Below are 55,436 nucleotides of genomic sequence, written 5' to 3' on the forward strand. Positions count from 1 at the left end.
CAGCCCGATCGCTCTGGTTCGAGTTCGGTATCGCCGCCGATCTGTCCGGTGCGGCCGCCGTGGCGGCCCTTCAGGCGAAGCGCTTCGTGCCGGCGCCGGGCAGCAAGGTCTGCGCGCTGGTCTGCGGCGCCGGGACCGACGGGACCTGACCCTCGCCGTCATGCTCGGGCTTGACCCGAGCATCTCGTGATGGGGAGGTTCCGGTCCGCGCCTTCTGGTCCTGAGATTCTCGGGTCTGCGCTTTGCTTCGCCAGAGAGTGACGCCTCGGGATTACCGCGCGACGCTCAGCCCCTGCACGCCGTGCTTTGCGATCAGCGCCGCGACGAAGCCGGACTCCTTCGCCGCAGTGACGAATTTGGCGAGATAATCCGCTGCCTCGGTCTTCGCCTTGGGCACGCCGATAGCCTGCTGCACGGTCATGAAGTGACCGTCGAGGATGCGCGTGCCCGGAATGGCGGCGACATCCTTCAAAAGGCGCGGACGCAGGCCTGCGAGCGCATCCAGCTTCTTGGCGACGAAATCATCAGCGGAATCGTCGAGCGTGCCGGAGCGGACGAGCTCGGCCTTGCGGATGTTGCGGTCGAGCCAGAGGCCATAGGCGGCGCGGCCGCTGACGGCGATGCGGACGCCCTCAGTATCGACATCGGCGATCTCACGTAGCGGCGAGCCTTCGCGAACCAGATAGGTCGCCTCGATCTCGGCGTAAGCGGGCGTGAAGCTGATCGCTTCGGCCCGCTGCGGCTCGGCGCCGATCAGCCCGACATCCCATTCGTCGCAGGGCGCAGCATCGGCGAGCAGGCCGGGATTTTCATAGGGCACATAGCGCAGGCCGGTGCCGAGATGGTCGGCGAGGGCGCGGGCCATGTCGGGCGAGACGCCTTGCGGCTCGCCCTGCGGGCCACGGCTGGAAACCAGCAGGAAGTTCGAGAGGTTGATGCCGGCGCGCAGCAGATTGCCGGGGGCGAGATGCTCGCGCACGGTCGGCGAGAGCTGGCCGATATCGGGGCGCAATTCCATGATGTTTCCCTGCCGTTCGAGCTGCGTCCTTATGCGCCGCGTGGCCGCAAGGAGACAAGCTGCTGGCGGTTTCCGGGCGAAGTCGCGGCATCGTCGTGACGATGCATTTTCTGGGGAACTATGCGGGACAAGAGGGGTTTGCCGGGGAGTTCTTTCATCGGAAGGAGAACTCAGATGATGAAGAAACTGGCTCTCGCGACGGCCATCGTCGCGTTTTCGACCGCTGCCATGGCGCAGCAGAATCCCTCCGGCGCCCAGGGTGGCGCGGCTGGCGGCGCCGCAGCGGGCGCGGTTGGTGGTGCGGTTGTCGGTGGCCCCGCGGGTGCGGTGGTCGGCGGTGTCGGCGGCGCAGTCGCTGGTGCGATCATCGGCGACAACACCCCGCGCTTTCGCCAGTATGTCGTCGAGCAGCGGGTGCCGTCCTATACCTATCAGGAGCCTGTCGCCGTTGGCACGGTCCTGCCCGAACGCGGCGTAACCTATCGCGAGGTTCCGCGTGAATACGGCGCGGCGGGGTATCGCTATACGGTGGTGAACGACCGCACCGTCGTCGTCGAGCCACGGACTCGCAAGATCATCCAGATCATCGAGTGAGCTGAATAGCGGGTGAGGTTTCACCCCTGGATGCATGATCGGCAAGCGCGGCCTTCGGGCCGCGCTTTCGTTTGCCCGGTTACAGATCGAGCCAGCGCGCGCCCTTTGCGGAAGAGCGGACCGCCGCCTCGATGAAGCGGACGCCGCGCACACCATCGGCAACGGTCGGAACCAATGTCGAGAAGGGAGCGGGCTCGCGTCCCTCGATCCGGGCGGTGATCTGCTCGGCGATATCGACGTAGAGCTGGGCGAAGCCTTCGAGATAGCCTTCGGGGTGCCCGGCCGGCACGCGCGAGGCGGCGTTGGCGACCGGATAGGCGCCGGCGCCATTGCGCCGGATCAGCCGCGGCGGCTCGCCCAGCGGCGAGTGGATCAGCAGGTTCGGATTCTCCTGCTGCCATTCGAGCCCGCCCCTCTCGCCGTAGAGGCGGATGCGCAAACCGTTCTCCTGGCCGGCGGCGACCTGGCTGCACCAGAGCATACCGCGCCCGCCGCCTTTGAAGCGCAGCAGCATATGGGCGTTGTCGTCGAGCCGGCGGCCTTCGACGAAGACATGCGCCTCGGCCGCGAGCGCTTCGACCTCGTCGTCGGCGATGAACTCGGCGAGGTTGAAAGCATGGCTACCGATATCGCCGATCGAGCCCGCCGGGCCGGATTTGGCCGGATCGGTCCGCCACTCCGCCTGCTTCTGGCCGCTGTCCTCGAGCCTGGTGGCGAGCCAGTCCTGCGCGTACTCGACCTGGACGACGCGGAGCTTGCCGATCACCCCTTCGGCGACCATGGCGCGGGCCTGCCGGACCAGCGGATAGCCGGTATAGTTGTGGGTGACGGCGAAGATCAGGCCGCTATCCTGCGCCAGCTTGGCGAGTGCTTCCGCTTCGCGCAGGCTGGTGGTCAGCGGCTTGTCGCAGATCACATGGATGCCGGCCTTGAGGAAGGCCTTGGCTGCTGCCGCATGGGCGTGGTTCGGCGTGACGATTGCGACCGCGTCGATGCCGTCCTTGCGGCGCTTCTCGCGCTTGGCCATCTCGTTGGCATCGGCATAGAGGCGGGCGGGGTCGAGCAGCAGGTCCTCGCCCGAGAGCCGCCCACGTTCGGGATCGGACGACAGCGCCCCGGCGGTAAGCTGCCAGCGGTCGTCGAGCCGGGCGGCGATGCGATGGACCGCGCCGATGAAGGCGCCGCGCCCCCCGCCGACCATGCCGAGGCGCAGCCGGCGGTTGAGCTTCGGCGTCGGGGTGCTCTCGATCGGCATGGCCGTCTCCCTCAGCCGTCAAGACCGAGCATGCGCCGGTTGGCCGCTTCGTCGGTGCCCCCGGCGGCGAAGTCGTCGAAGGCTTTCTCGGTGACGCGGATGATGTGGGCGGCGATGAACTCCGCGCCTTCGCGTGCGCCGTCCTCGGGATGCTTCAGCGCGCATTCCCATTCGAGCACGGCCCAGGAATCGTAGTCGTATTGCGCCAGCTTCGAGAAGATGCCGCCGAAATCGACCTGGCCGTCGCCGAGCGAGCGGAAGCGGCCGGCCCGGTCGATCCAGGGCTCGTAGCCGCCATAGACGCCGATGCGGCCGTTCGGATTGAACTCGGCATCCTTCACATGGAAGGCCTTGATGCGCTCATGGTAGAGGTCGATGAAGGCGAGATAATCGAGCTGCTGCAGCAGGAAATGGCTCGGGTCGTAGTTGATGCAGGCGCGGGCATGGCCGCCGACCGCATCGACGAAGCGCTCGAAGGTCGCCCCGTCATGGACGTCCTCGCCCGGATGGATCTCGTAGCAGAGATCGACGCCGGCCTCGTCGAAGGCGTCGAGAATCGGGCGCCAGCGCTTGCCGAGTTCGGCGAAAGCGGTCTCGACCAGCCCCGCCGGGCGTTGCGGCCAAGGGTAGACGAAGGGCCAGGCGAGTGCGCCGGTGAAGCTGACATTGGCCGACAGCCCGAGCCGGCGCGAGGCTTTCGCTCCGAGCTTCATCTGCTCGACCGCCCATTCCTGCCGGGCCTTCGGATTGCCCCGCACGGCGGGCACCGCGAAACCGTCGAAGGCCTCGTCGAAGGCGGGGTGGACGGCGACGAGCTGGCCCTGGAGATGAGTGGAGAGTTCGGTGATCGACAGGCCGTATTGGGCGAGCGTGCCCTTGACCTCGTCGCAATAGGTGTCGGATTCGGCCGCCCTGGCGAGGTCGAACAGCCGGGCATCCCAGCTCGGGATCTGCACGCCCTTGTAGCCGAGGGAGGCGGCCCAGCGGCCGATCGCGTCGAGCGTGTTGAACGGCGCGGTGTCGCCGGCGAACTGGGCGAGGAAAAGGCCAGGGCCCTTCATGGTTTTCATCGCGACCCTCCCGACAACAAGGCTCCTTGCCGGAGCTCGCAATCTACCGCCGATCCGGCGATGTAATCGATTGCAGGAATGTAACGGGGCAGCGCTTCCTGTCAAACCGGGGCGTCGGATCGCGCCACGCCGTCATTCCGGGCTCAGGCCTGCGGCCTGCCCCGGAATGACGATGCGGTTCGATTGGAAGGCCGCCGCGGTTGCGAAGCGGCGCCGAGTTCGATCGACGTTCAGCGCTCGATCATCTTGTTCCAGCGGCTGTTCCACTCCGGCCGCTTGGCGTTGATCGCATCCCAGTCGAGCGTCACGGCGGTTTTCATATTGGCGTGGAAGGCCTCGAGCTTCTTCTCGGCCTCGGGCGTCGCGGCCTTGGCCTTGGTGTTCGAGGGCACGATGTTGCCCGCGGTGAGCGCCTTGGACTGCGCCTCAGCCGAGAGCAGATAGGCGGCGAGCTTCTGGGCCAGTTCCGGTTCTGAATTGTTGGCGATGACGCATTGCGCCACCATCAGCACGACCGAGCCTTCCTTCGGCTGGGCGTATTCGACGCCGATGCCTTTTTCCTTCAGCGTCGAGATGCCGGTCGGGGTCAGCGGGAAGATCGCGGCCTCGCCGGTCTGCGCCATCTCGGCGATCTTGGCCGAGCTCGGGATGAATTCGAGCACGTTCTTGCCGATGGTGTCGCGGAACTTGGTGAAGCCCGGCTCGACATTGGCCTCGGTGCCGCCCTGGATGCGGTTGAACATCAGGAAAGCGTGCAGGCCGAAGGACGAGGCCGAGGCCGACTGGAACACGACCTTGCCCTTGTATTTGGGATCGGCGAGATCCATCCACGAGGTCGGTGCCGGCCAGCCTTTCTCGTCGAACAGCTTCTTGTTGTAGCCGAGCCCGGTCATGCCGAGGTCGATGCCGACAGCCATGTCGTCCTTCATCCGGGTGCCGGGCGCGAGCTCTGCCATCTCCGGGCCGCTCTTCAGCTTTGCGCAGAGACCGGCGCCGATGGCACGGACCATGACGCCGTCATCAAGGAACATGACGTGCATCTGCGGCTTGTCCTTGGCCGCTGTCGCCTTGGCGAGGATGTCGGAGGAGGTGCCGGGGACGACCACGACCTTGACGTCGTTGGCCTTCTCGAACTCGGGGAAGACGCCTTGCGTGAAGGTCTTCTCGAAATTGCCGCCGTTCATGCCGACATAGAGTGTCTTCGACTGGGCGAAGGCGTGGCCGGCAGCGGCCAGCGTCATAGTGGCGACGCCGGCGGCCAGGATGCTGCGATAGCTGGTCATGGTCTCAACTCCCCTGAGTGTTGTGGCTCTTGGTTTTGCCCCGCACCCGAGCCAGCGTCGGTGCGGGCGGAAATTCCTGCGAAGCGGCCGATCGAGAAGGCCGCAATCGGGGTCTGCGTCTGCCCATCGCGGACGAGCTCGGCGAGGACTTCGCCGACGCCGGGCGCGATCTGGAAGCCGGCGCCGGTGAAGCCGAAGGCGTGGATCAGTCCCGGTGTTGTCCCGCTCGGGCCGATCACAGGATTCTTGTCCGGCATGGCCCCTTCCGTGCCGCTCCAGAAGCGGATCGCCTGGGCATGGCGCAAGGCCGGGAACAGTGCGGCGGCGTTGTTCATGATCGCGAGCGCGCCATCGCCGCGTGGCCGCGAGAAATCCGGGTCAGCCAGCGGCAGGGCGCGCTCGCCGCCGACAACGATATTGCCGCGCTCGACCTGGCGGGCATAGATGCCGCCGCCCTCCATGCCGATATTGACGGACATCATCTGCTCTATCGGCTCGGTGACGACCATGGATGGGTAGATGCGCGAGAGCGGCACCGGCTCGCCGAAGCTCTCGGCGAAGGGACCGGCCCAGGCGCCGGCGCTGTTGATGACGAAGCGGGCGCGCAGCGTGAGGTTGCCGGCCGCCTCCAGCGCGAAGCCCTCGCCATCGCGGGTCACGCCTTCGACGGGCGTGTTCTCCAGCACTTCGACGCCGGCCCGGCGCGCCGCGGCGGCAAAGCCGGTCGAGACCAGGCGCGGATTGGCGTGGCCATCGCCGGCGCAGAAGGAGGCGCCGACAACGCCGTCGCCGATCCAGCCGAAGCGCTCGCGCAGGCCGTTATGGCCGATCAGTTCGAGGTCCAGCCCCTGCTCGGCAACTTCCGCCGCATAGACTTCGAGCGACGCCATGTCCGCCTCATTGCGGGCGAGCTTGAGATGGCCGGAGCGCAGGAACTCGCCATCGATGCCGATCAAGGCCTTGAGCCGCGGCCAGACGGCATGCGCCCGCTGCGACAAAGGCAACTGCTCGACCGGACGGCCCTGACGGCGCACGCCGCCATAGTTCACGCCCGAAGCCTGCGCGCCGCAAAAGCCCTTGTCGAGCAAGGCGACGGAAAAGCCCAGTCCGCGCAGCGCCAGCGCGGCCGAGGAGCCGACGAGGCCGCCGCCGATGATCGCAACGTCGACGTCGAGCCGCCGGCTCATTCCGCGGCCTCCTGCTGAGCCGTGAGCGCGAGTGTCAGCGGCACCGGCTTGAGCGGCGCCTGGCTCCGCAGGCGGCCGACGGCCTCGATGCCGCGGTTCGTCTCATGCGCCAGCAATTCAGCTGCGGCGGCACCGCAGACGCGGCCCTGGCAGCGGCCCATGCCGACGCGGCTCACGGCCTTCAGCCGGTTGAGCTCGTGCACGCCGAAATTGGCGATGGCGGCGCGGACCTCGCCGGCATTGACCTCCTCGCAGCGGCAGAGCGTCGTGGTGTCGGCGATGTCCTTCATCCAATGCGCCGGGAAGGGGAAGGCGGCTTCGAGCACAGCGCGGAAGCGGCCGATGCGGGCGAGCTCCGCTTCCAGCGTGGCGGCGCGGGCAGCGTCATGCGGCAAGCCGCGATCCTGCAGCAAAGCGAGCGCAGCGCGCTCGCCGGCGCGTTCGGCCGCATCCGCTCCGGCGATGCCGGCGCCGTCGCCGGTGATGTAGACGCCGGGCACGCTGGTACGGCCCGCCGCGTCGCGCTCGGGCAGGGCGGCGCGATCGCGGGTATTGAAGGCGAAGCGGCAGCCGGCGAGATCGGCGGCTTGCGTCTCGGAGCGCAGGGCAAGACCGTAGCCGATGCCGTCGCAGGCGAGGCGGTGCTCCAGCCCGTCCTGGCGCCAGGCGATGGCCGCGACCGTGCTTGCGCCCTCGATGCGGACATCCCCGACGCCGTAATGCAGAGCGACGCCGCCAAGCTTCAATTCGGCGGTCATCCGCATACCGCGCAGTACGATTCCCGGGAAGAGCGGCAGGCCTCGCAATAGGTTGAACTTGGCGGAGAAGGGCGCGGTGTCGAGCACGGCCGCAACCTTGGCGCCGGCCTTCATGTACTGCCAGGCAACGAGATAGAGCAGAGGGCCGGAGCCGAGGAAGACGATCCTGCTGCCGATGGCGCAGCCTTGGCTCTTCAGCGCGATCTGGGCGCCGCCCAAGGTGAAGACGCCGGGCAAGGTCCAGCCCGGGACGGGCAAGGTGCGATCGGTCGCGCCGGTCGCGAGCACGAGTCCGTCATAAGCGACCTGGCGGCTCGTGCCCTCGACCATGATGTCGGCCCGGCCGTCGCGCAGATTCCAGAGCAGCGCCTGCGGCCAATAGTCGAGCCTGCCGTCGAGCGCGGCGAAGTCGCGATGCAGTGCTTCGGCCTTGCTCGCTTCCGAGCCGTAGAGGTCGCGGCTGGAGCGTCCGTCCGGGATGAGGCGCTGGCGATAGATCTGGCCGCCGCAGGCGGGCGCCTCGTCGACGACGAGCGGGCGCAGGCCGGCCGCAACCAGCGCCTGCGCGGCGCGGATGCCGGCCGGGCCGGCGCCGACGATCAGCGGCTGCCCCTTCATACTGCCCTCGCGCGGCGGGTGACGATGTGCATGCCGACGGTCAAGGCGGTCGAGCAGGCGCGCAGGCGCTCGCCGCTCTCGAGCACGACCCAGCAATCCTGGCAGGCGCCCATCTGGCAGAAGCCGGCGCGCGGCGAGGCCGAGAATTCTGAGAGGCGCAGGCGTTCCGAATGCGTGAGGATTGCGGTCAGCACGGTGTCGCCTGCGCGACCTTCGCAAGGAGCGCCGTCCAGCGTGAACGGGATGGCCGGATGATCGGCGCGAACGAGGCGATGCAGCAGCGGCATGTCACTTCTGCCCGACCAGGATCTTGTCGAGGCCGAAGGCGCGGTCGAGCACCAGCATGGCGCCGGCGGTGAGCGCGATCATCAGCGCCGACACGGCGGCCATCATCGGGTCGATGGATTCGGTCGCGTACATGTACATCCGCACCGGCAGCGTCACGGTCTGCGGCGACGTCACGAAGATCGACATGGTCAGCTCGTCGAAGCTGTTGATGAAGGCGAGCAGCCAGCCGCCGGTGATGCCGGGCAGGATCATCGGCGCGGTGACGCGGCGGAACACCGTCCAGTGCGAGGCGCCCAGCGTCATCGCCGCCTGCTCGGCCGAGCGATCGAGCCCGGTGAAGGCCGCCATCACCAGCCGCAGCACATAGGGCGTGATCACCACGACATGGCACACCACCAGCCAGGCGAAGCTGCCGGTCGCGCCGATCAGCGCGAACAGGCGCAGGAAGGCGACGCCGAGCACGAGGTGCGGGATGATCAGCGGCGAGAGAAAGAGCGCGTTGAGCGCATTGCGACCGGGGAAATCATAGCGGTCGATGGCGAGCGCCGCCGGCACCGAGATCGCGACCGCGAGCGTCGCCGCGAGTGTCGCCAGCCAGAGGCTGTTGACGAAAGAGGCAACGAAGTCGGGATGCTCGAAAATCGCCCGGAACCAGCGCAGCGAGAAGCTGGTGGTCGGGATCGAGAGGGTGTTCTCCGGCGTGAAGGCGACGAGGCAGATCACCACCAGCGGCGCCAGTACGAAGGCGACGACGAGCGTGTGGAAGAGAAGCGCGATGGGGCCATTCTTCTGCATCGGACTCACCCCAGGGCCTTGCGGGCGCGCGTCTCGACCATGCGGTTATAGGCCAGCATGATTGCGAGGTTTGCGGCGAGGACGATGATTGCGATGGTCGCGCCGAGCGGCCAGTTCAGCTCGTGCATGTACTCGTCGTAGACCAGCGTCGCCGCCATCTTGAGCCGGCGCCCGCCGAGCAGGCCTGGAATGGCGAAGGCCGAGGCCGAGAGGCCGAAGACGATCAGGCTGCCCGAGAGCATGCCGAGCGAGACTTGCGGCAGCACGACCCGGCGCAAGGCGGTGGCATGTGAGGCGCCGAGGCTCCAGGCGGCGGCCTCGACCATCGGATCGAGCTTCTGCAGCGCGGTCCAGACCGGGATCACCATGAAGGGCAGCATGACGTGGACGAGGGCGATGACGATCGCGGTCTCGGTGTAGAGCAGGCGCACGCTCTCGAAGCCGAGGCCCTGAAGCGCCTGGTTCACGAGGCCGGTCGAGCCGAGCAGCATGCTCCAGCCGAAGGCGCGAACGACGACCGAGACGAGCAGCGGCCCGATGATCACCAGGAGGAAGACCGAGCGCCAGGGATCGCGCATCCGCGACAGGATATAGGCCTCGGGCGCACCGATGACGGCGCAGATCAGCGTGGTCAGCGCGGCGAGCCGGAGCGTGCGCCAGAAGATGCCGAGATAGTACTCGTCCGAGAACACGGCCGCGTAATGGGCGAGGGTGAACTCGTTCTTGATGCCGGTGGCGTGGTCGTAGACGTGGAAGGAGAGGATCAGCGTCAGCCCGAGCGGCAGGATGATCAGCCCGAGGAAGAGCAGTGCGCCTGGCCCGGCGAGCCAGAACGGTGTCGCCGCGGAGCGCCCGACGCTCATGCCGCCGCTCCCTGCGAAATCTGTTCGATGCGCTGGCTGGTGGGAGCCCAGTCGAGCGCGACCTTCGCTCCCTCGCGGGCCGGCTCATCGCCATCGTTCGGGGCCGAGACCAGGATCGCGCCGGCCGGCGTCTCGACCGTGAACAGCCAGGCGCTGCCGAGGAAGAAGCGGTTGGCGATAGTGCCGTCGAGCCGGCCCTGGCCAGGCGCCTTCAGCTCGATCTTCTCCGGTCGGACGGAGAGCGCGATCGCCTGTCCTTCGACGAAGCCGCTCGCTTCGGAGGGGAAGGCGATGCCGGCAATCTCTGCCGCGCCCTTGCGCCAGGTGCCTTCCAGCCGGTTCATCTTGCCGACGAAGGTGGAGATGAACGGCGTCGCCGGGTTCTCGTAGAGCTTGTAGGGCGCGTCGACCTGCGTCATCCGGCCCTGCTCCATCACGACGACGCGGTCGCTGATCGAGAGCGCCTCGGCCTGGTCGTGCGTCACCATGATCGTGGTTGTGCCGACGCGCTGCTGGATGCGGCGGAGTTCGAACTGCATCTCCTCGCGCAGCTTGGCATCGAGATTGGAGAGCGGCTCGTCGAGCAGCAGCACCGGCGGCTGGATCACGAGGGCGCGGGCGATGGCGACGCGCTGGCGCTGGCCGCCGGAAAGCTGGCGCGGATAGCGCTCAGCGAATGAGGCGAGATGGACGAGGCCGAGCATCGTCGCAACGCGCTCGTCGCGCTCCGCCTTGGCGATCTTGCGCATCTCCAGGCCGAAGGCGACGTTCTCTGCGACGGTCATGTGGGGAAAGAGCGCGTAGCTCTGGAAGACGATGCCGAGGCCGCGCTTGTTCGGCTTCTCGCGGGTGATGTCGCGGCCATCGAGCGTGATCGTGCCGGTGGTCGGCTCGATCAGACCGGCGATCATCTGCAGCGTCGTGGTCTTGCCGCAGCCCGAGGGGCCGAGCAGCGAGACGAACTCGCCCTTGGCGACGCTGAGGTCGATGTCGCGCGCGGCGGCAAAGTCGCCATAGACCTTGCTCAGCTTCTCCAGCGTCAGAAAGCCCATGACCTCTCCCGCCTGACCTGCCCCGCCCGCTCATCGGGGTCTCTTGCCTTATGCGGGGGAGGAAGCGGCAGGAGTGGAACTTCGTCAACGAAGAATTCCGTATGAGAGAATTTTAATCCATATAATTCCGTTATATGAAATTTATTGCGACTACTTGCCTAAGTGATTAACGTAGATGGATGTCTGATTCTGCCGAGCCTCTCTCCAGCCTGCGCCGTGCTCTCGGCCTGCTGCGCCGTGTCGGAGCGGCCGACGCCGGGGGTATCCGCCTCAAGGACCTCGCCGAGCAGGCTGGCTGCAGCCAGCCGACGGCGCATCGCGCGCTGCAGGACTTTGCCGCCGAGGGCTTCGTCGAGCAGACCGGCAAGCGCTACCGGCTGGCGCTCGACTTCTTCGTGCTGGCGGCGCGCGCCGGCCATGCCGACGGCCTGCGCGACCTCGCCAAGCCGGTGCTGCTGCGCCTCTCGGCGACGCTGACCGACACGATCTTCCTGCTCGTCCGCAACGGCTACGACGCTGTCTGCCTCGACCGGATCGAGGGGCCGTTCCCGATCCGCTCTTTCACCGGCGATATCGGCGGCAAGGTGCCGCTCGGACTGGGGCAGGGGAGTCTCGCCATCCTCGCCCATCTGCCCGAGGCTGAGCGCGAGGCGGTGATCCGCTTCAACGTGCCGCGCCTGCTCGATCGCGGCTTCCTCGACGAGGCGGCGCTGCGGGTCGCGCTGCAAGCTGCGCGGGCACAAGGCTGGGTCAATCTCAATACCGGGCTGATCCCGGGCATGGCGGGCCTCGGCGTGCCGGTTTTCGATGCGCAGGGGCGCGCCGTTGCGGCGCTCAGCGTCGGCACCCTGGCGGATCGGCTGCGTCCCGAGCGCCTGCCCGGCGTCGTCGCAATCCTCAGAGCGGAGGCTGCGACGCTGGGCGCCATGCTCAACCCGTTCGACACGGCCCTGCGTCATCCCTCGCGCAGCCTGAGCTCGCTGTCATGATCCTGGTCTGTGGCGAGGCGCTGGTCGATCTCTTCCTCGATCCGCCCGACGACACCGAGACGGCCGGGCGCGCCGATGCGGGACCAATGCCAAAAGCGGTAGAGGTCGAGAGGGAACTCGCCCGTTCGGGCTGACGATCCCCCTTTTGCATGGCAGCTCCGTCCGCTCGCCGCCGTGACCTTGCCGCTATCGATATGCTACCTCGGCTTGCCGCTGCGGCGGCCGATCGCAATCGCCATGGAGAATGATCGTGCTGGAGAAGGCCTGGGCGGATCTTGCCGCGCATCGCACCCGAACCGTCTCGCAGCATCTGCGCGAGCTCTTCGCGGCCGACAACAAGCGCTTTGCCAGCTTCTCGGCCCGGCTCGACGACCTCTTGCTCGATTATTCCAAGACGGCGGTGACGCCTGAGACGGTGGCGCTGCTGCTGGCGCTTGCCGAGGCGGCAGATGTCGGAGCCAAGCGCGACGCGATGTTCGCGGGCGAGCCGATCAACACGACGGAAGGCCGCGCCGTGCTGCACACGGCGCTGCGCAACCAGTCCGGCCGACCGGTCAAGGTCGATGGCGTCGACGTCATGCCTGAGGTGAACGCGGTCCTGGAGCGGATGTCCGCTTTCGCCGATGGCATTCGCAGCGGAACGATCGCGGCGGCCGATGGCGGGCGCTTCAGCGATGTCGTCAATATCGGCATCGGCGGTTCCGATCTCGGCCCGGTGATGGCGACGCTGGCGCTGGCGCCCTATCATGACGGGCCGCGTCTGCATTACGTCTCCAATGTCGACGGCGCCCATATCGCCGACACCCTGGCGAAGCTCGACCCGGCCCGGACGCTGGTGATCGTGGCCTCGAAGACCTTCACCACGATCGAGACCATGACCAATGCCGCGACGGCGCGGCGCTGGATCGCGGGGGCGTGTGGCGAGGCGGCGGTGGCCAAGCACTTCGCCGCGGTCTCGACCGCGCTCGACAAGGTCGCCGCCTTCGGCATCCAGCCCGACCGGATTTTCGGCTTCTGGGACTGGGTCGGCGGCCGCTATTCGGTCTGGTCGGCGATCGGCCTGCCGGTGATGATCGCGATCGGACCCGAGGACTTCCGTGCCTTCCTCGCCGGTGGCCATGCGATGGACGAGCATTTCCGAAACGCGCCGCTGGCTAAGAACCTGCCAGTGCTGTTTGCCCTGATCGGACTCTGGCATCGCGAGAGCTGCGGCTATCCGGCCCGTGCCGTCCTGCCTTATGACCAGCGCCTGGCGCGACTGCCGGCCTATCTGCAGCAGCTCGACATGGAGTCGAACGGCAAGCGCGTGCACAAGGCGGGCGGGGCGGTGACGCGGCCGACCGGCCCGCTGGTCTGGGGCGAGCCCGGCACCAATGGCCAGCACGCTTTCTTCCAGTTGCTGCACCAGGGCACCGACATCATCCCTTGCGAGTTCCTGGTCGCTGCCGAAGGGCACGAGCCGGAGCTCGCCCATCAGCATCGCCTGCTGCTCGCCAATTGCCTTGCCCAGAGCGAGGCGATGATGAAGGGCCGCACGCTGGAGGAGGCGAAGGCGCAGCTCGCCGAGCAGGGCCTGTCATCTGAGTCGGTCGAGCAGCTCGCGCCGCACAAGGTCTTCCCCGGCAACCGGCCGAGCGTGACCATCGCCTATCGCAAGCTCGATCCCTTCACGCTCGGGCGGCTCATCGCGCTCTACGAGCACCGCGTCTTCGTCGAGGCTGCCGTGTTCGACATCAACGCCTTCGACCAATGGGGCGTCGAGCTCGGCAAGGAGCTGGCAACGGCGCTGCTGCCGGTGATCGAGGGCAAGGCGCCGGCGGATGCGCACGACGCCTCGACGGCGGGGCTGGCGCGCTATCTGACCGGACGGTAGGCCAGGCCGTCATTCTCGGGCGGAGCGCAGCGCAGACCCGAGAATCTCAGGACGCGATGGTGCCGACCGGAGCCTCCTCGAGCCTGAGATGCTCGGGTCAAGCCCCAGCATGACGCGCGTTAGGAACCGCCGCCCGGCTGCTTCACGTCACGCTGGGTGATCAGCCGGGCGCTGCGCTGGTCCCTGGCATGGATCCAGAGCCAGCTCAGCGCCACGCTGACGCGGTTGCGCACGCCGATCAGGAAGTAGATGTGGGCCAGGCCCCAAAGCCACCAGGCGAGCCAGCCCTTCAGCTTCACCCGGCCGAAATCGATGATGGCGACGCGCTTGCCGACGGTCGCGAGGCTGCCGGCATGGCTGTAGGCGAAGGGGCGCGGCGCCTTGTCGCCGGCGAGCCGCCGCTTGATCGTCGCCGCGACATGGCGCCCCTGCTGCTTGGCGGCGGGCGCGATGCCGGGAACCGGCTTGCCGTCCTGGTCCATCACGCTCGCCGTGTCGCCGACCACGAAGATCTCCGGATGGCCGGGCGCTGTCAGATCGGTTTCGACCTCAACGCGGCCGGCGCGGTCGACCGGCGCACCGAGCCAGGCGCCTGCCGGCGAGGCGCGCACGCCGGCCGCCCAGATCACTGTCGCGGCCGGCAACTCCTCCGGCCCGATCGAGACGCCCTTGCTGCTGCAAGCGGTGACCGGCGCGCCTGTGCGGATATCGACGCCGATGCGCTGCAAGGCGTCATGAGCATAGCGTGAGAGCTCTTCGGCAAAGCCGGGCAGGATGCGCGGACCGGCTTCGACCAGCACGACCCTCGTCTCGCGCGTGTCGATCCGGCGGAAATCCTCGGGCAGGGTGGCGTGCGCCAGTTCTGCGATCGTGCCGGCGAGCTCGACGCCGGTCGGGCCGGCGCCGATGACGACGAAGGTCAGGAGCGCGGCCCGTCGCTCGGCGTCGCTTTCCGCTTCGGCCTGCTCGAAGGCGAGCAGGATGCGGCGACGGACCGTGGTCGCGTCTTCGAGGGTCTTCAGGCCCGGCGCATAGGGCTCCCAGTCGTCATGGCCGAAATAGGCGTGGGTCGCGCCGGTGGCGACGACGAGCGTGTCGTAGCGCAGCGTCTCGCCGGTCGAGAGCGTCACTTCACGCAGGGCCGTGTCGATACCGGTGACCTCGGCCAGCAACGTGGTGACATCGCTGCGGCGCCGGAACAGATGGCGGATCGGCCAGGCGATCTCGGAGGTCGCGAGCGAGGCGGTGGCGACCTGATAAAGCAGCGGCTGGAAGAGGTGGTGGTTGCGGCGATCGACGATGGTAATGCGCACATCCCCACCCGCCAGGCGGTGCACAGTCTCGAGGCCGGCGAAGCCACCACCGATCACAACGACATGATGCGGTTCGCTCATTGATCATCCCTCGCCTCGGCAGAACGAGAGCCTGTGTAGCATGGCCGCAGGACCGGGGCTGTAGCCGGTCCTTCAGCACCTACCTGCTTCAGGGCACCCAACGCCGCGACTGCTCGGCGCGGTCGTCATAGCTTGCCTCGAAGATCGGCGCGGCGAGGGTGGCGCGGACCTTGAGGATGCCGCTCCCGATATTGCGGAAGCCGTGCCGGGCGCCGGCCGGGATGAGCACCGACTGGTTGGCGCGCAGGATCAGGCTCTCGCCGCGCAAGGTGATCTCGGCCTCGCCCGCCATCACCTCCAGCACTTCTTCAACTGCGTGGAGATGGATAGGGGCGCCGAGGCCGGGATCGCAGAACTGCTCGAAGATGCAGAGCTGGGCGGAGCGCACCAGCGCCGAGACCCGCATCAGCGTCATCACGCCTTCCCGCCATTGCTCGAGCGGCTGCGTCTCGTGGTCGAGCAGGTTCATGCGCTCACCTTCTGCGCGAGCCCGGTCATCGGCGGCTCGTGTGGGATCCGGACTTCCGATGTCGGCGCGCCGCTCCAGAGCGACTGCAACTGACTGACGACATGCCCGCCGAAGCTCTCGTAGGGAATGCGGATCGAGGTCAGCCAGGGCGCGATCCAGTGGTTGATGGCGTTGCCGTCGACCCCGACCAGCGTGCAGCGCTGCGGGATCGGCACATCGTTCTCGACTGCGAGCCGGTAAGCGCCATAGGCGATCAGGTCACTGACGCAGAGGGCGCCTTCCGGCCAGCCGCCGTCCTGCATGAGCGCGCGGGCAGCGGCGTAGCCGATCTCGATATGCGAGAGACCGGGTCCGCTGGCGCGCCGGATGGCATCGGCCGGCACGCCGCGCGCGACGAGACGGTCGACGAAGCCATCGGCCCGCTCCGATGTGCTCGAAATGTTCTGCGCCGCCATCAGCACGGCTGGGCGCTCGATTCCCCGCGCCAGCATGAAATCGGCGGCGTCGGCCCCGGCGGCGCGGTTGTCGATGCCGACATAGGCGCCGCCGCCGAGCGGATTGTGGCGCGCGACGAAGACCATGGGATCGCCGCGCAGCAACGTCTCCTCGAGGCCGCGGCTGCGCACCGCGCTGACCATGACATAGCCGGCTACGAACTGCTCGCGCATCGCCTGGAGGTAGTCGTCCTGCAATTCGGCGCGGTCATGCGTGTCGCAGAGGATCATGACGTAGCCGGCAGCGCGCAGCGCCGCTTCGGTCGAGACCGCGATCGCCGCCATGGCCGGATTGTCGAGATTGGGCGAGAGCATCGCCACGACCCGGCTGGCGCGCTGGCGCAACGCCCGTCCGACTGGGTTCGGCCGATAGCCCAGCCGCGCGATCGCCTCCTCGACGCGCGCCACCGTCTCGGGCGAGGCCCGTCCGCTCGCGCCGTTGACGATGCGTGACACCGTCGAGATCGAGACGCCGGTGTCGTGCGCGACAGTGGTGAGCGAGACCGAACCCTGCTGTGCCGTTGCGGCCCTGGCCTTCATCGCGCTCCATCCCCGATTCTGCGCCCGGAGCACGCGCCATTCAGATCGCTCGGCGATCTGAATGGACTACGCGTTCTCCCTCCAAAGTGGGAGACGGATTCACCGATCAGGTTGGGACAACCTGATCGGATCCGGCTCCTGCGAACCGGCTCCAAAGAGATGCCGGCTCATCTCGGGATTGACAAGCTAGGCAAACGTTTGCCTAAATGAAAGTCAAGGCGCCCCGGGAGGCGTCGGTTCAAGCGGGATGGAACGCTCATGCACAGCAAGCATTGGATTTCGGCGCTCGCCTTGACGGCCGGCCTCGTCATGGGCGGGATCGCGCAAGCCCAGACCACGGTTCGCATCGCCTGGTATTCCGACGGCAATGAGGGCGAGGTCATCACCGACCTGCTCAAGCGCTTCGAGGCCCAGAACAAGGACATCAAGGTCGTGCTCGACCAGGTGCCCTACAAGGCCATCACCGAGAACCTGCCCGTCCAGCTCGCCTCCGGCCAGGGCCCGGACATCGCCCGCGTCGTCGATCTCGGCGGCATCGCCCGCTATGCGCTCGACCTGCGCCCGCATCTCAAGGACGCCGCCTATTGGGAGAAGAATTTCGGGCCGTTCCTGCCCTGGATGAGGCCCGAAGGCGACACCAAGGCGATCACCGGCTTCATGACGCAGCTCACCGTCACCGGCCCCTTCGTCAACAAGACGCTGTTCGAGCAGGCCGGCATCGCCATGCCCGGCGCCAAGGCGACCTGGGAGGATTGGGGCAAGGCGGTCAAGGACGTCGCGGCCAAGGTCCAGGCGCCGTTCCCGCTGGCGATGGATCGCTCGGGCCACCGCTTCTTCTCGGTCGCCGTCTCGGAAGGCGCCAAGGTGTTCGACGCCAAGGGCGAGCCGGCGGTGATCGACGACGGCTTCAAGCGCGGCGCCAAGCTGGTCTATGACTGGCACAATGCCGGCGTGATGAAGAAGGAACTCTGGGGCTCAGTCTCCGGCACGGCCTATCGCGGCGCCAATGACGAGTTCAAGAACGCCCAGGTCGTGATGTACCATTCCGGCTCCTGGCAGATCGCCCAGTTCGACAAGACCGTCGGCGACGCCTTCGACTGGATCGCGGTTCCCTCGCCCTGCGGCGTGGGCAATTGCTCGGGCATGCCGGGCGGGGCCGGTCTCGTCGCGATCAAGACGACCAAGAGCCCGGAAGCCGTCGCCAAGGTGATGGACTATCTTGCCAGCGAGCCGGTGCTGAGCGAGTTCTACGCCCGCTCGCTGTTCGTGCCCGGCCATCTCGGCATCGCCGCCAAGGGCCTCGACTATCAGGGCGCCAGCGCCCCGGCCAAGGCCGCGCTCAAGGTCTTCTCCGACCAGGTCGCGCAGCTCTCGCCGGTCGCCTATCAATTGCAGGGCTATACGAGCAACCGTGTCATCTTCAACGCGGTGATCAGCCGGCTCGGCCAGGCGATCTCGGGCGAGGGCAGCCTCGACGAGGCCTATAAGCGGATCGAATCCGACATCGCCCAGCAGATCGCCGAGCGCAAGAAGTAAGGCTTATGGCCTCCGACGCTCCGATCCCGGCGGCGCAGCTGGAACGCGCCGGCGCAGCGAGCCTCTTCGCTGCGCCGCTCGCGGCCCTGATGCGGCTGATCGACTGGCCGATGCAGGTTCTGCAGCGGCTGATCGGCGAGCGGCGGATGGCCTATGTCTTCCTGCTGCCCAATCTCGTTTTCTTCTCGCTCTTCGTCTTCCTGCCGCTCATCATCAACTTCGTCTTCTCGGTGACGGGCGGGGCGGGGCTGTTCCCATCCGAGCGGCCCTATGTCGGGGCGCAGCAATACGCCTATCTCTTCGATTGCGGCTCCTTCCTCGATCCGTCCTCCTGTCGCGAGGACCATTTCTGGCGCGGCGTTTCCAACACCGTTCGCTTCACCGTCTTCCAGGTCACCGCGATGGTGCTGTTCTCGCTGCTGACGGCGGTGGTGCTGAACATGAAGATCAGGGCGCGCGGCTTCTTCCGCGCCGTCTATTTCTTCCCGGTGCTGCTCTCGCCGGTGGTGGTGGCGCTGACCTGGAAGTGGATCCTGCAGCGCGACGGCCTGCTCAATGCCGCGATCACCTCGCTCGGCGGCGAGCGCATCCTGTTCCTGGTCGACCCGAGCTGGGCGATGTTCTGGATCGTCTTCGTCTCGATCTGGGCCCATATGGGCTTCTACACGCTGATCCTGCTCGCCGGCCTGCAGGCGATTCCCGCCGATCTCTATGAAGCTGCCGAGATGGACGCGACGCCGCGCTGGCGCGTGTTCTGGCGCATCACCCTGCCGCTGCTCTGGCCCAACATGATCGTCGTGATCGTGCTGGCGCTGATCCGCGGCGTGCAGACCTTCGACGAGGTCTTCGTCCTGACCGGCGGCGGCCCGGGCACCGCGACGCTGATGGTCGTGCACTACATCTATGAGACCGCCTTCGCCAACCAGGTCCAGAATTTCGGCCTGGCCGCGGCTGCCTCGGTCGTGCTCGGCGTCGTGCTGTTTGCGCTGACATTGGCCCAGCTCGCGGCGAGCCGCCGCAAGGGGGCAGCATGAACAGGCTCGCCCGCATGGCGGTGGCCCGCCGCAATCCCGGCCGCTGGCACTGGACGGATATCGCCGCCTACGCCTATCTCGCGCTCGGCGTTGTCCTGATGTTCGGGCCGGTGCTCTGGCTAGGCCTCTCCTCGTTCAAGACGCAGGCCGGCCTGCTCGAATTTCCGCCCTCGCTGCTGCCGATGTCGCAGAAGGAGGTCCGGATCGAGGGCCAGGCCCAGCCGCTGCCGCTCTTCGAGGTCACGATGGAGGACGGCTCGAAGCGCGTGCTGGCGCAGGTCCGCCGCGTCGGCATCCAGGCGCAGATGGTCGACCCGGCCAATCCCGGCCAGATCATCCGGGTGCCGATCGACAAGCGCACGCCGGTGCGCGAATTCAAGCTGGCGACCGAGAACTATACCGAGCCGCTGGAGCGCTTCGCCTTCATGCGCTTCTTGTGGAACTCGGTCTTCGTCACCGTGGTCGCGACGCTGATCACGTTGGTGATCAACTCGATGGCCGCCTATGCGCTCTCGATCTACGAGTTCCGCGGCAAGACGGCGGTGATGTTGATGGTGATCGGCACGCTGATGATCCCGATCACCATCATCCTGGTGCCGGTCTATCTCGTCATCACCGAACTCGGCCTGGTCAACTCGCTCTGGGCGGTGATCCTGCCGGGTGCGGCGACACCGACCGGCGTCTTCCTGCTGCGCCAATACATGCTCACCTTGCCGCGCGACCTGATCGAGGCGGCGCGCATGGACAAGGCCTCGGAGTGGCAGATCTACTGGCGGATCGTCATGCCGCTCGCCATGCCGGCGCTCGCAGTGCTCGCGATCTTCTCGATCATGTGGCGCTGGAACGAGTTCCTCTGGCCACTCGCCGTGCTGACCAAGACGGAGGCCTACACGCTGCAGATCGGCCTCAACGCCTTCCAGGGCGAATTGCAGACGCAGTGGCACTATCTGCTCGCGATGACGGTGGTCACGCTGCTCCCGGTCGCGCTCGTCTTCGTTTTCCTGCAGCGCTTCATCACCACCGGCATTGCCAATACGGGAATGAAATAATGGCGGGACTGAGCCTCTCCGGCGTCCGCAAGGCCTATGGCGCGACGACGGTGCTGCATGGCATCGACCTCGACGTCGCCGACGGCGAATTCGTCGTCTTCGTCGGCCCCTCCGGCTGCGGGAAGTCGACGCTGCTGCGCTCGATCGCCGGGCTGGAGACGATCACCGACGGATCGATCGCGATCGACGGCGCCGATGTCACCGGGCTGCCGGCCTCCGAGCGCGGGCTCGCCATGGTGTTCCAGTCCTATGCGCTCTACCCGCATATGAGCGTCTACGCGAACATGGCCTTCGCGCTGGAAAACATGGGCTTCAAGCGCGACGAGATCGACAAGCGGGTGAAGCGCGCCGCCACGATGCTGCGCCTGACCGACTATCTCGAGCGCAAGCCCAAGGCGCTCTCCGGCGGCCAGCGCCAGCGCGTCGCCATCGGCCGCGCCATCGTGCGCGATCCAAAAATCTTCCTGTTCGACGAGCCGCTTTCCAATCTCGACGCGGAACTGCGTGTCGCCACCCGCAAGGAGCTCGCCGCGCTGCATGCCGAGATCGGCGGCACGATGATCTACGTCACCCACGACCAGGTCGAGGCGATGACGCTGGCGCACCGCATCGTCGTGCTCCATGGCGGGCGGATCGAGCAGGTCGGTACGCCGCTGGAACTCTATAACCGGCCCGACAACCTGTTCGTCGCCGGCTTCATCGGCTCGCCGCGCATGAACCTGCTGCCGGGCAAGGTGATCAGGCCGGGTGCCGTGGCGATCGGCGAGGCCGGTCACGAGGTCGCCTGCCAGACCGGGAGCCTCGCCACTGGCGCTGCCGTTACGCTCGGCATCAGGCCCGAACATCTCTCGCTCGCGGCGCCGGGCGCCGGCGTGCCGCTCGCCATCGAGCTGGTCGAACGCCTCGGTGGCGAGAGCTATCTCTATGGCGCCTCGCCGGGGTTGCCGCAGATCACGCTCCGGCTCGACGGCCAGAGCGAGCACCAGCGCGGCGCCGCCGTCGCGCTCGCCTTCCCGCAGCAGCATCTGCACCTGTTCGACGAGAACGGCCGGGCCGTCCGGTCCTGACGACTAGAGAGATCCCATGAAAGCCCTGACGCAAGGCCGCTATCTCGGCCGCGACGGCGAAGCCGCCTTGTTCGATGTCGGCCTCGGCGCGACGATCACCGTCCGCATCCTCGAAGGCGATATCGGCCGGGTGACGCTGAAGCCGCAGGACGGCTACCGGCTCGACCGCGGCTGGTCGATCGCGCCCGGCGGGCTCGAGCCCGCCTATGAGGGCCGCCCGCGCGACGAGCTCTCCGGCTTCGCCTGCCCGCAGGCGAGCGTCAGCGAAGGCGACGGCAAGGTCACATTGTCGGCCAACGGCCTCAGTGCCGAGATCACGCTCTCGCCCTTCGGCATCGCCTGGCGGCGCGAGGGTGAGGCCGTGCCCTTCCTGCAGGATCGCACGACCCAGGCCTATCTGATCTCGCCGCGCACCGGCGCGCTCGCTCATTTCATGGCGCGCCACTATGCCGAGCGGCATTACGGGCTGGGCGACAAGGCCGGCCCGCTCGACCGAACCGGGCGGCGCTTCGCCATCGACGCGGTCGACCCCTGTGGCTTCGACGCCGAACTGTCGGACCCGCTCTACAAGATGCTGCCCTTCTTCATCGTCGACGGGAAGGCGGGCGCCCATGGCATCTTCTACGACAACCTCTCGACCGGCAGCGTCGATCTCGGCTGCACGCTCGACAACTATCACGGCCTGTTCCGCTCCTGGAAAGGCGATGACGGCGATCTCGACTACTATGTCATGGCCGGCCCGACCGTGCCGGATGTGGTCAAACGCTTCTCCTGGCTGACCGGCGGGCAGGCCTTTGCGCCGCGCTGGTCCTTCGGCTTCGGCGTCACCTCGATGGCGATCGCCGACGCGCCCGATGCCGATGCAAGGATCAGCGACTTCGTCGCCAAGTGCCGCAAGCACGCCATCCCCTGCGACAGCTTCCATTTCGGCTCGGGCTATACCCAGATCGGCCAGCGCCGCTACGCCTTCAACTGGAATCGCGAGAAGTTCCCGGAGCCGCTCGTGACGATGAAGCGGCTGAACAAGGCCGGCATGCACACGGTCGCGAACCTGAAGCCCTGCCTGCTCGACGACCATCCGCGCCTCAAGGAAGCGCTGGACCAGGGCTTCCTGGTCAAGGATTCCAAGACCGGCGAGCCGGCCGTGGCGCAGTTCTGGGATGGACTCGGCTTCCATATCGACTTCACCAACCCGAAGGGCCGGGCCTGGTGGCGCGCCGGCATCGAGACGGCCTTGCTCGACCATGGCTTCACCACGGTCTGGAACGACAACAACGAATACGAAATCTGGGACGAGGATGCCGTCTGCGACGGCGACGGGCGGCCGTTCCGGCAGGCGCTGGCCCGCCCGGCGCAGCCCTTGCTGATGACCAAGCTGTCCTACGAGGCGCAAGCCGAACGGACGCCGGGCAAGCGGCAATATGCGATCACGCGCGGCGGCTGTGCCGGCATCTCGCGCTACGCCCAGACCTGGTCGGGCGACAACGAAACCGCCTGGAAGACGCTGCGCTACAACCTGACCCAGGGGCTCAACATGAGCCTGTCGGGGATGTTCAGCATCGGCCACGACGTCGGCGGCTTCCACGGCCCGACGCCGGACCCTGAGCTCTTCGTCCGTTTCAACGAGTTCTGCGCGCTCTGGCCGCGCATGGTGATGAACTCCTGGAACGATGACGGCGTCGTCAACCTGCCCTGGATGCACCCCGAGGTGATCCCGCAGGTGCGTGAGGCGATCCAGCTGCGCTACCGGCTGATGCCCTATCTCTATACGCAGATGTGGCGGGCGAGCCGCGACGGCATCCCGGCGGTGCGCCCGCTGCTCTACGACTTCCCGCAGGACGCGGCTGCCGTGGCGATCGACGATGTCTTCATGCTCGGCCCGGATGTGCTCGTCGCGCCGGTGCTGGAGGAGGGCGCGCGCGAGCGCAGCGTCTATCTGCCCGCGCATGCCGGCGGCTGGTACGACTGGCATGACGGCAAGCATTATCCCGGCGGCGTCACCGTGACGGTTCCGGCGCCGCTCGGCCGGCTGCCGCTGTTCGTGCGGGCCGGGGCGCTGATCCCGCTCGGCAATCCCGCCGGGATCAGCGATGAGCGCGAGGTCCTGGTCTGCGGCGTGGTTGAGGGCGCCTCCAGCGAACTCTACGAGGACGATGGCGAGACCGCCGATTGGCAAGGTGCCGGCGCGACGCTGATCCGCTTCCACGTCCACAATGGCGAAGTCGCGATCGAGCAGCAGGGCGAAGCCAAGCCGCGCTTCAATAAGATCGCGATCAGGCAGATCGGCGGCTGAGCCCGGTCGACGGCGTCGGCCGTTGTCGGCCGGCGTTGTTGCTGCGGTTAGGTGCAATCTGTATTCGTCATGTCGACAAGAGGCTTCGACATGACAGACAGGACCATGGCCGCTCCGGCGGAGCGCAAACGCGGCGAGGGCGTCAAGCTCGTCTACGACATCCTGCGCGACGACATTATCGACCTCGTGCTGCCGCCCGGCAGCCCGATCGACGAGATCCAGCTCGCCGAGCGGCTGTCGATGTCGCGAACGCCGATCCGCGAGGCGCTGGTGCGCCTGGCGAGCGAAGGGTTGGTCACGACGCTGCCCAACCGCTCGACGGTGGTGTCGAACATCGACTTCCTCAACCTGCACACCTTCTTCGACGCGATCACGCTGATGTATCGCGTCACGACGCGGCTGGCGGCCGAGTTCCATGTCGCGGCGGATCTCGACATCATCCGCGCCCGGCAGGCCGCCTTCGCGGGTGCCGTCGAAGCGCAGGATGCGCTCGCGATGATCGCTACCAACCGCGATTTCCATGCGGCGATCGCGGAAGCCGGGCGCAATCCCTATTACACCGGACTGTTCTGCCGCCTGCTCGACGAAGGCCGGCGCATCCTGCGGCTCTACTACTACTCCTTCGACGACCGCCTGCCGCAGCGCTACGTGGCGGAGCATGAGGAGATGATCGCCGTGATCGCGGCGCGGGATGTCGAGGGCGCCGACCGGCTGGCCAAGGCCCATGCCGACCAGATCGTCCAGCAGATCCAGCAATTGATCGCCCGCGACCGCCGCCAGACGCTGGCGCTTTAAGCAGGCGGTTCTGAGATCGAAGTAGCCGTCATTCCGGGACTTCGCGAAGCGAAGGGCCAGGAATCCAGAGCCGATGCCGTCTCCAAAGGAGGCGGCCGATGTCGCGCCTTACAATCGCACGCGTTGGTTCTGGGTTGCGGGCTCAGGCCTTCGGCCTGCCCCGGAATGACGGGCTTTCGCGCGTTAAAATTTCTTGTGGACAAATAAAATACAAAGAGTATTATGCCTGTCGATCGAGGCAGCGAGACACGCCGCCCGTGAAATCGCCAGCCCGAGGAGCGCGTGATGAAGGCCCAGATTTTTTCCGGCTGCATGCCGGCGCTGATGACCCCCTGCAAGGCCGACCGCAGCCCCGATTTCGAGGCGCTGGTGCGCAAGGGCAAGGAGCTGATCGCCACCGGCATGGCGGCCGTGGTCTATTGCGGCTCGATGGGTGACTGGCCGCTGCTGACCGACGCGCAGCGAATGGCGGGCGTCGAGGCTCTGGTGAAGGCCGGCGTACCGGTGATCGTTGGGACCGGTGCGGTCAACACCGCTTCCGCCGTTGCCCATGCCGCCCACGCCCAGGAGGTTGGTGCGAAGGGCTTGATGGTGATCCCGCGCGTGCTCTCGCGCGGCTCGGTGGTCGAGGCGCAGCGCCACCATTTCAAGGCGATCCTCGCTGCGGCGCCGGGTCTGCCGGCGGTAATCTACAACAGCCCCTATTACGGCTTCGCCACGCGCGCAGACCTGTTCTTCGCGCTGCGGGCCGAGCATCCGAACCTGATCGGCTTCAAGGAGTTCGGTGGGGCCGCGGACATGCGCTACGCCGCCGAGACCATCACCAGCCGCGACGATGACGTCTCGCTGATGATCGGCGTCGATACCTGCGTCTTCCACGGCTTCGTCAACTGCGGCGCGACCGGCGCGATCACCGGCATCGGCTGCGTGCTGCCGAAGGAAGTGCTGCACCTCGTCAGCCTGAGCCAGGCCGCGGCGAAGGGTGATGTCGAGGCCCGCCGGCTGGCGCTCGAGCTGGAGGCGGCGCTCGCCGTGCTCTCCTCCTTCGACGAAGGGCCGGACCTCGTCCTCTACTTCAAGCACATGATGGTGCTGAAGGGCGACGCCGAATATCGCCTGCACTTCAACCCGACCGACGCGCTCGGCGAGAGCCAGCGCGGCTATGTCGAGGCGCAGCTCAAGCTGTTCGACGCCTGGTATGCGCAGTGGTCGAAGCAGGCCGGCGCGAGCAGGAAGCACGCCGCCTAAGGGACTATCCGGAACAGGCCCTCCCGGTGACGGGAGGGTCTTTTTTCCTGTTCACGCGACCGCGTCGAGGCCGAGCGCTTCCAGTCGGTCGAGCTGCTCGATCTCGGCGGCGGTCAGGGCGATCCCGTCCGCCAGCGAGCCCTCGCGGGCCTTGAAGCGGCGCTGCGATGGCAGGCGCGCGCCCTGTCCGGCAATCGCCTCGAACAATGTCTCGGCGCGCGCGAACGGATCGCCGGGACGTCCGGCGGCGAAGCGCTCCGGCGAGAACGCCAGGATCAGCTCGCCATGCTGCGGCGCCAGCGTCGTGGTTCCCAGGAAATCGAGCGCGCCCTGGCTGGTCAGGTCGCCGATCATCACGCCGGCGAGCAATTCGATCATGGTCGAGATCGCCGAGCCCTTGTGCCCGCCGAAGGGCAGCATCGCCCCGGCGAGCGCCGCGGTCGGATCGGTGGTCGGCTCGCCCTGGGAGTCGAGCGCCCAGCCCTCGGGCAGGGGCTTCCCGGCGCGGCGATGCAATTCGATCTCGCCGCGGGCGGCGACGCTGGTGGCGAAGTCGAAGACGTAGGGATGGCCGTCCTTGCGCGGCCAGCCGAAGGCGAGCGGATTGGTGCCGAGCAGGGCGGCCGTTCCGCCTGAAGGCGCGACGGTTGCATAGCTCGGACACATCGCCAGTGCGGCGACGCCCATGTCCGCGAGTGCCTCGACCTCCGGCCAGAGCGCAGAGAAATGGGTGCAGTCGTTGATGACCAGAGCAGCGAGGCCAAGCTGCCTGGCACGCTCGGCGAGGGTGGGTGCGCCGAGCTCGAAGCCCGCGCAGGAGAAGGCGCCGCCCGCCGCCACACGCAGCACGGCCGAGCCGTCGTCATGCAAGACGGGCTCGGCATCGGGCGAGACCTTGCCGGCCTTGATCGTGCGCAGGCAGCCCTCGACCCGGAAGACACCATGCGACTTGCAGCCGTCGCGCTCGCCGGCCGCGATCACGCGGGCAAGCGCCGCGGCATGAAGCGGCGACAATCCACCCTTGCGGAAGACCGCCTCGATCCGGCGCGTCAGCGCCTCCATGCTGAGGATCGTCATGTCGCTCATGGCGCGCTTCCCGCTCGTTGCAAATCTGCATACTTGCTGTATTCAAAAAGCCGACACGACTTCAAGCAGGCTTTGCGCATCTCAGGAAAGTTTTGAACCATGGCCAGCCATACCTTCTCCTGCATCGACGGTCATACTTGCGGCAATCCGGTCCGGCTGGTCTCGGGCGGCGGCCCGCGCCTCGAGGGCGCGACCATGCTGGAGAAGCGCGCCCATTTCCTGCGCGAGTTCGACTGGATCCGTACCGGCCTGATGTTCGAGCCGCGCGGACACGACATGATGTCGGGCTCGATCCTCTACCCGCCGACACGGCCCGATTGCGACGTCGGCGTGCTGTTCATCGAGACCTCGGGCTGCCTGCCGATGTGCGGCCATGGCACGATCGGCACGATCACCATGGGCATCGAGAACGGGCTGATCACGCCGCGCGAGCCGGGCAAGCTCTCGATCGACGCGCCGGCCGGCAAGGTCGACATCAGCTATCGCCAGGAGGGCCGCTTCGTCGAGGAGGTCCGCCTCACCAATGTGCCGGGCTTCCTTTATGCGGAAGGGCTGAGCGCCGAGGTCGAGGGCCTCGGCGAGATCGTGGTCGACGTCGCCTATGGTGGCAATTTCTATGCGATCGTCGAGCCGCAGAAGAACTTCCTGGATATGGCCGATCATACGGCCGGCGAGCTCGTCGGCTGGTCGCCGAAGCTGCGGGCGGCGCTGAACGCAAAGTACGAGTTCGTCCATCCGGAGCATCCGGAGATCCAGGGGCTGTCGCATATCCAGTGGACCGGCAAGGCGACGCAAGATGGCGCCCATGCCCGCAACGCCGTGTTCTATGGCGAGAAGGCGATCGACCGCTCGCCCTGCGGCACCGGCACCTCGGCGCGGATGGCGCAGCTCGCCGCCAAGGGCAAACTCGCGGTCGGCGACGAGTTCGTCCACGAGTCGATCATCGGCTCGCTGTTCAAGGGACGGGTCGAGGCGGCGACGACGGTGGCGAACCGCCAGGCGATCATCCCCTCGATCGCCGGCTGGGCCCGGATGACCGGCTACAACACCATCTTCATCGACGACCGCGACCCGTTCGCGCACGGCTTCGTGGTGAAGTAAGGCGAAGGCGCGCCGGCCGTATCGCTGGCCGGCCTGAGCGTTCGCTCGTGGACGCTCATGCGCCCCGCCGCAGCGAAGCGCCCTTGGCCACCGCCGCATCGCGGGCGGCCAGGGTGGTTCGCGCCGCCACTAGCGCCTGGCGGGCCCATTCGCGGATGCCCAGCTGCGCGGACCGTTCGCGGTGCGGAACCTCGACGCTGACCGGCAGCTCGGCCGGAAGCTGGCTGAAGATGCCGACGAGGTCGATGCCGCCTTCGCCCGGAAGCAGGCGGGCCTGCCGAGCGGTGTGGATCAGGCCTTCGGTGGTGCCCGGAATCTCGGCCGGTGCGTCGCAGAGCTGGGCATAGCTCAGGCGCGCGGCCGGGATCGCGGCGATGTCCGCAAGGCTCGTGCGCGAGCGGCCGGCATGCAGCGCATCGACGAGGACACGGCCATTGGCCTGGCCGGCGGCCGTGACGATGCGCAGCGCCGTGCTGGCGTCCGGCACCTGCGTCCATGGCATGAATTCGAGATCGCCGGTGAGGCCATAGGGCGCCGCTGCCTCGCAGAAGGCGGCGAAGGAGGCGGTGAGCCGGGCCTCGTCGGGATCGTCGCCGGCGACCAGCACGGCGCGAGCTCCGAGCGCGCCGCAGACCTCGAGGAAGGGCTTGACGGTCTCGACGTCGAAATCGGCGCCGAGCCTGACGATCTCGACGTCGAAGACCGGCACGCCGTCGGCGATGGCGCGTCGGGTTTGCGCCAGCAGCGTGGCATCCTCGATCAGCGGGCTGGTGTCGCCGCCGGGCGCGGCCGGGAGCGCGCGCAGTCCGACGGCATCGTAGCCGAGTTCGGTGGCGAGCCGGACCGCGTCAGGTGGGTTCAGCGGCACGGTCGTGAGATAGGCGAGCGACATCAGCGGCATGGTGGGCGTCCTCTCAGGCGAGCGGCGAGATCGCGGTTGGCAGCGCGATCGTCGAATACATCTCGCCGGTCAGCCATTCCGGCCCGCCCTTGGGCGGCCAGATGCCCTTGGCGACGGAGTCGGCCCGGACGGCGGCGCGCTGGTCGAGGCTGGCGAAGGGCCAGATATGGGTGAAGCGCGGCGGGCCGTCGAGCGCGTACATGGCAATGACGAGCGGGGAGAGCTCGACGCGCGCCGGCACGGCCGCCTGCCAGGCCGCGATCGTCGCCGGGACGCCGCCATGCTTCAGCATATAGCTGCGGATCTCGTAGACGGCGCCGAACTTGCCGGGCTGGACCGGCGGCAGGAAGGGGAAGGGCGCATAGCTGTCGAAGGCGAGCCTGGCGATGTCCTCGCCGGCGCCGAACGGGTTGCCGCTGGCGAGCAGGCGCTGGCGCTCGGCCAGGAGTTCGGCCTCGTCGCCGAAGCCGCGCAGCAGGATGATCTGGTTGAGCGTGCCGATCTCGCTGGTCCAGCAGCCGAGCAGGCGGTCCTTCGCCTCGGGCGCTTTCAACGCGGCATTGATTGCGGCGACGACCGCCCCGGCCTTGCCGAGGCGGACGGTGAGGGTGGCGATTTCATAGCGCATGGCGGTCTCCGGGCGCAGGGATTAGGAACGGTTGTTGGCGAGCGGGATGCCGCCGGCATGGTGGGCGGCGACGTAGCCGAAGGTCATGGCCGGGCCGAGCGTGATGCCGCCGGCGGGATAGCGGCCGGCCATCATGCTCGACATGTCGTTGCCGACTGCATAGAGGCCGGGAATCGGCGCATCGCGCGCATCGAGCACGCGTGCCTGCGCATCCGTCTTCAGCCCGGCGAAGGTGCCGAGGCTGCCGGGCACGATCCTGACCGCATAGAACGGCCCCGGCCCGAGCGGCGCGACGCAAGGGTTGGGCTTTTGCTCCGGCGCGCCCTGGATGCGGTTATAGGGGGTGTCGCCGCGGCCGAATTCCGGATCACGCCCATCCGCCGCGGCGGCGTTGTAGGTTTCGAACGTCCGGGTCAGCCTGGCGGCATCGATGCCGCAGGCCGCAGCAAGTTCCGCGATCGTCGCGCCGCGCTTGAGATAGCCGTTGCCCAGCCAGTGCCGGATCGGGAAGGGGCGCGGCCGGACGCGGCCGAGCCCGTAGCGGCGCAGGAAGCGGTGGTCGCAGATCAGCCAGGCTTCGGCCGGCTCGCCTGCCGGCGTCGCGGCGAAGAGGGCCTGCATCACGTCGTGATAGGAATCGGCCTCGTTGCAGAAGCGCCTGCCGTCGCCGCGCACCATGAGTGCGCCCGGCTTGGCACGCTCGACCAGATGCGGAAAGCGACCGGGTTCCAGGCCCGGCTTCGGCACCAGCGAGACCGGCGCCCAGGCTCCCGCATGCGGCAGGTCCGTCTCGACATGCCCGCCCGCCGCCTCGCCGAGCCTGAGGCCGTCGCCGGTATTGGCGCGGGGCGCTGCCGACCAATGCTCCCGGCCGCTCGGCGCATGCGGGAAAAGCGCGGCCTTGCGGGCGAGATCATGCGGGAAGCCGCCGGTGGCGAGCACGACGCCGCGCGTCGCCTGGATCGTTCGGCGCTGGCCTGCGCTCTCGACGGTGGCGCCGACGATGCGCTCGCCGTCGCGCAGCAGCTCGATCGCCGCGGTCTCGTTCAGCAGGGTGATGCCGAGATCGTCGGCAGATTTGAGCAAGCGCGCGACCAGGGCATTGCCGTTGACCAGATGCAGGCCGCGGCCATGGCTGGCGCGGTCGACGACATGGCGCGCCAGCCGGCGCAGCACATGCAGGAAGGAGGGGAGCCGGCGCGTCGCATGCAGGAAATGCTGGAGGTCGGCGCCCGAGCCGATGTTCATGCCGAAGGGCGCGATTTCCGCCAGCGGCGGGCGCAGATCATGCAGCCGCGCCCCGAGCTCGCGCCCGTCGAAGGGCTTGGCGCAGAGCGAGCGGCCGCCGGTGCCGGCGCCGGGGGAGTTGCCGTGGAAATCCGGGATCGGGTTGCCGTCGATGAAGTCGACCACACTCTCGCGCCGGAAGAAATCGACCATGCGCGGCCCCTGCTCCAGCAGCATGGTGACGAAGGGCTCGTCATAGCCCTCGCCGAGCTCGTGGCGCAGATAGGTGCGGATCGTCTCCTCGCCCTCGTCGATCCCGGCGGCGCGGGCGAGCGGATTGCGCGGCAGCCACATCCAGCCGCCGGACCAGGCGGTGGTGCCGCCGAAATGGCGCTCCTTCTCGATCACGACGACGTCGAGGCCGAGCACGGCGGCGGTGACGGCGCTTGCCAGCCCGCCGGCCCCCGAGCCGATCACCAGCAGATCACAGGAGCTGGGCAGGGCGCTGCTCATCCCACAGCGCGCTCTGCAACTGGCGCGCGCTGGCCGAGCGCATGGCGGATCGCGCACCAGGCGAAGGTGATGGCCGGGCCGATGGTGATGCCGGGCCCCGGATAGGTTCCGCCCATGATCGACTGCGCCTCGTTCCCGCAGGCGTAGAGCCCGCCGATCGGCCGATCGCCATCGCCGAGCACCTGCGCGTTCTCGTCGATGACGAGGCCGGTTGCGGCGCCGATATCGCCCGGCGTCAGCTTGACCGCGTAGAAGGGCGCGCTCGCGATCGGACCGAGCGTCGGATTGGGCAAGCCGCGCGAGGCGTCGCCGTTGACGCGGTGATAATCGGTGGTGCCGCGCCCGAACTCCGGATCGATCCCGGTGCGGGCATGGTCGTTCATGCGGGCGATGGTGTCGGCGAGCGTCGCAGGATCGATCGAGAGCTTGCCGGCGAGTTCGGCGATGGTCGCCCCTTCGAGGAGATAGTCGTCGGCGAGGAAGGGCTTCAGGTCGCGCGTGCCCATCCTGACCATGCCGAGCCCGTAGCGGCGCAGGCCCTCGGCATCGGTGACGATCCAGCAGGGAATCGTCGGGCGCGTCCGGTTCGCCTCGAACATGGCGCGGCTGAACAGGTGGTAGGAGGTGGATTCGTTGACGAAGCGCCGGCCGGTCTGGTCGACGCAGACGGTCCCCGGCTTGCTGCGGTCGAGCACGAAATGTGGAAAGACGGCGATGCTGCCGTCCGGTCGTTTCCGTGTCGAGACCGGCGCCCAATAGGCATTGTCGAGGCTGCCCTCACTGAGACGCGCGCCGAGCTTGAGGGCGAGGTCCTGCATCGCGCCGGTATGGCCGGGAGCGGCGGGGCTGAGCGCAGGCATCGGCGCGTTGAGCAGTTCGCCGCGCCGCTGCGGATGGCGGTTGAAGCCGCCGGCGGCGAGCACGACGCCGAGTTGGGCCGCGATCGCGTGCTTTGTTCCGCCCTGCTCGACCACGACGCCGGTGACGCCGTCCGGCCCGGTCTGCAGCTGCGTGATCGAAGCGTTCAGCAGGACCGTGCCGCCATGCTTCTTCAGCGTCAGCAGGAGGCCGCCGATCAGCGCATTGCCCATGACGAGGCGCGTGCCACGCTTGCCGCTGAGACGGTCGAGCCCGTAGCGGCCGAGGATGGCGGCCGCGTGCCGGAAGGAAGCCCAGGATGTCTTCAGCTTGAGCAGATGGCCGATATCGGTGCGGTCGATCATCATGCCGCCGAACAGGGTGAATTCCGGGATCGGCGGGCGTATGCGGTGGAGGTCCTCGCCGAGCTGGCGCCCGTCGAACGGGATGGGTTCGAGCGCGCGTCCGCGCAGGGTCGAGCCCTCGACATCCGATTCATAGTCGGGATGGGTGGCATAGGGGCGGAAATGCACCGCGCTGCGCTGCTCCAGCGTGGCGATCGCTTCCGGCCCAGCGCGCAAGAAGGCTTCGCGCTGCCGCGCCGAGGAATGGTTGCCGACGACGCCGTCGAGGAAGCGGGCGGCCCTCTCGACGGAATCGCCGGTCGCGACCTTTTCGGCATGCAGCGAGTTCGGCACCCAGGTCGTGGCGGCGGAGAGGGCGCTGGTGCCGCCGACATGGTCGGTGCGTTCGACCACCAGCACCGAGCGGCCCTCGATCGCGGCGAAGACGGCCGCAGCGAGGCCGGCGGCGCCGGAGCCGGCGACGATGACGTCGTAGGATGTCTGTTCCGGCAATGCCGCCAGTGTCGTGAACATCATGGACCTCAGCCGATACGCTCGCCGGCGAGCAGGAAGTCGACCATGGCGCTCTGCAGCGCCTGGTACATGTCTGTGCCGGTCGAGGTCGCGCAGCCGTGCTTGCGGGCGGCCTCGATCAGCGGCGACACCGCCGGAACCGTGATGACGCAGCCGACGAAAGTCTCGGGCGCGAGCTTGTCGGCCTCGACCGGCAGCGGATCGCCCGGCTTCATGCCGGCGGGCGAGGCGTTGGCGACGAGGTCGAAGCCGCTCGGGTCGGCCGAGCCGGCCCGGACCTTCGTCCCGTTGCGGCCGTCGAGGCGGGCGATGAGCCGGTCCCGGCGCTCGGCGTCGGCATCGTGGATGGCGAGCTCGCGGACACCGGCATCGACGAGGGCGAGCGCGATGGCCGAGCCGGCGCCGCCTGCGCCGACCAGCAGGGCGCGCTTGCCGGCGGGCTCGCCGCCATTGGCCTTGACCGCGCCCACGAAGCCGAGCCCGTCGACGATGTCGCCATGCCAGGCGCCGTCCTGGCGCCGGCGCATGATGTTGACCGTGCCGAGGAAGTCGCCGCGCTCGGTGGCGCTGGCGCAATGGCGATGGCAGGCGAATTTGTGGGGTACGGTGACGATGATGCCGTCGCAGTTCGGGACATGGTCGAGCGCGCTCAGGAACGTGTCGAGATGCTCGGGCGCGACGCGCACCGGCGCGACGATGCCGTCATGGCCGCGCGCGGCGAAGGCGGCCGTCATGCCGGCCGGCGATTTCACCTGGGCGATCGGCTCGCCGACGATGACGTTGAGGCGCGTCGCGCCGGTGATGGTGATGCTCACTTGTCAAATCCTCCGGCAGCGGCCGATTTTGTTTGGCGCATTTTCTTCACGCGAACCGGTGTCCACTTCGCTCGAAAATGCTTTAAGCCGCACGATAGTCCTGGGTTTCGACGACGCCGAGAAGGCGCGCCTGCAGGGCGTCGTCATGCTCCAGCTGGGCGGCCTCGCCGGCGAAGGCGACCTGGCCGTTGACCAGCACATAGGCGCGGTCGACGATCGGCAGCACGAGCTCGGCATGGTGCTCGACGATGATCATGGCGACGCGCCCGCGCAGTTCCACCAGCGCTTCCATGACTTCGTTGACCACGGCCGGAGCCAGGCCCTCGAAGGGCTCGTCGAGCAGCACGAGCTTGCTCGGCACCATCAGGGCGCGGGCGATCGCGACCATCTGGCGTTCGCCGCCGGAGAGGTTCTCCGCCTTGGCCGCCTGGCGTGTCTTGAGGCGCGGGAACAGAGCGAAGGCTTCTTCGAGCGTGATGCCGCCTGGTCTCTGGGCCAGCAGCAGGTTCTCGGTGACGGTGAGATTGGGGAAGAGCCGGCGTCCTTCGGGCACCAGCGAGATGCCGAGCCGGTTGATCTCGAAAGGCTTGAGCTTGCCAAGGTCGGTTCCGGCAAAGCTGATCGAGCCCTGGTCGAGCGGCAGGCTGCCGGTCAGCGCGCGCAGCGTCGTGGTCTTGCCGACGCCGTTGCGGCCGAGCAGCGCCACCGCCTCGCCCTCGCGAATGGTGAGGTCGACCCCGGAGAGCACGGTGCTGCCGCCATAGCCGACGGCGATGCCCTTGGCGTCGAGCAGGACCGGGCTTGTCGCCCCGGTGCGGCGCATCACCGCCGGAGTGGAGGCCCGCTCGCCATCCTTGGCGGCGCCGAGATAGGCGGCGATCACCTCGGGATTGCGGGCGACCTCGGCCGGCTTGCCGTCGGCGATCACCTTGCCCTGGTGCAGCACGGAGATGCGGTTCGAGATCGCCAGCACCCGGTCGATGTCGTGCTCGATCAGCAGCACGGCGTGGCGCTGGGCGAGCTTGCGGATGAGGTCGGCGACGACGATGCGGTCGGCTTCCGCGAGGCCCGCCAGCGGCTCGTCGAGCAGCAGCAGCTTGGCCTCGATCGCCAGCGTCACGCCGATCTCGAGCAGTCGCTTGGCGCCGTGCGGCAGATCCTGGGCGAGCTCGCCGGCCTGGTCGGCGAGGCCGACCGCGTCGAGGATCGACCAGCAGCGGGCATTGATCGCCTCGTCGGCATGGGCGTCGCGCAGCAGGCCGCGCGCCCCGATCCGCTGCGCCTGCACGGCGATGCGGACATTCTCGAACACGCTGAGGTTCGGGAAGATCGAGAGGATCTGGAAGGAACGGCCCATGCCGAGCCGGGCGCGGGCATGCATCGGCAGGCGGGTGACCTCGCGCCCCTCGAAGAAGACCTGGCCGCTTGTGGGCGGCAGCACGCCGGTCAGCATGTTGTAGAAGGTGGTCTTGCCGGCGCCGTTCGGGCCGATGATCGAGTGCAGCACGAAGGGCTTGACCTGAAGGTCGATCTCCCTGGCGGTGACGAGGCTGCCGAACTGCTTGGAGAGCTTGCGCGTCTCGAGGATCGGCTTGTCCGGGTCCATCGCCTGGGCGGCGCTGACATAGGGCTCGATCACCGCCGGCCGCGGCGGAATGCTGCCCCGGGTCAGCGTCCAGCGCTGCTTGCCGATGAGGCGCTGGGCCAGGCCCTGGATGCCCTCCGGCGAGAGCAGGGCGAACAGGATCAGGACCGGGGCAAAGATCAGCCACCAGTTCTCGGTGATCGCCGAGAGCCGGTTCTCCATGATGATGAAGGTGATCGCGCCCCAGAGCGGGCCGAGGAAATGGTGGACGCCGCCGAGCACGGTCATCAGCAGTGCGTCGCCGGCATGCTGCCAGCTCAGATTATTGGCGTAGACGCCCTGCAGCAGGAAGGTCAGCAGCGCGCCCGAAAAGCCGACGAAGCCGGCCATGACGACGAAGGAGCCGAGTCTCAGCAGATAGACGTTGAAGCCGAGGCTGCGGGCGCGCTGCTCATTGTCGCGCACCGCCTGGAGCGCCCGGCCGAAAGGCGAATGCACCAGGCGCCAGAGCAGGCAGATGCCGGCGACGACCGCGGCCAGCACGAAGAGATGGAAGGAGAGGTCGCTGGAAAAGCTGGCGCGGGCGACGCCCTGCAACCCGTTCTCACCGCCGGTGACGGCCGTCCATTTGAAGGCGACCTCGAAGGCGATCTGCGAGCAGGCCAGGGTCAGCAGCGAGAAATAGAGGCCCTTGCGGCGCAGGATCAGCGCCCCGAGCCCGAAGGCGAGTGCCAGCGAGAACAGCACGGCGAGCACGAGGCCGAAGATATCGTTGCTGATCTTACCGAGCACGAAGAAGGCGGCGGCGTAACTGGCGCAGCCGAAGAACACGGAGGCGCCGAAGGGAACGAGCCCGGTATAGCCGACGAGCAGGTTCACGCCCATGCCGTAGAGCGTGTAGATCGCGATCTGGGTGATCAGCCCGATCGGCGCGCCGAGGCCGAGCCAGAGCAGGGTCAGGCCGGAGAGGACGAGACCGGCCCAGAGGGCGGGATGCGCAAGGAAGCCGCGGGCGTTCATTCGAAGCGCTCCCATTTTTCACCGAAGAGGCCACGGGGACGCACGAGCAGGATCGCCGCCATCAGCACGTACATCGCCGCCCCCGCCCATTCCGGCTGGAACTGGATGGTCATGGCGATGGTGATGCCGACGAGCAGGCCGGCGATGATTGCGCCGACATAGGAGCCGAGCCCGCCGATGGTGACGATGACGAAGGCCGGCATGATCGCGCTCGCTGCCATCGAGGGCGTCACGGTCCAGAGCGGCGCGGCGAGCAGCCCGGCGAGGCCGGCGAGCAGGCAGCCGATGCCGAAGACGAAGCTGAACACCACCGGCAGGTTGATGCCGAGCAGGCCGACCATCTCGGCGTCACGCGAGCCGGCGCGGATGATCCGGCCGAACGGGGTGTAGGTCAGGAAGGCCCAGAAGGCGACGAGGGCCGCGACCGTCACCACCAGCACGAACATCCGGTACTTGGTCAGAAGGATCGGCCCGTATTCGACGAAGCCGGACAGGAAGCGTGGCGCGCTGAACGGCAGCGGCGCGCCGCCGAAGATCATGCGCAGCACCGCCTCGAACAGCAGCGCCAGCGCGAAGGTCAGGATCAGGCCGAGCAGCGGCTCCTTGCCGTAGAGATGGCGGATCAGCACGATCTCGACCAGCATGCCGAGCGCGCCGGTGACGAACGGTGCGAGCAGGGCCGCCCACCAGCCGAATTCGCGCGCCAGCACCAGGGCGACATAGGCGCCGACCGCGAAGAAGGCGCCATGGGCGAAGTTCACGATGCCGAGCAGCCCGAAGATGATCGAGAGACCGACGGCGATCAGGACATAAAGGAAGCCCAACACCAGACCGTTCACGGCCTGGGACAGGATCATATCGAGCATGGGGCGCTCCTCGAGCGGGCGCGACGAGGTGAGAGGAGGAGGCTGGCCGGCATGTGACCCGGCCGCCCCGTCATCCGGTTGAGTGGAGCGTCAGAGCGCGTCCATCTTGCAGGCGCTCTCGGCTTGCGAGCCGAAGGCCTTGTCGATGTCGCCCTGCGTCTTCGGCAGCTCGGCCTTGATGTCGAAATAGTCCCATTTGTCGGTGATCTTCGGCTTGATGCTGGCGATCAGCAGGCGGTTGACCATCTGGTGGTCGAAGTCGCGGTAGTGGACGTCGAGGTCGCCGCGCTTCACCTGCCATTTCTCCAGCGCGGCGACGATCGCCCCCGGTTCGGTCGATTTGGCGGCCTCGATCGCGTCGAGCAGGCTCTTCATGCCGAACCAGCCCATCCAGGCCTTGTCGGCGGCGGGGCGGTTGTATTTTTTCTCATAGGCCGCCGCCATCGCCTGTTCTTCCGGCGGATTGTTCGGGTTCTTGTAGTACCAGGTCAGGGTGTAGAGCCCGTCCGCAGCCTCCGGCCCGACGCCCCAGAGATCGGTGTTGCCGACCGAGATCTCGGCGAAGGGGATGCGCCCGCGCATGCCGAGCTCGTTCCACTGCTTCAGGAAGGTGGTGAGGTCGCTCGCTGCGACGCCGCCGATGACCACGTCGGGCTTGGCGGCGCGGATCTTCAGGATGAAGGAGCTGTAGTCCGGCGTGCCGACCGGCACCTCGTCGGCGCCGACGATGGTGATGCCGTTCGCCTTGGCATAGGCCTCGAAGGCTTTCTTGATGTCCTGGCCGAAGGCATAGGCGGCCGTCAGCAGATACCACTTCTTGCCGATCTCGCCGCAATAGGGCGCCAGCGCGCGGACATGCACCTCGACCGGCGGCTGCAGGCGGAAGGTGTACTTGTTGCAGGACTTGCCGGTGAGATCGCCGGTGGCGGCGTTGGCGGCGACATAGGGGATCTTGGCCTTCTTCGCGACGGCCGAGATGCCGAGCGCGAAGGAGCTCAGCGCGCCGCCGACCATGCCGACGACCTTGTGCTCGCCGACGAGGCGCTCGGCGTTCTGCTGGGCGCCTTGCGGGTTCGGCTCGTCGAGCCAGACGATCTCGGCGGGGCGGCCGAGCAGCGTGTTGTTGCGCTGCTCCAGCGCCAGCATGCCACCCTGGGCGAGATATTCCGACTGGTCGACGATGCTGCCGGTCTTGGCCCAGATCATGCCGATCTTGATCGGCTCGGCCGCAGCGGCATTGCCGATATAGGGCATGCCGAGCCTGGCCGAGACGAGGCCGCTCGCGCCGAGCGAGCCGGCGCCGAGCAGAAGGCTCCGGCGCCTGATGGTGGAAATCCGCTGCGGCTTGTTTGCGTCGGTCACGACGTCCTCCCTGCGTTGGCGTTCCCTGAAGCCTTGCGCGGCTTCGATTGGCGGGCTCCGCGATGCGTGCCGGCGCCGACCATCTAACACGACTGGAATGAAATTCCAGTCATATTTTCAAAACTGGAATTTTATTCCAGTAGACTTGACCGCATGGCGACCCGGCGGGATAAGGGGAGGCAACGCGAGAGGCTGGATCATGTCGTCATTTTCGGTAGGGATCGTCGGGGCCGGAGCGATCGGCCGCTTGCATGCGGACGTGATCGCGGGGACGGATTTCGCCGCGGTGGCCGGCGTCGCCGATCCGACCGAAGCGGGCCGGGCCTTTTGCAGGGAGCGCGGCCTGCGCTGGTTTGCGGACCATCACGCCCTGATCGCGGCCGGTGGCGTCGAGGCGCTGATCGTCGCGACGCCGAACCAGAGCCATCTGCCGATCGGGCTCGATGCGATCGCGCACGGGATTCCCGTGCTGATCGAGAAGCCGGTCGCGGTGACGGTAGCGGAGGGGGAGGAGCTGGCGGCGGCTTCGGCCCGGGCCGGAGTGCCGGTCCTCGTCGGTCATCACCGCCGCTACAATCCGATCATCGCCACGGCGCGCGAGACGGTGCAGGGCGGCGGCCTCGGGCGGCTGACCACCGCCACCGTGCTCTACACCTTCTACAAGCACGACGCCTATTTCGACCTGGCCTGGCGGCGCGAACCGGGCGGCGGGCCGGTGCTGATCAACCTGATCCACGAGATCGACCTGATCCGCTTCATCTGCGGCGAGATCGCCGCGGTGCAGGCCGTCACCTCCGACCGCGTCCGTGGCCTGCCGGTCGAGGATACCGCGGCGGTGCTGCTCGAACTGGAAAACGGCGCGCTGGTGACGGTCAGCCTGTCCGACACCGCCGTCTCGCCCTGGAGCTGGGACCTGTCCTCGGGCGAATTGCCGAACTATCCGGCGCAGCCCGCGCCGGTGACCTCGCATTTCCTCTCGGGCACGGAAGGCTCGCTGACGCTGCCCGGGCTCGATCTCTGGCGCTATGACGGCGAGAAGAGCTGGTTCGCGCCGATCTCACGGCAGGCGCTGCCGGTGACGCGCGAAAGCCCTTATCTACGCCAGCTGCGTCACCTGCGCGATGTCGTGCGCGAGGGCGCCACGCCGCTGATCGACGCCGCCGATGCGACCCGCACCTTGCGGGCCACACTTGCCGTCCTTGAGGCGGCGCGCCAGAGACAACGCCAGGAACTCAACTACGGGTAGGGCCATGGCGAAGAAGCTCGTCGCTGACACGGATGAGACCGAGGCCGAGCAGGCCCCGAGCGGACTGCTCGAGCGGACGCTGGGCGTGATCGAGCTCCTGGCCGCCCATGCGCACGGGCTGCCGCTCTACGAAATCGCCGAGCGGCTCAGCATTCCCCGCAGCGCGACGCATCGCGTGCTGACCAGCCTGGTCGAGCGCGGTTATGTCCGGCAGGAGCGCCATCACGGCATGTACCAGCTCACGGCCAAGATCGCCTCGCTCGCCTTCAGCTTCCTGGCCGGCAGCGGCATCACCGATCTCGCCCAGCCGGTGCTCGACCAGCTGGCACGCGAGACCGCCGAACTGGTTCGCCTCGCTTTGATCGACGGGCGCGAGCTGATCTGGGTGGCGAAATCGCAGGGTTCGCCCTTCGGGCTGCGCTACGACCCCGACATGGGCCAGTCCGGCCGGCTCTCCTGCTCGGCAAGCGGCCATGCCTGGCTCTCCTGCCTGCCGGAGGAGGAGGCGCTCGCGCTGGTCGAGCGCCAGGGCTATGGCACGCGCGAGGCGTTCGGCCCGAAGGCGCCGCAGACGCCGGCCGCCCTGCTCAAATATCTGCGCCAGGCGCGCAAGCGCGGTTTCAGCATGGTGAGCCAGACCTATTCGCCCTGGATGAGCGCGACGGCCGCCCCGATCCGCAGCGCCCAGACCAATGAGGTCATCGGCGCGCTGGTGATCGCCGGGCCGCATATCCGCCTGACCGAGGAGAAGATGCTGTCGTTCTCGCCGATGCTGCTCAGTGCCGCCAGGGAGTTGTCGCTGGCGCTGGGAGCGAGCCCGACGCTGGTCTCGCATCAGCCGCGCGGCCCCTTCTTCGGCTGAGCCCGGCATCGTCATCAAGGAGCCTGAGAGGATGCAGCTGGCGGCCCACACTTTCGGCTTCGTCTGGCAGGAGGAGGCGGAGGCAGCGGTCGCGGCTCTCGCCCGCGCCGGCTTCCGCCGGATCCAGCTCATGGCGACGCCGCCGCATTTCGACCCCTGGCGCGAGGACGAGGCCCGGGCCGCGCGATTGCGCCGGCTCATCTCCGATCATGGCCTCGCATTGCTGGCCGCCGATCTCGCCAGCAGCGACATCAACCTCGCCAGCGCCGCTCCCGAGGTCGTCGCCTTCTCGGTCCAGGCTTATCGCCGACTGGCGCTGCGCTGCGCCGAACTGGGTGCGCGGCATGTTTGCGTCGGCTCCGGGCGGCGGCATGCGCTGCTCGCCAAGGCCAATGACCGGCTGATGCAGAGCTTCCGGCCGGCCTTCCGCCAGGTGGTGGAGGAGGCGCGCCATGCCGGGGTCGGCGTGATCCTGGAGAACCATCCACAGGGGTTGCTCGACAGCGCCGCGACGATCATGCGCTTCCTTGACGAGGAGGGCTATGACGACGTTCCGGTGATCTACGACGTCGCGAACGGCTTCGCGATCGGCGAGGATCCGGCCGAGGGCCTGCGCCTGCTTGCCGGGCGCATCGGCATCGTCCATCTCTCCGACAGCCCGACCGGCCAATGGCGACACGATCCGATCGGCAGCGGCGCCATCGATTTCACCGCGATCAGGCAGGAGCTGGAGCGGCAGGGCTATGCCGGGCCGGTCGCGCTGGAGATTCTGTCGGAAGAGCCGCTGGCCGGATTGCTCGACGGCGTGGCGCGGCTGGCTGCGCAGGGCTGGCGCTTCGACGGGCCGTTGCCGCAAGGCTGAACGACAAGGACGGAAAGCGATGCTCAAGGGCAGCGGCCTGCTCTCGCTCTGGAACGGCGTCGATGCCAACAGGCGCGGCGAGTACGATCTCTGGCATACGCGCGAGCATGTTCCGGAGCGGCTCGCCATCCCCGGCATGCTGCGGGCCCGCCGCTATCATCGCGGCGAGGGGCCGCTGCCGGAATTCCTGACGCTCTACGAACTCGACGACAACGGCGTGCTCGACAGCGCGGCTTACCGGGCGCTGCTGCAGAACCCGACGCCGTGGTCGCGCAGCATGCGCCCGTCCTTCCGCGGCTTCTTCCGCGTCGGTCATCTCATTGAGCTGAGCCGCGGCGGCGGGGTCGGCGGCGCGCTGATGGCGACGGTCTTCGACGATGCCACGGCGCCGGAAGGTGGCTGGGAGGCGATAGCGGAGCTCGCGCTGCGCAAGACCGCCGCGACGGCGGTCCATGTCCTGGCAAAGGATCCCGCGGTCGCGCCGGTGCCGTTCACGGTTCCGTCCGGGTCAGGGGCGGCCTATGCCGATGGCGCGGCGCTGATGGTCGAATGCCATGACCGCGAGCGCCTCGCCGACATCGCCGCCATGCTGGATGCTGCGCTCGACGCGCATGGCCTCGCGCAAGGCCGGGAGTCCTGGACCGACTACGATCTCGCCTATGTACTCGGCCGGGACGAGCTCGCTTCCGTCGTGCCTTTGTCGGAGGCTCCCGGCTGAACCTTGGCCGCCCTTGCCGCCGCGGTCTTGGGATGGCGCGCGATCGCTTGCAGCAGCATGCGTTGCAGTTGCAGGGCCGGGCGGGGGAGCTGGACGCCGTCCCTCGCGATGATGCCGACGGTGCGCCGGATCAGCGGGGCGGTGATCGGGATGACGCGCAATTCCGTGCTCGGCGGGATGGCGAGGCGCGGCAGCACGGTGATGGCGATGCCGCTGGCGACGAAGCAGGCGGCCATGTTGACGCGCTGGACCTCATAGGCCCAGTCGAGCCGCTCGCCGAAGGTGCCGAGGCTCTCGCTCAGCATGAAGCCGTGGCTCGTGGTGGTGGCGACGCGCGCCAGCGGATGGCCGACGAGATCGGCCCAGGTCAGTTCTTGGCGCTCCGCCAGCGGATGGCCGGCCGGGACGGCGGCGACGAAATCCTCCTCGAACAGGGGTCGGGATTTCTGGGTCCAGAGCTGGGCGCCAAGGATGGTGAGGGCGAACTGCGCCTCACCCGAGGCGACGCGCTCGCGCAGCGCCGCCGCCGGCTCGTCGAAGACCGTGACCGAGACGCCCGGATGGCGCTGGCGGAACTCGCGCAGCACCTCCGGCAGGAAATGCTCGCCGAGCGAGCCGAGACAGCCGACAGAGACCCGCTCCTGCGCCTGCCGGCCCTCGCGCTTCAGGTTGTCGTAGAGGCTCGAAAGCCGCATCAGCGCATCGCGCGCCTCGGGGAAGAAATCCTGTCCGGCTCGGGTCAGGCTGAGGCTGCGGGTGGTGCGCTGGAACAGGATGACGCCGACATCCTCCTCCAGCTTGCGGATGCGATGGCTCAGGGCCGTCTGCGACAGCCGCATCGCCTCGGCGGCGCGGCGAAAGCTGCCGAACTCCGCGATCTGGATGAAGGCTTCGAGCCCGGCGACATCCATCGCGTCATCTCCGATTGAGCAATTATGCTCATGAATAAGGCCATCAAATTCATTTGAACAGGGTATGACGGCGATCCTATCCTCGCTGCCATGAGGCCGCTGCCGGGCGTGGCGCGCCACGTCGCGACGACGCCCGGAGGCAAGGCCCCCTTGGGGAAACGGACCATGGGATCAATGGAAGGCGAGGGAGGACGGCTGTTCTTCCGCTCCGAAACCTTCGACACGCAGAAATTCGACCGCCGCCGCCCGTCCGACAAGATGGTCGCGGAGCCGGCGCGCAATCTTCCCGTCCATACCGAATGCGACGTGCTGGTCGTCGGTGGCGGGCCGGCCGGGACGGCGGCCGCCGTCGCGGCGGCCCGGCTCGGCGCCGATGTCGTGCTGCTCGAGCGCTACAATCATCTCGGCGGGCTCTCGACCGGCGGCCTCGTCATCTGGATCGACCGGATGAGCGACTGGCAGGGCCGGCACGTCATCCGCGGCTTTGCCGAAGAGCTGCTGGCGCGGCTGACCCGCGACAGGATCGCCGGGCCTGAGCCGGCGGAATGGGGCTCGCACGATCCCGAGCGCGTCGCCTATTGGGGCCAGCGCAACGCGGCCTTCAACGGCACGGTGACCCATGCGCCGACGCTCGACCCGGAATGGCTCAAGGCGGAATCGCTCGCCATGGTGCTGGAGGCCGGCGTCCACCCGATCTTTCATGGCTGGGGCGCGAGCCCGATCATGGACGGGCGACGTGTCGCCGGCTGTGCCTTCGAGAGCAAGGAGGGGCGGCGCGCCATCCTCGCCCGCGCGACGGTCGATGCGACCGGCGACGGTGATCTCTATGCCGGCGCGGGCTCGGCCTACGACACCGAGGTCGACGCCCGCGACATCCATGGCTGCATGAACACCTCATGGCTGTTCGGCGGCGTCGACATGAAGGCCTTCCTGCGCTTCAGGGCGCAGACGCCGGAGCAGTTCACGCAGTTTATGGTGCGCGGGCGCGAGGAACTGCGCTTCTTCGACAAGCCGTCGGTGTCCTGGCGCGACGACATCGCCGTCTTCATGGGGCCGCGCCTCGCCGGCTATTCGGCGCTCAAGGTCGAGGATCTCTCCGAGGTCGAGATCAGGAGCCACCGGCTGATGCTGAAGCATCTCGCCTTCTACCGCACCCATGCGCCGGGGTTCTCGGATGCCTTCATCATGCTGTCGGGCTCGCAGCTCGGTGTCCGGCATGGCCGGCGCCTCGCCGGGCGCGGCAAGCTGACGCGCGAGAACTGGGACGGCGCCGTGGCGCCCGACGAGATCGGCGTCTCGCCCTCGCTGGCGCCGAAATTCCAGAATGTTTCGGTGCCTTATGGTGCGATCGTGCCGCTGGAGGTCGACGGGCTGCTGGCGCCCGGCCGCCATCTCTCCTGCGACGCCACGAGCCATTCCTTCATGCGCGAGATCCCGCAATGCTGGTTGACCGGCCAGGCCGCCGGCGTCGCCGCGGCCATCGCCGCCGACCGGGCGTTGACGCCGAGCGAGGTGCCGATCGCCGATTTGCGGGCCGCGCTCCTTGTGCAGGGCGCCTATCTCAGCGCGGTTCCCGCGATGGCGGAAGGATGAGCATGCGCCAGCCGCGCCGTCGCGCGGTTGACGAGACCTTGTGAGCAGGCCGAAGAAGCTTGCCGGACATTGAAGGGAAAGCGGCGGCAAGCCGCTCCCAAGGGGAGGACCAAGGATGTCGATTCGATTTGCTTTCTGGCGTGGCGCGTGCGCCGCCCTGTGTCTCGGTCTCGCCGGCGTATCGCCCGCCCTGGCGCAGGCGCCGGCGCTGAAGCCGCTCGACCCGCCGCAGGCGGTGCGCGTCGCCTATGTGCCGATCATGAAGTTCGCCACCGCCTATGTCGCGGAGGCGCGCGGGCTCTTCAAGAAATACGGGCTCGACGTCAAGCTCGACAGCGTCAAGTCCGGTACCGAGGCGATCGCCTTCCTCGACAAGGGCTCGGTCGATGTCGGCGGTATCTCGATCGTCGCCTCGCTCTGGTCGGCCTGGAATCGCGGGCTCGACATCAGGGTGATCGCGCCCGGCGCGCTCGATCCGATGACGGACGGGCCGACCAAGCTGATCGTCCGCAAGGATTTGCTCGACAGCGGCGCGGTCAAGACGGTGGCCGATCTCAAGGGCAAGCGCATCGCCGCGGCCGGCGGGCCGGGCAGCGGCGGCGAATATTTCGTCAGCAAGGCGCTGGAGAGCGCCAAGCTCACCCTGCGTGACGCGCAATTGCTCAATGTCGGCAACGCCGATATGCCAGCTGCGATGGAGGGCAAATCGGTCGATGCGGTGCTGACCTCCTCGCCCTATTCCGACCAGATCCTCAAGGCGGGAACCGGCAAGCTCCTGATGCAGGACATCACGCCCGGGCTGATGACCGTCGCCTTCGTCGCCTCCGGCAAGTTCATCAAGGAGCGGCCGGACGTGGCCGAGCGCTTCGTGCTGGCGATGACCGAGGCAGCCCGGCTGATGCAGGGCGCGGACTATCTCTCGCAGGCCAATATGGATGCCTATCTCAAGTTCACGGCATCGACGCCGGAGGCGATCAGGGGCGGCGGCGCCATCGTCTTCGACCCCAACATGGCGATCCCGACCGCCGGCCTCGCCGACATCGAGCGCGTCCATCGCGAGAACGGCCGGACCGAATACGAGAAGCCGCTCGACATGGCCAAGGCGATCGACGAGCGCTTCGCCACAAAGGCGATCGAGACCCTCGGCAAGGTCGCTCCCGCCAAGTGACGAGCACTCGGCTGCCAGCCCGGAGGGCCGAGCGATGACGGTCGCCATGCAGGCCGTGGCCGCGCCGAAGATCGGCGCGCGCCATGTCAGCAAGCATTATCCCACAGTCGACGGGGTCATGGTCGCGCTCGAGGATTTCTCACTCGACGTCGCCGATGGCGAGTTCGTCTGCATCGTCGGCCCGTCCGGCTGCGGCAAGTCGACCTTCCTGCGCATGGTGGCGGGGCTGGAATCGATTTCGCAGGGCGCGATCGAAATCAGGCCCGGCACCGACGCCGCCAAGCCCTTGAACAGCGTCGTCTTCCAGGAATATGCGATCTTTCCCTGGAAGACGCTGGCCGACAATGTCGCCTTCGGTCTGCAGATGCGCGGCGTCGGACGCAAGGAGCGGCTCGACACGGCCCGCTTCTGGCTCGACCGCGTCGGCCTTTCCAAATTCGCCGATTATTACCCGCACCAGATCTCGGGCGGCATGAAGCAGCGCGTCAGCATCATCAGGGCGCTCGCCAACGATCCCGAGGTGCTGCTGATGGACGAGCCGCTCGGCGCGCTCGACGCCCAGACCCGCGTGGTGATCCAGGAGGAGCTGCTGCGGATCTGGGAGGAGACACGCAAGACCGTGCTCTACATCACCCACAGCCTCGACGAAGCCGTGCTGCTCGGCGACCGCGTCATCCTGATGAGCGCCCAGCCCGGCCGGCATCTTGCGACCTTCAAGATCGATCTGCCGCGCCCGCGCAGCATCGCAACGACGAACCTGCCTCGTTTCGCCGAATACCGCGCCGCGATCTGGGAGCAGCTCAGCGCCGAGGTGACCCGGGCGATGGAGGTGCGGCCATGACCATCACCTCCGCGAACGAGATCGAGGCCAGCCGGGACGCCGCTCCGCGTGCCGCGGTCGGTAGCAACGACCGGCGCGCTCTGGTCCTGCTCGTTGCCGGCGGGCTGGCGGCGCATGCGCTACTCGCCCTGTTCGGCCTCTGGCGCGCCGTCGCCTGGCCGGCGATCGGTCTCAGCTTCATCCTGCTCGTTCTGATCGGCGAGCGTGCCGGCCGGATCGTGCCGGTGCGGGGCAGGGGGCTCTACGAGCGCACGCTCGCCTTCGGCTTTCCGGCGCTGGTGCTGCTGACCTGGCAGCTCGCCGGCGATTACGGCCTGCTCAACACCACCTGGTTCCCGCAGCCCTCGCGCATCGCCGTCGGGCTCTGGGACCTGACGGTGCGCTATGACCGCTTCTCCGGCACCAGCCTGCTCGGCCGGCCCTGGCTGATCCCCGAGGTCTATGCCGCCGACGGCATGGCCGGCGTCTGGAAGCTTCTGTCGGAGAGCCACCTTCTGGCGACGATCGGTCGCGTGCTCGGCGGCTTCCTCCTCGGCGCGGTGCCCGGCGTACTGCTCGGCGTCGTCATGGGCATGAACCAGACGGTCCGGCTGATGCTCGATACGACGCTGTCGGCGATCTATGTCCTGCCGAAGATCGCGATCTTCCCGATCGTGATGCTGATGTTCGCCGACCCGTTCGGCGAGGCGCCGAAGATCGTCGTGGTCGCGCTCGCCGTCTTCATCCTGATGGCGATCAACACGATGGCCGGCGTCCGGGGCATCGACAAGGTCTACCTGATGGCCGGCCGCAACTACGGCGCCAAGGGCTGGTCGATGCTGCGCCATGTGATCCTACCCGGCGCCATGCCGGTGATCTTCGCCGGCCTGCGCATCGCGCTCGGCACGGCGATGATCGTGATCATCTCGGTCGAGTTCCTGCGCGCCAAGCAGGGCGTAGGCTACATCACCTTCTATTACTGGGAGGTGCTCAACCCCGAGAAGATGTATGCCGGCCTCGTCGTGGTGATGATGCTGGGCGTGCTGCTGACCTACGCGCTGCAATCGCTGCAGCGCCGGCTGATGCCGTGGCAGCAATGAGACGCAAGGCTGCCATGAAGGTCGCATTGGTGACCGGCGCCGCCGGCGCCGTCGGGAGGGCGGCGGCGAAGATGCTGGCCGCCGACGGCTTTGATGTCGTGCTGGCGGATCGCGCGGCGGAGCGAACGCAGGCGATCTGCGCGGAGATCCAGCGCGAGCATGGCACGCAGGCCGTGGTCGAAGCGGTCGACCTGCTGGAGGAGGGTGCGCCGCACCGGCTGGTCGCGCGCGTGGAAGAGCGCTTCGGTCGCCTCGACTGCCTCGTCAACAATGCCGGGATGACGGGCGCGCCGCGGATCGGCGAGGTCGACCTCTCCGTCTGGAACGCCGTGCTGGCGCTGAACCTGACCGTGCCGATGCTGCTCTGCCAGGTGGCGCAGCCCCTGATGAAGCGAAGCGGCGGCGGCAGCATCGTCAATGTCGCTTCGCGGGTCTACCTCGCCGGCACCGGCGTCGCCTACACCGCGAGCAAGACCGGCCTGATCGGGCTGACGCGGGTGCTGGCCGTGCAACTCGGCCCCGACCAGATCCGCGTCAACGCCGTCGCGCCGAGCTTCCTCAACACCCCGTTCAACGACAAGCTCGTGCGCGAGAACGCCGGTCTCACCGCCTCTTTCCGCAGGATGTCGCCGCTCGGCCGGGTCGGCACTCCCGAGGATGTCGCCGGCGCGATCGCCTTCCTCGCCTCGCCGCGAGCGAGCTTCATCACCGGCGACGTCATCCATGTCTGCGGCGGCACCCACCTCGCGCCGCAGCCGGGTCCGGTCGAAGCCGAGCCCGATTCAGTCCAGTAGCGGGCTGAACTGATCGAGCGATTGGCGGGTGGCGCGGCCGCTCGCCCTGCGGCCGGGCATCGGCTCGATGCTGTAGCGCCTGGCCATCTTCAGGATATGCGTGTTGAGCGCGGCCAGGGCGCCCGGCAGGTCACCGGTCTCGAGCTTCTCGATGATGTCGAAATGCTCGGCGCTCGCCTCGTTCCTGACGGAGGCGGTCGACCTGTGCGAGCGCAGCGCCGAGACCTTGCTGGAGATCAGGCGATAGGCGTTGATGAGATAGGGGTTGGCGCTGTTCTCGATCGCCGCGAGGTGGAACTCGGTGTCGGCATTGGCGCTGCCGTAGTGATCGTCGGCCCCAATGGCCTCGTGCATCTTGCGGGCGGCGGCGGCCATGGCGGCGAGGGTCTCGTTGCGCTTGCGGGCCATTGCGAGGCTCAGCGCCTCGGCCTCGACCATGCGGCGGAACTCGCAGAGATTCTCGATGTCCTCCCGCGTCGGCAGGAAGACGAAGCTGCCGCGCTGCGGCCTGATGTCGATCAGGCCCTCTTGCTCCAGCGCCGTCAGCGCCTCGTGGACCGGGCTGCGGCTGACCCCGAGCCTGGAGGCGAGCTTGTCCTCCGACAAGGCGTCGCCGAGCTCGACCTCGCCGTCGAGAATGGCTCGGCGCAGCCGCTCGGTGACGCGCGCCGTCAACAGCCCTCGTGGCCTTGACTCCACAGCGATGGACTCCCCGTCTTACCGGATGCCAGCTCGCATCGAACGAGACGAGCAGTATCCGCAACCGTGCATTGTCAGTCAGAAGAGCGGTCTTCCGGCAACCGCCCTCCTGTCAAGTCGGCAACGAATCGAGAAATCGTCGTGTCGCGTCCATTCCCCGTTGCGCCTTTGCCGTGAAGCTCAGTCCCGCGACGCTCGCATGCGGGGTCTCGACGCTGATCCAGATGTCGTCCGGAAGCGTCGCCATCAGCTCCTGCAGCCAGAGATCGCCCTCGCCCGGCAGCAGCCGGGCACCGCGCGCCTCGGCGATGCAGTCCGCATCGGTGGCGGGCTGCGCGGCCGGTGCATCGCAGAGCTGGAGATAGAGGACGAGGTCGGCCTGGGCCGCGACACTGGCCGGGCTGCCGCCCGAGCGCGACAAATGCAGCGTGTCGAGGAGGATGCCGACATTCTCGCGGCCGGAGGCTCTTGCCAGATCGGCGGCGCCCTCGATCGTAGCGGCGCAGCGCCAGCGCATGAACTCGATCGCCATCTTGATGCCGTGCCGGGCCGCGACATCGGCGATCCGCCCGAGATTATCGGCCGCACGCGAGCTCTCGTGGTCTTCCGAGGCGATCTGCATCAGCGGCATGCCGAATTCCGCCGCGGTCTCGATCACCGGCAGCCAGGTTTCGACATCGGTCTGCGGCAGCAGGGTGAAGACCTCGCCATCGAGGAAGGAGACGCCGAGATCGGCGGCTACGCCCTTGATCTCTCGGATCAGGGGCTTGTCGCCGACGATCGGGTGGGCGAGCTCCAGGCCATGCGGCGCGATCAGCCGCAGGCCGGCGGCGTCATATCCGGCCGCGGCGGCGGCGCGCACATGCTCGACTGGCGGGCAGCCCTGGACGGTCAGGAAGGCGAGTGACAGGGGGTAGCGCTGGCGCACGACGAACTCCTCAATAGGTCGCGCGACCGCCGGAAATGTCGAAGACGGCGCCCGTCGAGAACGAGCACTCCTCCGAGGCGAGCCAGCAGACCAGCGCCGCGACCTCCTCCGCCTGCCCGAGGCGGCCCATCGGGATCTTCGAGGTGACGAAGGCCCTGAACTCCGGCGTCAGCTGGTTGAGCATCTCGGTCTCGATCGCCGCCGGCGTCACGCAGTTCACCACGATCGGCGTCGCCGCCAGCTCCTTGCCGATCGACTTGGTCAGGCCGATCACGCCCGCCTTCGAGGCCGAATAGGCGACCGCGTTCGGGTTGCCCTCCTTGCCGGCGATCGAGGCGAGATTGACGATGCGGCCATAGCCGGTCTTCAGCATCTCGCGCACCGCCGCCTGGCAGCAGTGGAAGACCGCGTCGAGGTTGAGCGACATGACGAAGCGCCAGCCCTCGGCCGGATACTCCGCGAACGGGGCGAGCGGGCCGTTATGGCCGGCGCAGGTGACGAGGATGCCGAGCGGACCGAGCTCGGCCACGACCTGGGCGGTGGCGGCAGTGACCGCGTCGGCATCGGTGACGTCGACCTTGTAGCCTCTCGCGTTCGGGAGCTTCGCCGCCGCCTGCTCGGCGCGGCCGGCATCGATGTCCCAAATCGCGACCTTGTGTCCCTTGGCGGCGAGCCGCTCGGCGATCGGAAAGCCCAACCCGCCCGCTCCTCCGGTCACGATCGCGACCCGAGCCGTTTCCGCTGCCTGCATCTGCCGTCCTCCCTGTCGGTGTGTCAGCGATTAACCGCTTGACTCATCCAACATACTAACATTCTAGTAGGCTAGATGGTGAGGAAACGATCCCCTTGTCAAGCCGCCGGAAACAGGCGGGCGGACAGCGGGGCGCCTGAGAGATGGATGCAATGGGACTGAAGGGATCGGCCTTCCTGGCGATCTGGCACGACATCGCGGACGGCCAGCATGGCGAATACATCGAGTGGCATACGCGGGAGCACATGCCCGAGCGCCTCTCGGTTCCGGGGTTCCGGACGGGCAAGCGCCTGCACGCGCCCGAGGCCGCCCGCTATGTCTTCGGCACCATCTATGCCGGCGATGACCTCGAGGTCTTCCGCTCGCCCGGCTATCTCGTCCGGCTGAACAATCCGACACCCTGGACGGCGGCGGTGGCGCCGAGCTTCCAGAACTTCCTGCGCGTCGCCTGCGAGCGTGTCGCCAGCGCCGGCACCGGCGATGGCGGCAGCATGGCGACCATCCGCTTCGATTTTGCGCATCCGGAGGCCGAGACCGCGCTCAGGCAGGCGGCGCAGAGCCTCGTCGAATTGATCTTGTCTCTCCCCGGCGTGTCCTGCGTCCATCTCGGCATCGCCCGCAACGAGGTGTCCGGGGTGCGTACCCGCGAGACCGAGTTGCGCAGCGCGATGGCCGAAAAAGGCTTTGACGCGGTGATCCTGGTCGAGGGCTCGCAGCGTGCCGGCCTCGAAGCGGCCCGGCCGGAGATCGAGCGCTTGGCGATTGCGACGGGGACGCTGACCGCGCCGGTCGTGGATCTCTATGAGACCGCCTTCAGCATCACCAGCGAGGACATGCAAGCCCAAGCCGGACAGGTGTCGGCATGAAGCGCATCCTGGTCACTGGCGGTGGCGGTTTCCTCGGGGGCTGGATTCTGAAGCGCCTGGCCGAGGACGGCCATGCGGTGCGGATCTTCGATCGCTCGACCGATCGCCGCGTGCTGCGCGAGATCGCCGGCGAGCGGGCCGAGCAGGCCGAGTGGGTCCAGGGCGACATCACCGACAATGCGGCCCTGGTCCAGGCGGCGCGCGGCTGCTCGTCGATCATCCACCTCGCCGCCCTGCTGACGCCGGCCTGCAAGGCCGATCCGGTCCTGGGGGCGCAAGTCAATCTGATCGGGACGCTCAACGTCTTCGCGGCGGCCAAGGCCAACGGCTTCTCGCAACTGGCCTATGCCAGCAGCGGCGCGGTCTTCGGCCCCGAGGACGGCGCAAAGCCGGAGCCGGTCACCCATTACGGTGCGTTCAAACTGGCGACCGAAGGCTGCGCCCGCGCCTATTGGCACGATGACGGCATCGCCAGTGTCGGCCTGCGCCCGACCATCGTCTATGGGCCGGGCCGCGAGATCGGCCTGACGGCCGGCCCGACGCTAGCCTGTCGCGCGGCGGTGGCCGGGCAGCCCTACACGATCGACTATTCCGGGGCGCAGGACCTGATCTTCGTCGCGGATGTCGCGGCGGCTTTCGCGGCGGCGGCGACAAAGCCGATCACTGGCGCGCACGCCTTCTCGCTGACTGGCGGGACCGCCGATGTCACGGATGTCATCGCGGCGATCAAGATGGAGGCGCCGGGCGCACAGATCGGCTTCGGCGGGCCGCCGGTGCCGATGGCGGCAGAGATCGCGCGGACACCGTTCGAGGCGGTTCTCGGACCGATCCCGCGGACCTCGCTGCGCGAGGGCATCGCCCGGACCGTCGCACATTATCGCGCGCTCGCGCCGACGGCGTGAGCGAGCCGCAAGGTGGGAGCACGCAAGCCGATCGAGGAGATTGCCGTCGCGAAACGGGGCTCGGAGCAGCCACCACAACAAGATCGCGACAGCAAGAGCTGGTGACGACACAACAACCCGGAGGAGGAATCATGTTGAGCAAGTTTTCGCGCCGTGCCGCGCTCGCGATGGTCGCGGGTCTCGGTCTCTTCGGCACCGTATCCCATGCCGACGCCCAGGCGCTGGAGAAGATCAAGAAGGCCGGTGTCATCCGCATCGGCGTCATGGGCGAGCAGGCGCCCTGGGGCTCGATCGACGCCAGCGGCCAGAACCTTGGCTACGACGTCGACGTCGCCCGGCTGATCGGCGAGGAGCTCGGCGTCAAGGTCGAGTTTGTGCCGAACGCGGTCGCCGCCCGCATCCCGAATCTCCTGACCAACAAGGTCGATCTGCAGATGGCGGTGATGGGGATGTACCCCGACCGGGCCAAGGCGGTGCAGTTCTCCAAGCCCTATTCCGGGCTGAAGATCATCCTTTTGTCGAGCAAGAAGAACAAGATCGAGAAGATCGAGGATGCCCGCAGCCTGCGCATCGGCGTGCCGCGCGGCGCCGCCCAGGACAAGGCGATCACCACGCTGCTTGGCGATGTCCCGAACATTCGCCGCTTCGACGACGACAGCTCGACCATGCAGGCGCTCGTCTCCGGGCAGGTCGACGCGATCGGCGGCAACACCACCTACAAGATCAATCTCGACAAGGCCTCGCCCGGCAACGATTTCGAGCAGAAGCTCGTCTTCAACGAGCAGTGGCAGGGCATCACCACCAAGCTCGGCGATGCCGAGATCAACACCTGGCTGAATCAGTTCATCGACAAGGCGACGGCCGATGGCCGGCTCGAGAAGATCAGCCAAAAATGGCTGGCCCAACCCCTGCCGACCTTCCCGGCCTCGGTCGAGGGCGTGCCCTTCACCGTCGCCAAGTAAGACGGCCCCGCCCTTGAGGCAGGCACTTCGAGCACGGCCGTATCCCGGCCGTGCCACTTCTCCCGCCGTGGCAGGGAACCGGAATGCGGACGATCTTCATCCTGAACGGGCCGAACCTCAATTTGCTGGGGCAGCGCGAGCCTGAGATCTACGGCCACACGACCCTGGACGAGATCCGCGGCTGGTGCGAGGCCGATGCGGCAGAGCTCGGCCTCGCGGTCGAGTTCCGCCAGTCGAATTTCGAGGGCGAGATCATCGAGGCGATCCACGCTGCGCGGACCAAGGCGGCGGGGATCATCATCAATCCGGCGGGCTACAGCTTCACCTCGATCGCCATCCTCGATGCGCTCAAGATGTTCGAGCGGCCGAAGATCGAATTGCATATCTCGAACATCCACCAGCGCGAGGCGATCTACCACAATTCGCTGGTCTCGAAGACCGCGACCGCCGTCATCGCCGGCCTCGGCGCCTATGGCTATCGGCTCGCTTTGCGCGCCATGGCGGAGATGACCCGATGATTTCATCGATGACGAAGACGATCCGCGGCGAAAACATCCCCGCTCTCGGGCTCGGCACCTTCGAACTGACCGGGCCGGCGGGCGAAACGGCGATCCGCGCCGCGATCGACCTCGGCTACCGGCAGATCGACACCGCGATCCGCTACGGCAACGAAGTCGAGGTCGGGCGGGCGATCCGCAGCTCCGGCGTGGCGCGGGCTGAGCTCTTTGTCACCACCAAGATCTGGTTCAACGACCTCAAGCCCGACATGGTGCACCAACGCGTCGGCGAGAGCCTGGAACGGCTTGGGCTCGACCAGGTCGACCTGCTGCTGGTCCATTGGCCGGCAAAGGATATTGCTCTTGGCGAGACCCTGGCGGCCTTCGCCGAGGAGAAGAGCAAAGGCCGGACCCGCCTGATCGGCGTCAGCAATTTCACGGTCGCGCTGCTCGACGAGGCGCTCGACGTGCACAGGGCCGAGCTGTTCTGCAATCAGGTCGAATACCATCCCTTCCTGTCGCAGGAGCGCCTGCTCACCCGGATGCGGCGCGCCGGCATGCTGCTCAATGCCTACCAGCCGATCGCGCGCGGCAAGGTCTTCGATTGCGAGCTGCTCAATGCGCTCGGCCGCAAATACGGCAAGAGCGCCGGACAGGTGACGCTGCGCTGGCTGGTCCAGCAGGACGGCGTCGGGGCGATCCCGCGCTCGTCCCGCCCCGAGAACATGCGCGCCAATCTCGACATCTTCGATTTCGAGCTGTCACCGGAGGACATGGCGGCGATCCACGGGCTTGCTAGCGGCCAACGCTATTCCAGCTTCGAGTGGGCACCCGATTGGGATGGCTGAAGACATGTGCGGAGCAACGGAGGCCCGATGACCCTCGATTTCAGCGTCGTCACGAACGCCTGGCAATCGCTGTTGCTGGGAACGTTCGGGACTTTGTTCCTGGCCTTCTCGGGCATGGCCATCGCCATGATCGTAGGCATCCTGGGCGTGGTTGTGCTCAGGATGCAGCTCTGGCTTCCCTCGCTACTGGTCAACGCCTTCATCGAGATCGTGCGCAATACGCCGTTCCTGGTGCAGATCTTCTTCCTGTTCTTCGCCTTGCCGCTGGCCGGCGTCCGCCTGAACCCGACGGTCACGGCGATTCTCGCGCTCGGCCTCAACGGGGGCGCCTACGCCATCGAGATCATCCGTGGCGGTGTCGAGAGCGTCCCGAAGGGGCAGACCGAGGCCGGTCTCGCGCTTGGCCTGCACAAGCACGAGGTCTTCCGGCTGATCGTGCTGACACCGGCCCTGCGCGCGATCTATCCCTCGCTGGCCAGCCAATTCATCCTGCTGACGCTGACCACC

54 protein-coding genes (2 of these 54 cut by a window edge) are annotated in these 55,436 nt (G+C 67.8%); 28 read left to right on the top strand and 26 right to left on the bottom strand.

The window, feature by feature from the left end; all coding sequences use genetic code 11:
• A protein-coding gene (locus ASE66_RS11970; RefSeq protein ID WP_057189812.1) for a threonine/serine dehydratase crosses the window boundary here: on the top strand, positions 1-149 show its final stretch. Its footprint begins 790 nt before the window's first position; 149 of the gene's 939 nt are visible here — the last part of the coding sequence; the start codon falls outside the window, past its left edge; its stop codon occupies positions 147-149.
• 122 nt (positions 150-271) lie between these two features.
• Here ASE66_RS11970 and ASE66_RS11975 read toward each other — a convergent pair whose 3' ends face one another.
• Positions 272-1,018, bottom strand: coding sequence for a transporter substrate-binding domain-containing protein (locus ASE66_RS11975; RefSeq protein ID WP_057189813.1), 747 nt, complete (start codon positions 1,016-1,018; stop codon positions 272-274).
• Positions 1,019-1,192: 174 nt separating this feature from the next.
• On the opposite strand from ASE66_RS11975, the gene ASE66_RS11980 reads away from it, so the two are divergent.
• Positions 1,193-1,612 carry a DUF1236 domain-containing protein gene (locus tag ASE66_RS11980; RefSeq protein ID WP_057189814.1) on the top strand — a complete coding sequence of 140 codons (420 nt, stop codon included), beginning with the start codon at positions 1,193-1,195 and terminating at the stop codon, positions 1,610-1,612.
• A gap of 79 nt (positions 1,613-1,691) precedes the next feature.
• Here ASE66_RS11980 and ASE66_RS11985 read toward each other — a convergent pair whose 3' ends face one another.
• The 9 genes from ASE66_RS11985 to ASE66_RS12025 form a co-directional block, all read right to left on the bottom strand.
• On the bottom strand, positions 1,692-2,867 hold the full coding sequence (locus tag ASE66_RS11985) for a Gfo/Idh/MocA family protein (protein ID WP_057189815.1): 1,176 nt from the start codon (positions 2,865-2,867) through the stop codon (positions 1,692-1,694).
• Positions 2,868-2,878: 11 nt separating this feature from the next.
• A complete protein-coding gene (locus ASE66_RS11990) occupies positions 2,879-3,937 on the bottom strand; it encodes a sugar phosphate isomerase/epimerase family protein (protein WP_057189816.1) in 1,059 nt (352 codons plus the stop codon).
• A 230-nt stretch (positions 3,938-4,167) separates the two neighbouring features.
• Positions 4,168-5,220 carry a polyamine ABC transporter substrate-binding protein gene (locus tag ASE66_RS11995; protein WP_057189817.1) on the bottom strand — a complete coding sequence of 351 codons (1,053 nt, stop codon included), beginning with the start codon at positions 5,218-5,220 and terminating at the stop codon, positions 4,168-4,170.
• Positions 5,217-6,407, bottom strand: coding sequence for an NAD(P)/FAD-dependent oxidoreductase (locus tag ASE66_RS12000; protein ID WP_057189818.1), 1,191 nt, complete (start codon positions 6,405-6,407; stop codon positions 5,217-5,219). The genes ASE66_RS11995 and ASE66_RS12000 overlap by 4 nt, the downstream gene beginning before the upstream one ends.
• Positions 6,404-7,783 carry an NAD(P)/FAD-dependent oxidoreductase gene (locus ASE66_RS12005; protein WP_057189819.1) on the bottom strand — a complete coding sequence of 460 codons (1,380 nt, stop codon included), beginning with the start codon at positions 7,781-7,783 and terminating at the stop codon, positions 6,404-6,406. The genes ASE66_RS12000 and ASE66_RS12005 overlap by 4 nt, the downstream gene beginning before the upstream one ends.
• Entirely contained in the window at positions 7,780-8,070 is a 291-nt protein-coding gene (locus ASE66_RS12010) for a (2Fe-2S)-binding protein (protein ID WP_057189820.1), read from the bottom strand. The genes ASE66_RS12005 and ASE66_RS12010 overlap by 4 nt, the downstream gene beginning before the upstream one ends.
• A 1-nt stretch (position 8,071) precedes the next feature.
• Positions 8,072-8,866: an ABC transporter permease gene (locus ASE66_RS12015; RefSeq protein WP_057189821.1), complete on the bottom strand. Its 795-nt coding sequence runs from the start codon at positions 8,864-8,866 to the stop codon at positions 8,072-8,074.
• 5 nt (positions 8,867-8,871) lie between these two features.
• Complete coding sequence (locus ASE66_RS12020) at positions 8,872-9,729, bottom strand: ABC transporter permease (protein WP_057189822.1); 858 nt, start codon at positions 9,727-9,729, stop codon at positions 8,872-8,874.
• Positions 9,726-10,781, bottom strand: coding sequence for an ABC transporter ATP-binding protein (locus tag ASE66_RS12025; RefSeq protein WP_057189823.1), 1,056 nt, complete (start codon positions 10,779-10,781; stop codon positions 9,726-9,728). The genes ASE66_RS12020 and ASE66_RS12025 overlap by 4 nt, the downstream gene beginning before the upstream one ends.
• A gap of 179 nt (positions 10,782-10,960) precedes the next feature.
• Between ASE66_RS12025 and ASE66_RS12030 the strand changes: the two genes are divergently transcribed.
• The 3 genes from ASE66_RS12030 to pgi all read left to right on the top strand — a co-directional run bounded on the left by ASE66_RS12030 (position 10,961) and on the right by pgi (position 13,643).
• Positions 10,961-11,770 carry an IclR family transcriptional regulator gene (locus tag ASE66_RS12030; RefSeq protein WP_057189824.1) on the top strand — a complete coding sequence of 270 codons (810 nt, stop codon included), beginning with the start codon at positions 10,961-10,963 and terminating at the stop codon, positions 11,768-11,770.
• Complete coding sequence (locus ASE66_RS32050; RefSeq protein WP_156412113.1) at positions 11,767-11,904, top strand: hypothetical protein; 138 nt, start codon at positions 11,767-11,769, stop codon at positions 11,902-11,904. Before ASE66_RS12030 ends, ASE66_RS32050 begins: the two co-directional genes overlap by 4 nt.
• A gap of 110 nt (positions 11,905-12,014) precedes the next feature.
• Complete coding sequence (pgi, locus tag ASE66_RS12035) at positions 12,015-13,643, top strand: glucose-6-phosphate isomerase (RefSeq protein WP_057189825.1); 1,629 nt, start codon at positions 12,015-12,017, stop codon at positions 13,641-13,643.
• A 119-nt stretch (positions 13,644-13,762) separates the two neighbouring features.
• Here pgi and ASE66_RS12040 read toward each other — a convergent pair whose 3' ends face one another.
• From ASE66_RS12040 to ASE66_RS12050, 3 genes are all read right to left on the bottom strand, one after another.
• Positions 13,763-15,037, bottom strand: a complete 1,275-nt coding sequence (locus tag ASE66_RS12040) for an NAD(P)/FAD-dependent oxidoreductase (RefSeq protein ID WP_057189826.1) — start codon at positions 15,035-15,037, stop codon at positions 13,763-13,765.
• An 88-nt stretch (positions 15,038-15,125) separates the two neighbouring features.
• Positions 15,126-15,506 carry a cupin domain-containing protein gene (locus ASE66_RS12045; RefSeq protein WP_057189827.1) on the bottom strand — a complete coding sequence of 127 codons (381 nt, stop codon included), beginning with the start codon at positions 15,504-15,506 and terminating at the stop codon, positions 15,126-15,128.
• Complete coding sequence (locus ASE66_RS12050; protein WP_057189828.1) at positions 15,503-16,540, bottom strand: LacI family DNA-binding transcriptional regulator; 1,038 nt, start codon at positions 16,538-16,540, stop codon at positions 15,503-15,505. Before ASE66_RS12050 ends, ASE66_RS12045 begins: the two co-directional genes overlap by 4 nt.
• A 258-nt stretch (positions 16,541-16,798) precedes the next feature.
• Between ASE66_RS12050 and ASE66_RS12055 the strand changes: the two genes are divergently transcribed.
• The 7 genes from ASE66_RS12055 (at position 16,799) to ASE66_RS12085 (ending at position 25,562) form a co-directional block, all read left to right on the top strand.
• A complete protein-coding gene (locus ASE66_RS12055; RefSeq protein WP_057189829.1) occupies positions 16,799-18,076 on the top strand; it encodes an ABC transporter substrate-binding protein in 1,278 nt (425 codons plus the stop codon).
• Positions 18,077-18,081: 5 nt separating this feature from the next.
• Complete coding sequence (locus ASE66_RS12060) at positions 18,082-19,110, top strand: carbohydrate ABC transporter permease (protein WP_057189830.1); 1,029 nt, start codon at positions 18,082-18,084, stop codon at positions 19,108-19,110.
• A complete protein-coding gene (locus ASE66_RS12065) occupies positions 19,107-20,159 on the top strand; it encodes a carbohydrate ABC transporter permease (protein WP_057189831.1) in 1,053 nt (350 codons plus the stop codon). Before ASE66_RS12060 ends, ASE66_RS12065 begins: the two co-directional genes overlap by 4 nt.
• The gene (locus ASE66_RS12070; protein WP_413814261.1) at positions 20,156-21,226 is read left to right on the top strand and encodes an ABC transporter ATP-binding protein; all 1,071 of its coding nucleotides are present in this window, start codon (positions 20,156-20,158) and stop codon (positions 21,224-21,226) included. The genes ASE66_RS12065 and ASE66_RS12070 overlap by 4 nt, the downstream gene beginning before the upstream one ends.
• A 16-nt stretch (positions 21,227-21,242) precedes the next feature.
• Positions 21,243-23,519, top strand: a complete 2,277-nt coding sequence (locus ASE66_RS12075) for a glycoside hydrolase family 31 protein (RefSeq protein WP_057189833.1) — start codon at positions 21,243-21,245, stop codon at positions 23,517-23,519.
• Positions 23,520-23,609: 90 nt separating this feature from the next.
• Positions 23,610-24,314 carry a GntR family transcriptional regulator gene (locus tag ASE66_RS12080; protein ID WP_057189932.1) on the top strand — a complete coding sequence of 235 codons (705 nt, stop codon included), beginning with the start codon at positions 23,610-23,612 and terminating at the stop codon, positions 24,312-24,314.
• Between the two features lie 285 nt (positions 24,315-24,599).
• Positions 24,600-25,562, top strand: a complete 963-nt coding sequence (locus ASE66_RS12085) for a dihydrodipicolinate synthase family protein (RefSeq protein ID WP_057189834.1) — start codon at positions 24,600-24,602, stop codon at positions 25,560-25,562.
• Positions 25,563-25,613: 51 nt separating this feature from the next.
• On the opposite strand, the gene ASE66_RS12090 is transcribed toward ASE66_RS12085, so the two are convergent.
• Complete coding sequence (locus tag ASE66_RS12090; protein WP_057189835.1) at positions 25,614-26,648, bottom strand: Ldh family oxidoreductase; 1,035 nt, start codon at positions 26,646-26,648, stop codon at positions 25,614-25,616.
• A gap of 99 nt (positions 26,649-26,747) precedes the next feature.
• Here ASE66_RS12090 and ASE66_RS12095 point away from each other — a divergent pair, with 99 nt between their 5' ends.
• Positions 26,748-27,749, top strand: coding sequence for a 4-hydroxyproline epimerase (locus ASE66_RS12095; RefSeq protein WP_057189836.1), 1,002 nt, complete (start codon positions 26,748-26,750; stop codon positions 27,747-27,749).
• A 55-nt stretch (positions 27,750-27,804) separates the two neighbouring features.
• On the opposite strand, the gene ASE66_RS12100 is transcribed toward ASE66_RS12095, so the two are convergent.
• The 8 genes from ASE66_RS12100 to ASE66_RS12135 all read right to left on the bottom strand — a co-directional run bounded on the left by ASE66_RS12100 (position 27,805) and on the right by ASE66_RS12135 (position 38,402).
• The gene (locus ASE66_RS12100; RefSeq protein WP_057189837.1) at positions 27,805-28,650 is read right to left on the bottom strand and encodes a sugar phosphate isomerase/epimerase family protein; all 846 of its coding nucleotides are present in this window, start codon (positions 28,648-28,650) and stop codon (positions 27,805-27,807) included.
• A gap of 13 nt (positions 28,651-28,663) precedes the next feature.
• Positions 28,664-29,278, bottom strand: coding sequence for an NIPSNAP family protein (locus tag ASE66_RS12105; protein WP_057189838.1), 615 nt, complete (start codon positions 29,276-29,278; stop codon positions 28,664-28,666).
• A gap of 21 nt (positions 29,279-29,299) precedes the next feature.
• Entirely contained in the window at positions 29,300-31,018 is a 1,719-nt protein-coding gene (locus tag ASE66_RS12110; protein WP_057189839.1) for an FAD-dependent oxidoreductase, read from the bottom strand.
• Positions 31,015-32,754, bottom strand: a complete 1,740-nt coding sequence (locus ASE66_RS12115; protein WP_057189840.1) for an FAD-dependent oxidoreductase — start codon at positions 32,752-32,754, stop codon at positions 31,015-31,017. The genes ASE66_RS12110 and ASE66_RS12115 overlap by 4 nt, the downstream gene beginning before the upstream one ends.
• Before the next feature lie 8 nt (positions 32,755-32,762).
• Positions 32,763-33,569, bottom strand: coding sequence for a shikimate dehydrogenase family protein (locus ASE66_RS12120; protein WP_057189841.1), 807 nt, complete (start codon positions 33,567-33,569; stop codon positions 32,763-32,765).
• A gap of 82 nt (positions 33,570-33,651) precedes the next feature.
• The gene (locus tag ASE66_RS12125) at positions 33,652-36,174 is read right to left on the bottom strand and encodes a branched-chain amino acid ABC transporter ATP-binding protein/permease (protein WP_057189842.1); all 2,523 of its coding nucleotides are present in this window, start codon (positions 36,172-36,174) and stop codon (positions 33,652-33,654) included.
• Entirely contained in the window at positions 36,171-37,040 is an 870-nt protein-coding gene (locus ASE66_RS12130; protein WP_057189843.1) for a branched-chain amino acid ABC transporter permease, read from the bottom strand. The genes ASE66_RS12125 and ASE66_RS12130 overlap by 4 nt, the downstream gene beginning before the upstream one ends.
• Positions 37,041-37,130: 90 nt before the next feature.
• Positions 37,131-38,402, bottom strand: a complete 1,272-nt coding sequence (locus ASE66_RS12135; RefSeq protein WP_057189844.1) for an ABC transporter substrate-binding protein — start codon at positions 38,400-38,402, stop codon at positions 37,131-37,133.
• A 199-nt stretch (positions 38,403-38,601) separates the two neighbouring features.
• On the opposite strand from ASE66_RS12135, the gene ASE66_RS12140 reads away from it, so the two are divergent.
• The 4 genes from ASE66_RS12140 to ASE66_RS12155 are packed head-to-tail and all read left to right on the top strand — an operon-like array spanning position 38,602 to position 42,090.
• Complete coding sequence (locus ASE66_RS12140; RefSeq protein ID WP_057189845.1) at positions 38,602-39,648, top strand: Gfo/Idh/MocA family protein; 1,047 nt, start codon at positions 38,602-38,604, stop codon at positions 39,646-39,648.
• Between the two features lie 4 nt (positions 39,649-39,652).
• Positions 39,653-40,510 (top strand): IclR family transcriptional regulator, encoded by an 858-nt coding sequence (locus ASE66_RS12145; protein ID WP_057189846.1) that lies wholly within the window; start codon positions 39,653-39,655, stop codon positions 40,508-40,510.
• Positions 40,511-40,541: 31 nt separating this feature from the next.
• Positions 40,542-41,372, top strand: a complete 831-nt coding sequence (locus tag ASE66_RS12150) for a sugar phosphate isomerase/epimerase family protein (protein ID WP_057189847.1) — start codon at positions 40,542-40,544, stop codon at positions 41,370-41,372.
• 19 nt (positions 41,373-41,391) lie between these two features.
• Entirely contained in the window at positions 41,392-42,090 is a 699-nt protein-coding gene (locus tag ASE66_RS12155; protein ID WP_057189848.1) for a hypothetical protein, read from the top strand.
• Here ASE66_RS12155 and ASE66_RS12160 read toward each other — a convergent pair.
• Positions 42,030-43,001, bottom strand: coding sequence for a LysR family transcriptional regulator (locus tag ASE66_RS12160; protein ID WP_057189849.1), 972 nt, complete (start codon positions 42,999-43,001; stop codon positions 42,030-42,032). The genes ASE66_RS12155 and ASE66_RS12160 overlap by 61 nt on opposite strands.
• A gap of 165 nt (positions 43,002-43,166) precedes the next feature.
• On the opposite strand from ASE66_RS12160, the gene ASE66_RS12165 reads away from it, so the two are divergent.
• From ASE66_RS12165 to ASE66_RS12185, 5 genes are all read left to right on the top strand, one after another.
• Complete coding sequence (locus ASE66_RS12165; protein ID WP_057189850.1) at positions 43,167-44,594, top strand: FAD-dependent oxidoreductase; 1,428 nt, start codon at positions 43,167-43,169, stop codon at positions 44,592-44,594.
• A 115-nt stretch (positions 44,595-44,709) separates the two neighbouring features.
• The gene (locus tag ASE66_RS12170) at positions 44,710-45,762 is read left to right on the top strand and encodes an ABC transporter substrate-binding protein (protein WP_057189851.1); all 1,053 of its coding nucleotides are present in this window, start codon (positions 44,710-44,712) and stop codon (positions 45,760-45,762) included.
• 34 nt (positions 45,763-45,796) lie between these two features.
• Positions 45,797-46,603 carry an ABC transporter ATP-binding protein gene (locus ASE66_RS12175; protein ID WP_057189852.1) on the top strand — a complete coding sequence of 269 codons (807 nt, stop codon included), beginning with the start codon at positions 45,797-45,799 and terminating at the stop codon, positions 46,601-46,603.
• On the top strand, positions 46,600-47,682 hold the full coding sequence (locus tag ASE66_RS12180; protein WP_057189853.1) for an ABC transporter permease: 1,083 nt from the start codon (positions 46,600-46,602) through the stop codon (positions 47,680-47,682). The genes ASE66_RS12175 and ASE66_RS12180 overlap by 4 nt, the downstream gene beginning before the upstream one ends.
• Before the next feature lie 14 nt (positions 47,683-47,696).
• The gene (locus ASE66_RS12185; protein ID WP_057189854.1) at positions 47,697-48,476 is read left to right on the top strand and encodes an SDR family NAD(P)-dependent oxidoreductase; all 780 of its coding nucleotides are present in this window, start codon (positions 47,697-47,699) and stop codon (positions 48,474-48,476) included.
• Here ASE66_RS12185 and ASE66_RS12190 read toward each other — a convergent pair.
• The 3 genes from ASE66_RS12190 to ASE66_RS12200 all read right to left on the bottom strand — a co-directional run bounded on the left by ASE66_RS12190 (position 48,465) and on the right by ASE66_RS12200 (position 50,854).
• Positions 48,465-49,151 carry a GntR family transcriptional regulator gene (locus ASE66_RS12190; protein ID WP_057189855.1) on the bottom strand — a complete coding sequence of 229 codons (687 nt, stop codon included), beginning with the start codon at positions 49,149-49,151 and terminating at the stop codon, positions 48,465-48,467. The genes ASE66_RS12185 and ASE66_RS12190 overlap by 12 nt on opposite strands.
• A gap of 136 nt (positions 49,152-49,287) precedes the next feature.
• Positions 49,288-50,103, bottom strand: a complete 816-nt coding sequence (locus ASE66_RS12195) for a sugar phosphate isomerase/epimerase family protein (protein ID WP_057189856.1) — start codon at positions 50,101-50,103, stop codon at positions 49,288-49,290.
• Positions 50,104-50,113: 10 nt separating this feature from the next.
• Positions 50,114-50,854: an SDR family NAD(P)-dependent oxidoreductase gene (locus ASE66_RS12200; RefSeq protein ID WP_057189857.1), complete on the bottom strand. Its 741-nt coding sequence runs from the start codon at positions 50,852-50,854 to the stop codon at positions 50,114-50,116.
• 152 nt (positions 50,855-51,006) lie between these two features.
• Between ASE66_RS12200 and ASE66_RS12205 the strand changes: the two genes are divergently transcribed.
• From ASE66_RS12205 to ASE66_RS12230, 6 genes are all read left to right on the top strand, one after another.
• Positions 51,007-51,720, top strand: coding sequence for a hypothetical protein (locus tag ASE66_RS12205; RefSeq protein WP_057189858.1), 714 nt, complete (start codon positions 51,007-51,009; stop codon positions 51,718-51,720).
• Positions 51,717-52,622: an NAD-dependent epimerase/dehydratase family protein gene (locus ASE66_RS12210; RefSeq protein ID WP_057189859.1), complete on the top strand. Its 906-nt coding sequence runs from the start codon at positions 51,717-51,719 to the stop codon at positions 52,620-52,622. The genes ASE66_RS12205 and ASE66_RS12210 overlap by 4 nt, the downstream gene beginning before the upstream one ends.
• A gap of 131 nt (positions 52,623-52,753) precedes the next feature.
• Positions 52,754-53,584 carry a transporter substrate-binding domain-containing protein gene (locus ASE66_RS12215; RefSeq protein ID WP_057189860.1) on the top strand — a complete coding sequence of 277 codons (831 nt, stop codon included), beginning with the start codon at positions 52,754-52,756 and terminating at the stop codon, positions 53,582-53,584.
• An 83-nt stretch (positions 53,585-53,667) separates the two neighbouring features.
• Positions 53,668-54,102, top strand: coding sequence for a type II 3-dehydroquinate dehydratase (gene aroQ / locus ASE66_RS12220; RefSeq protein WP_057189861.1), 435 nt, complete (start codon positions 53,668-53,670; stop codon positions 54,100-54,102).
• 8 nt (positions 54,103-54,110) lie between these two features.
• The gene (locus ASE66_RS12225; protein WP_156412114.1) at positions 54,111-54,929 is read left to right on the top strand and encodes an aldo/keto reductase; all 819 of its coding nucleotides are present in this window, start codon (positions 54,111-54,113) and stop codon (positions 54,927-54,929) included.
• A gap of 27 nt (positions 54,930-54,956) precedes the next feature.
• Positions 54,957-55,436, top strand: partial view of an amino acid ABC transporter permease gene (locus ASE66_RS12230; RefSeq protein ID WP_057189863.1) — the 5' portion only. It continues 183 nt past the right edge of the window; the window shows 480 of its 663 coding nt (coding positions 1-480); the start codon lies at positions 54,957-54,959; the stop codon falls past the right edge of the window.

The organism is Allobosea sp. Root483D1 (assembly GCF_001429505.1).
Classification (GTDB): Bacteria; Pseudomonadota; Alphaproteobacteria; order Rhizobiales; family Beijerinckiaceae; genus Allobosea.

Coding starts and splice junctions, on each gene's coding strand:
- ASE66_RS11975 (WP_057189813.1), bottom strand. CDS start 1,018: ATGGAATTGCGCCCCGATATCGGCCAGCTCTCGCCGACCGTGCGCGAG.
- ASE66_RS11980 (WP_057189814.1), top strand. CDS start 1,193: ATGATGAAGAAACTGGCTCTCGCGACGGCCATCGTCGCGTTTTCGACC.
- ASE66_RS11985 (WP_057189815.1), bottom strand. CDS start 2,867: ATGCCGATCGAGAGCACCCCGACGCCGAAGCTCAACCGCCGGCTGCGC.
- ASE66_RS11990 (WP_057189816.1), bottom strand. CDS start 3,937: ATGAAAACCATGAAGGGCCCTGGCCTTTTCCTCGCCCAGTTCGCCGGC.
- ASE66_RS11995 (WP_057189817.1), bottom strand. CDS start 5,220: ATGACCAGCTATCGCAGCATCCTGGCCGCCGGCGTCGCCACTATGACG.
- ASE66_RS12000 (WP_057189818.1), bottom strand. CDS start 6,407: ATGAGCCGGCGGCTCGACGTCGACGTTGCGATCATCGGCGGCGGCCTC.
- ASE66_RS12005 (WP_057189819.1), bottom strand. CDS start 7,783: ATGAAGGGGCAGCCGCTGATCGTCGGCGCCGGCCCGGCCGGCATCCGC.
- ASE66_RS12010 (WP_057189820.1), bottom strand. CDS start 8,070: ATGCCGCTGCTGCATCGCCTCGTTCGCGCCGATCATCCGGCCATCCCG.
- ASE66_RS12015 (WP_057189821.1), bottom strand. CDS start 8,866: ATGCAGAAGAATGGCCCCATCGCGCTTCTCTTCCACACGCTCGTCGTC.
- ASE66_RS12020 (WP_057189822.1), bottom strand. CDS start 9,729: ATGAGCGTCGGGCGCTCCGCGGCGACACCGTTCTGGCTCGCCGGGCCA.
- ASE66_RS12025 (WP_057189823.1), bottom strand. CDS start 10,781: ATGGGCTTTCTGACGCTGGAGAAGCTGAGCAAGGTCTATGGCGACTTT.
- ASE66_RS12030 (WP_057189824.1), top strand. CDS start 10,961: ATGTCTGATTCTGCCGAGCCTCTCTCCAGCCTGCGCCGTGCTCTCGGC.
- ASE66_RS32050 (WP_156412113.1), top strand. CDS start 11,767: ATGATCCTGGTCTGTGGCGAGGCGCTGGTCGATCTCTTCCTCGATCCG.
- pgi (WP_057189825.1), top strand. CDS start 12,015: ATGATCGTGCTGGAGAAGGCCTGGGCGGATCTTGCCGCGCATCGCACC.
- ASE66_RS12040 (WP_057189826.1), bottom strand. CDS start 15,037: ATGAGCGAACCGCATCATGTCGTTGTGATCGGTGGTGGCTTCGCCGGC.
- ASE66_RS12045 (WP_057189827.1), bottom strand. CDS start 15,506: ATGAACCTGCTCGACCACGAGACGCAGCCGCTCGAGCAATGGCGGGAA.
- ASE66_RS12050 (WP_057189828.1), bottom strand. CDS start 16,540: ATGAAGGCCAGGGCCGCAACGGCACAGCAGGGTTCGGTCTCGCTCACC.
- ASE66_RS12055 (WP_057189829.1), top strand. CDS start 16,799: ATGCACAGCAAGCATTGGATTTCGGCGCTCGCCTTGACGGCCGGCCTC.
- ASE66_RS12060 (WP_057189830.1), top strand. CDS start 18,082: ATGGCCTCCGACGCTCCGATCCCGGCGGCGCAGCTGGAACGCGCCGGC.
- ASE66_RS12065 (WP_057189831.1), top strand. CDS start 19,107: ATGAACAGGCTCGCCCGCATGGCGGTGGCCCGCCGCAATCCCGGCCGC.
- ASE66_RS12075 (WP_057189833.1), top strand. CDS start 21,243: ATGAAAGCCCTGACGCAAGGCCGCTATCTCGGCCGCGACGGCGAAGCC.
- ASE66_RS12080 (WP_057189932.1), top strand. CDS start 23,610: ATGACAGACAGGACCATGGCCGCTCCGGCGGAGCGCAAACGCGGCGAG.
- ASE66_RS12085 (WP_057189834.1), top strand. CDS start 24,600: ATGAAGGCCCAGATTTTTTCCGGCTGCATGCCGGCGCTGATGACCCCC.
- ASE66_RS12090 (WP_057189835.1), bottom strand. CDS start 26,648: ATGAGCGACATGACGATCCTCAGCATGGAGGCGCTGACGCGCCGGATC.
- ASE66_RS12095 (WP_057189836.1), top strand. CDS start 26,748: ATGGCCAGCCATACCTTCTCCTGCATCGACGGTCATACTTGCGGCAAT.
- ASE66_RS12100 (WP_057189837.1), bottom strand. CDS start 28,650: ATGCCGCTGATGTCGCTCGCCTATCTCACGACCGTGCCGCTGAACCCA.
- ASE66_RS12105 (WP_057189838.1), bottom strand. CDS start 29,278: ATGCGCTATGAAATCGCCACCCTCACCGTCCGCCTCGGCAAGGCCGGG.
- ASE66_RS12110 (WP_057189839.1), bottom strand. CDS start 31,018: ATGAGCAGCGCCCTGCCCAGCTCCTGTGATCTGCTGGTGATCGGCTCG.
- ASE66_RS12115 (WP_057189840.1), bottom strand. CDS start 32,754: ATGTTCACGACACTGGCGGCATTGCCGGAACAGACATCCTACGACGTC.
- ASE66_RS12125 (WP_057189842.1), bottom strand. CDS start 36,174: ATGAACGCCCGCGGCTTCCTTGCGCATCCCGCCCTCTGGGCCGGTCTC.
- ASE66_RS12130 (WP_057189843.1), bottom strand. CDS start 37,040: ATGCTCGATATGATCCTGTCCCAGGCCGTGAACGGTCTGGTGTTGGGC.
- ASE66_RS12140 (WP_057189845.1), top strand. CDS start 38,602: ATGTCGTCATTTTCGGTAGGGATCGTCGGGGCCGGAGCGATCGGCCGC.
- ASE66_RS12145 (WP_057189846.1), top strand. CDS start 39,653: ATGGCGAAGAAGCTCGTCGCTGACACGGATGAGACCGAGGCCGAGCAG.
- ASE66_RS12150 (WP_057189847.1), top strand. CDS start 40,542: ATGCAGCTGGCGGCCCACACTTTCGGCTTCGTCTGGCAGGAGGAGGCG.
- ASE66_RS12155 (WP_057189848.1), top strand. CDS start 41,392: ATGCTCAAGGGCAGCGGCCTGCTCTCGCTCTGGAACGGCGTCGATGCC.
- ASE66_RS12160 (WP_057189849.1), bottom strand. CDS start 43,001: ATGGATGTCGCCGGGCTCGAAGCCTTCATCCAGATCGCGGAGTTCGGC.
- ASE66_RS12165 (WP_057189850.1), top strand. CDS start 43,167: ATGGGATCAATGGAAGGCGAGGGAGGACGGCTGTTCTTCCGCTCCGAA.
- ASE66_RS12170 (WP_057189851.1), top strand. CDS start 44,710: ATGTCGATTCGATTTGCTTTCTGGCGTGGCGCGTGCGCCGCCCTGTGT.
- ASE66_RS12175 (WP_057189852.1), top strand. CDS start 45,797: ATGACGGTCGCCATGCAGGCCGTGGCCGCGCCGAAGATCGGCGCGCGC.
- ASE66_RS12180 (WP_057189853.1), top strand. CDS start 46,600: ATGACCATCACCTCCGCGAACGAGATCGAGGCCAGCCGGGACGCCGCT.
- ASE66_RS12185 (WP_057189854.1), top strand. CDS start 47,697: ATGAAGGTCGCATTGGTGACCGGCGCCGCCGGCGCCGTCGGGAGGGCG.
- ASE66_RS12200 (WP_057189857.1), bottom strand. CDS start 50,854: ATGCAGGCAGCGGAAACGGCTCGGGTCGCGATCGTGACCGGAGGAGCG.
- ASE66_RS12205 (WP_057189858.1), top strand. CDS start 51,007: ATGGGACTGAAGGGATCGGCCTTCCTGGCGATCTGGCACGACATCGCG.
- ASE66_RS12210 (WP_057189859.1), top strand. CDS start 51,717: ATGAAGCGCATCCTGGTCACTGGCGGTGGCGGTTTCCTCGGGGGCTGG.
- ASE66_RS12215 (WP_057189860.1), top strand. CDS start 52,754: ATGTTGAGCAAGTTTTCGCGCCGTGCCGCGCTCGCGATGGTCGCGGGT.
- aroQ (WP_057189861.1), top strand. CDS start 53,668: ATGCGGACGATCTTCATCCTGAACGGGCCGAACCTCAATTTGCTGGGG.
- ASE66_RS12225 (WP_156412114.1), top strand. CDS start 54,111: ATGACGAAGACGATCCGCGGCGAAAACATCCCCGCTCTCGGGCTCGGC.